The following is a 57671-nucleotide window of genomic DNA, read 5'->3' as shown; positions in this document are numbered from 1 at the left end:
TGGGTAGGTAGCCAGTTGCAATAACAAGCATTCTTGCAAATTACGAGAAGCGACACCGAGAGGGTCAAATTGTTGTACGCGTTTTAATACCGCTTCAACTTCATCTAGCTCAAGTTCATCATCATCAAAACTCTCTAGAATATCTTCTGCAGAGCAGGATAAATATCCTTTTTCATCAACAGCATCAATGATAGCTGTTGCAATGGCAAGATCAGTTTCACTAAATGGGGTTAGCTGAACTTGCCACATTAGGTAGTCTTGTAACGATTCCGTGGTTTCCCCTTGATAGGCAGGAATATCATCGTCAAGTGCAATGCCCGTACTGCCTGTTCCTGCGCTATAAACATCATCCCAAGTCGTATCGACGGGGAGTTCTTCTGGCATTTCATTGGTATCGATAACATCGGCGGTGTCAAAGCTTTCAATATCATCAATATTGTCAGAGGCATCGTCTGTTGAAGATTCTGTCGCAGCTTTATCATCGTTTGTCGAAAGATCTTCATTTTCTTCCAGCTCTAGCAATGGATTTCCATCTAGGGCTTCTTGAATTTCCTGTTGGAGATCCAAAGTAGATAACTGCAGCAGGCGAATAGCTTGCTGTAGCTGCGGCGTCATGGCCAGTTGTTGGCCTAGCTTAAGCTGGAGCGAAGTTTTCATTAACGTAGATATACCTTGTCGTTATTATTTTTATGCTGTGGCTTTTTCTTCAATAGCAGACCTATGTAATGTGTTATAAGCGGAATTGGTCACCTAAGTACACGCGCTTAACATGCTCATCGTTGAGAACATGCTCAGGTGTACCGTTAGCGATTAACTGTCCTTGACTTACGATATACGCATGCTCACAGACATCAAGTGTTTCCCTTACATTATGGTCTGTTATTAAGACGCCAAGCCCACGATCACGTAAATGTTCAATGATCTTTTTGATGTCGATCACAGAGATGGGGTCAACACCAGCAAATGGCTCATCAAGTAAAATAAATTTAGGGTTTGCGGCTAATGCTCGTGCAATTTCAACACGGCGTCGCTCACCACCTGATAATGATTGGCCAAGACTGTTACGGATATGCTGGATGTTAAACTCATCCAATAAATCTTCTGCTTTGTCTTGGCGCTCTTCTTTCGTTAATTCTTTGCGCGTCTGGAGTACCGCCATCAAGTTATCATAAACGCTTAAGCGGCGGAAAATCGATGCTTCTTGAGGTAAATAACCGATACCCATACGTGAACGGTTATGCATGGGCTGTAGGCTGATATCGTCACCATCAATGGTGATCACACCTTCATCTCGTGCAACTAAACCTACAATCATATAAAACGATGTCGTTTTACCTGCCCCGTTAGGTCCTAATAGACCGACGATTTTTCCAGATTCAACCTCAAGGCTAACATCAGAAACAACTTTACGTCCGTTATAGCTTTTTGCGAGGTGTTCTGCTTTTAGAATAGCCATAGATACTGTTTATTTCTTGTTATTGTTCAATTGATTTGGTTGGATGACGGTAGTTACGCGCTCTTTGTCGCCACTTTTTGCAACCAAACGTTGTTCATCGATCTTATAAGTGATGACATTACCTTTGATTTCACTGCCATCTTGTATTAAGACCGCGTGATCCGTCATTTTCAAAAATTCTGTTTTTGTGTCATAGCGCATTTTTAATGCTTCGCCATCAATAGGCTTACCATCATCCATAATTTGATGGAAGGTGGCAGGGTTACCATAAGCAACAATAGTTTGCTCTTTGGCGTTGCTATTTGGGCGTGTTACAACAACTTTATCAGCATGAATATCAATTGTGCCCTGACGTAATCTTACATTGCCAGTAAAGGTTGCAATGTTATTTTTTACATCAAGTTCTTGGCTATTCGAGCTGATATTAATCGGTTGTTTAGTATCACTTTTTAATGCCCAAGACGATGTGCTAACACACAATAAGCATAGTAGAGCACTAGTTTTCAGTCGGTTCATATCTACTTTTCACATTTTTTAAGAGTTTAGCGACTTTACGTTTCATATTACCCGTCATACCTTCACCTTGGTTTTGGAAGGCGGGGCCTATAATCATGACATGGTCTTGAGTATTAAAATCTTGAGTTTCAATATTCAATTGCAAGTTATCTGTTTTGATCACTTGGATATCTGAATCGGGTAATAAGTTAAACATACGAACATTGCCATGAAGATTCAGTACCTTATTTTTATCTAAGATAGCGGTATTGGAGCTGATCCGCCATTCTGCATTCTTACCTTCCTTAAATACCCACAATACAGGTTTTACAAAATCGGTCTCACCACTTTTTTCAAAGTATTCAAGATGATCTGAATCGATTTGATAACTACGAATACCTGTGGGGTCAAAGGTTGTATTACTGATATCGTTACCAATGAACATTGGCTTTTCATCATCAGGTTTTACTTGATGATCTTGTTGCCACTGTTGTTCAAGTTGGTTGTAGCCTAACCATGCACAAAATATTACCAGAAGTACATAGAGTAGCCTTTTTAAAGTCATAGACTTAAGCCTTTATCATGTTTCATTGTTCTAATTCGTTACGCGTTATACTGAGTATGCTACTACATCACGCCTGCTTTTAATAAATCATGCATGTTTAATGCACCAACCAGTTGAGCGTTTTCAGTCACAAGCAACCCATTGATTTTACGATCTTCCATTATTTTTAACCCTTCAGCTGCGAGCAGTTGAGGAGAAATGGTTTGCGGGTTACAAGACATCACATCACCGATACTCGTATTGTGGATATCAATATGGTTATCGAGTAAACGGCGTAAATCACCATCGGTAAATATCCCGCTAAGTTGTTGCTTATTATTAACGATAGCCGTCATGCCTAAGCCTTTTTTTGAGATTTCTAGCAAGGCATCTTTAATGCTGGCTGTTTCTTCAATAATAGGCAGCATTTTACCGGTATGCATGACATCCGCGATACGCATTAATAATTTTCGTCCAAGTGCTCCTCCTGGATGAGACAAAGCAAAATCATCTGCCGTAAATCCACGTGCTTCCATAACTGAAATTGCTAATGCATCACCCATCACAAGTGTTGCTGTCGTACTTGAGGTTGGTGCTAGATTTAATGGGCAAGCTTCTTTATCTACAGTGATCTGTAAGTTGATAACGGCCATTTTTGCCATACTGGACGTTGGCTTGCCTGTCATGCTGATCATGGGAATTCCCAATCGTTTAATAACAGGCAGTAACGCTAAAATTTCAGCTGCTTCGCCAGAGTTAGAAATTGCGATCACAACATCTTCTTGTTTGATCATGCCTAAATCACCATGGCTTGCTTCACCAGGATGTACGAAAAAGGCAGGTGTACCGGTACTCGCCAGTGTTGCTGCTAGTTTTCTACCAATATGACCCGATTTACCCATTCCCATCACAATGACTTTGCCTTGGCAATCGAGTACCAGCTGACAGGCTTTATTAAAGCTATCATTAATATATCGGCTGATGTTTTGTAATGCTTGAATTTCAATATCCAGCACTTTTTTGCCATGACTAGAAAAGTCAAAGGAGCGAGACATCTGATTATTCTCCATTATGCGGAAATATTTAAGAATAGGTAAGCTTGGTAAGCAATAAAGCACAGTACCAAAAGACCGCCTTCAACACGATTGATTCGACGACGTTTACCTAATGCCATTAATAATAACAATACAGACAGTCCGAGCATGACATAAAAATCACGCCCCATCGCAAGAGGACTTAATACTGATGGGTTTAGCAGCCCAGGTATACCCATTACTGCTAAAATATTAAAGACATTGGAGCCGATGATATTACCTACCGCCATATCATCTTCACCCTTGTAAATACTCGCGATAGAAGCGGCAAGCTCAGGCAAACTGGTACCAACAGCAATGATCGTTAAACCAATCACTAAGTCACTCATGCCGTAGTGTTTAGCAATAACTACGGCTGACTCTACTACCATATCAGATGAGTAAAGCAGTAAACCTAAACCAATAAAGACCCAGATAATAGCGGATGAGTTTTTAACGCCGGTTGGGATCTCAGCTTCTTGCTCTTCAGCAAGAGGATCGTTTTTGCTCGACTTGCTGATTTTTAACATCGCAAGTAAAAACAGGACAAAAAGCACGGCAAGAAAAGCGCCTTCCATTCGGCCTAAATAATTATCCCACAGTAAGAGGCCAGCAATAACGGTCACGCCTAACATTAGCGGTAATTCACGGCGAATAATGGTTGAACTGATTGATAGTGGCTTCAACATTGCCGTTATACCTAAAATCAGAGCAATATTGGCGATATTAGAGCCAAGCACATTACCTACTGCTGTATCGGTTTTACCTGCAAGTGCTGCGGTCGCTGAAACCATCATTTCGGGTGCCGAAGAGCCCATTGCCAGTATTGTCATACCGATAACAAGTGGCGCAACACCAAAATTTTTAGCCAGTGCTGCAGCGCCATATACTAATCGATCGGCACTCCATACTAATAACACTAACCCTACACAGAGCAATACAATGGCTTCGAGCATTCTAATCCCTTTTAAAAATGGCACGTTAAAAACGAGTACAGTAAATCTAGCGTTGAATCGCTTTTGATATTAGGCCGTAATTTTGACGGTTAGCAAAGCAAAAGGGAAGTATAACAAATGACTAATTCTCTCTATTGTGAACATTTATGAGGGAAAATAACAATCACGATGAATTTATCATGATGGATTGTAAAGCCTTGCTATTTTTAGGGATGATACAAGTATTTGAATAGCGTTCAATTGTTAAGTTAAAATAATACAAGAAAAGGTTAATAAGAATCGTTATCCAAGTAGTTGGCGTTTAAAATAACAGCAATACGCCTTAACACTGTAACAATAGATGAGATATGAACCGACTAACTTGAGTTGATGTTTTATTCTCCTTATTATCCTTAGCTATAATGGTTTTCACGCGATAAATATGATTTTTCCTGTGGCTAAGCCATAATGTATTGATTTTTAATAATAATTAGTGTTTTTCATGAGAAATTACCAGTAATTAGAGGCGAATACGAAGCAATGGCTAAAAGCGATATACTGATTTCGATTAAAAACCTAACATTTTCTCGTGGAGAACGATTCATTTTTGATGATATTTCCCTTGATGTGCCACGAGGAAAAGTAACCGCAATTATGGGACCTTCGGGCATAGGTAAAACAACATTACTCCGTTTAATTGGTGGTCAAATTGTGCCAGATAACGGCGAAGTATGGTTTGATGAGTGGAATATCCCAACCTTAAAACGCAGTGATTTATATCAAGCTCGTAAACGAATGAGTATGTTGTTTCAATCGGGCGCGCTTTTTACTGATATGAACGTTTTCGACAATATTGCATTTCCGTTGCGGGAACATACCGATTTACCTGACGATTTATTGCGTAGTTTAGTGTTACTGAAATTAGAAGCAGTAGGGTTACGTGGTGCGGCGCAATTGATGCCGAATGAGTTATCTGGCGGTATGGCACGTCGAGCGGCCTTAGCTCGTGCCATTGCTCTTGATCCTGAATTAATGATGTATGACGAACCTTTTGTCGGACAAGATCCCATTACGATGGGCGTGTTAGTTCAATTAATCAGTAGTCTCAATAAAGCATTAGGTATGACATCAGTCGTCGTTTCTCATGATGTACCCGAAGTGATGAGTATCGCTGATCATGTTTACTTACTATCAGGTGGTAAAATTATTGGCAGTGGTAGCCCTCAAGAATTACGAGAAAATCCAGATCCTCGCGTACGTCAGTTCTTAGACGGAGATGCTGATGGCCCCGTTCCTTTTAAGTTTCCAGCGCAGCCATTAGAGCAAGATTTATTTGGTTAAGCGTTATTCACGATGCGTGTCATGCGCATCTGTTATTCGATGGATTACGAGCAAAAAATGATTGTTGATGCGATAGCTGATTTAGGGCGAAGTGGTATTGAAAAATGCCAAACAATGGGCCGAGCAACGTTAATGTTGTTTGGCGCATTGGTGAGTAAGCCTCAGCCAAGAAAAATGTTTCCGTTATTAATAAAGCAACTGTATTCAGTTGGTGTTTTATCAATAGCGATTATTCTTGTTTCAGGTTTGTTTATCGGCATGGTGCTGAGTTTACAAGGTTACCTTGTACTGGCTGACTTTGGTGCCGAAACGAGCTTAGGACAAATGGTTGCATTGTCTTTACTACGCGAATTAGGTCCGGTAGTGACAGCACTGTTGTTTGCTGGGCGAGCAGGATCTGCACTTACCGCTGAAATAGGTTTAATGAAAGCCACTGAACAGCTTTCAAGTATGGAAATGATGGCGGTTGATCCGCTGCGTCGAGTGATTGCACCACGTTTTTGGGCTGGTGTTATCTCAATGCCATTATTAGCACTGATGTTTAGTGTTGTAGGTTTATGGGGGGCGCAAATTGTTGGCGTTGATTGGAAAGGGATTGATTACGGTAGTTTCTGGTCGGTCATGCAATCGTCAGTGAACTTTAGTTATGACATAGGGAACAGCATTATTAAGGCTGTTGCTTTTGCTATAACGGTAACCTGGATTGCGGTATTTAATGGTTATGATGCCGTTCCTACTTCTGAAGGGATCAGCCGAGCAACGACACGAACAGTGGTGAATTCATCACTGGCGGTATTGGGCTTAGATTTTATTTTGACTGCACTGATGTTTGGTAGCTAATTCGTAAAGAAACCAACATGGTCTTAGTGTGACAAAACAAATTAAATGGATAAAAGCATGCAACAAAATAAACGTTTAGAACTGTGGGTTGGCATTTTTATGTTAGCCGGAATTGCAGCATTATTAGTATTAGCTTTCAAAGTTGCTAACCTACAAAGCTTTGGTAGTAATGAAAGTTACACATTAAAAGCCCATTTCGATAATATCGGTGGTTTAAAAGTCCGCTCTCCCGTGAAGGTCGGTGGTGTAACCGTCGGTGAAGTGACAGCTATTAACCTTGATAAAGAAACCTATATTCCGATGGTTACGTTATCGATTAACAAAAAATTTGGTTATTTCCCTGAAACGAGCTCGGCTTCAATTTTAACATCTGGCCTTTTAGGTGAGCAGTATTTAGGTATTTCCCCTGGGTTCGTTGATGACGATGTCGAGATGCTACATAACGGCGATCTTATTGAAGACACGAAATCTGCGTTAGTATTAGAAGATATGATAGGCCAAGTGCTATATAGCATTGGCGGTGACAAAAAAGACTAGGAGCACCAATGAAATTTTTACGATGCCTAATGCTGGCTTTTCTTGCCCTACCGATGTTGGTGCAGGCTGCAACAATCGATCAGACCAATCCATACACGATGATGGATAAAGTTTCTGTTCAGTTATTTAAAACCTTAAAAGCAGAGCAGCCGAAGATCCAAGCCAATCCAGAAGAGTTACGTATTATTGTTAAAAAAGAGCTATTGCCTTATATCAATACACGTTATGCCGCTTATAAAGTGTTGGGTTCAAATTTAAAGAAAACTACCGCAGAGCAGCGTGATGCATTCACGGAAGCGTTCACTGAATATTTAGTGGCATCTTATGCTCAGGTGTTAACGCAGTATACTGATCAGAAAATTCAGATTGAGCCTGCCAAAGCGGTTCCCGCAGATCGTAGTATCGTGTCAGTACGCGTTGATATTGTCGATAATCAACGCCCACCTATTCGTCTTGATTTTAAGCTTCGTTTAAATAAAAAGACAAAAGAATGGCAAGGATTTGACATGGTTGCTGAAGGAGTCAGTATGATTTCGACTAAGCAAAGTGAGTGGAGTGGTGAGCTTCGCACGAAGGGAATCGATGCGGTAACGCAAAACCTACGCGATCTTGCTGCTAAGCCAATTCAGATCGAGAAAAAATGATCATGTCTGAGGATAGGATCAAATGGCAAGCTCTCGGTAATGACCAATATTGCTTGTCAGGTTGTTTAGAACGTGACACAGTGCCAGCTTTTTGGCGACGTAGAAACGAGTGGGTACCTGATTCAAACAAGGTCTTGCTCGATCTAGGTGGTTTGAGTCGAGTCGACTCAGCTGGCATGGTGATGTTATTGCATCTTCACCAGCAATTAAGCAGCGCAGGATGTGACTTCACCCTGCTTAATGTGCCCGAGCAGCTAAAAACATTGTTACGCTTGAGCCATGTTGAACCCATTTTAGCCGCTAGCATGCAGTGAGCTTTAGAGAGGATAGCTTGTGGAAATCTCCGAGATTAAACAAATTTTAGAAAACGCCTTAGATCTTGATGAAGTGATTGTTAAAGGTGAAGGTAGTCACTACGAAGTTATTGCAGTGAGTACGATTTTTGACGGCATGAGCCGAGTGAAAAAACAACAAACTATTTATGGTCCGTTAATGGATCGAATTGCAGCAAACGACATTCACGCATTAAGTATCAAAACGTATACACCTGAAGAATGGATGCGTGATAAAAAGCTAATGTCGTTATAACGAGGTAAACGATGCAGAAGTTTCGTATTCAGGGCGGTGGTCCACTAAGCGGTGAAGTGTCAATTTCTGGCGCTAAGAATGCAGCATTGCCGATTTTATTCGCCGCTTTGCTTGCTGAAGAGCCTGTAGAAATTGCAAATGTTCCAAAATTACGTGATATCGATACGACAATGGAACTACTTTCTCGTTTAGGCGTAAAAGTATCACGTAATGGCTCAGTTCATATCGATGCAAGTGATGTGAATGAGTTTTGTGCTCCTTACGATTTAGTGAAAACGATGCGTGCTTCTATCTGGGCACTTGGCCCATTGGTTGCTCGTTTTGGTCAAGGTCAGGTTTCACTACCTGGCGGTTGTGCGATAGGCGCGCGCCCTGTTGATCTTCATATTGTAGGTTTAGAGCAATTAGGCGCAACAATCACGCTTGATGAAGGCTACGTGAAAGCGAGTGTTGATGGTCGCCTGAAGGGCGCACATATCGTGATGGATAAAGTCAGTGTTGGTGCAACAGTAACGATTATGTCAGCAGCAACATTAGCTGAAGGCACAACGGTTATTGAAAATGCAGCACGTGAGCCTGAAATTGAAGATACAGCTGCATTTTTAAATGCACTTGGCGCAAAAATTTCAGGTGCAGGTACTGCAACCATTACCATTGAAGGCGTTGAGCGTCTTGGTGGTGGTTACCACGAAGTGGTTGCTGACCGTATTGAAACGGGAACTTTCCTTGTTGCTGCTGCTGTTTCTGGTGGCAAGATTATGTGTCGTAATACCAAGCCTGAATTAATGGAAGCGGTATTAGCAAAGCTTGAAGAAGCAGGCGCTTTGGTTGAAACGGGTGAAGACTGGATCAGCCTTGACATGACAGGACGTGAGCTTAAAGCGGTCAATATCCGTACCGCGCCACATCCAGGTTTCCCAACAGACATGCAAGCGCAATTCTCACTACTGAACCTCATTGCCAAAGGCACAGGTATTATTACTGAAACGATTTTTGAAAACCGTTTCATGCATATTCCTGAGTTAATTCGTATGGGTGCTCATGCTGAGATTGAAGGTAACACTGTTATTTGTGGTGATACTGCAGGCTTAAGCGGTGCTCAAGTGATGGCAACAGATTTACGTGCATCAGCAAGCCTTGTGATTGCAGGTAGCATTGCGAAAGGTGAGACGATTGTTGATCGTATTTACCATATCGACCGTGGTTACGAGTTTATCGAGCAGAAGTTTAGCGCATTAGGTATGAACATCGAACGTATCTAAGATGTCTTATTTTTAAATAAGAAATGTCTAAACAAAAAAACGCCTCACATGTGAGGCGTTTTTTTATATTTGTTATGTGTAATTATCGCATCGGTTTATTCTCAGAGGCCGGGCGATTAGCCACCGTTACTGGAATGATCATGGGTTTACCATCACGTAGAATTTTTACATTCACATGCGTACCTGGGCGGATATCAGTAACAATATCTCTAACGCTTTGTACATTCGTGACTTGTTTACCTGCAATCTCGACCACGATATCATTTTTTTGAAAGCCAGCTTTTGACGCCGGGCCGTTAGGATCCATACCTTCTACGATAATGCCATTTACCTGATTGGCATCATACAGTCTTGCCATAACAGGGTTAATCTCACGCCCTTGAATACCAATCCAACCACGGATAACACGCCCATCAGCGATCAGCTTATTCATAATTTTGATGGTTAGTTGGTAAGGGATAGCAAATGAAATACCGTAGGTTTCAATATTCGTTGCTTGTTGGAAAGAAGCGGTATTAATACCAACGAGCTCTCCACGGGTATTGACTAATGCCCCACCTGAGTTACCACGGTTAATCGCGGCATCTGTTTGGAGAAAATCTTGTGGGCCATAAAAGCTCATGCCTGAACGCCCTGTTGCTGAAATAATACCAAAGGTTGTTGTTTGACCTAGATTATAGGGATTACCTATGGCAAGAACGACATCACCGACTGTCGCTTTGTAGTCTGGATTAACTGGGATCACGGGTAAATTATCAGCATTAATTTTCAAAACCGCGAGATCGGTTAATTGATCTAAGCCAATCAGTTGTGCGTTTAATATACGGCCATCTTGCAGTGCGACAATGACTTGATCCGCATTGGCGACAACGTGATAGTTCGTCACGATATAGCCTTTATCACTCATGATCACCCCCGATCCTAATCCTTGGGTGATTAACTCTGGCTCTGGTCGTGATTCATTATTTTCATAGCGACGGTTATAAATATTCACCACCGCAGGCGAAGCGCGTTTAACGGCGTAGTTAAATGATAAAGGGGCGGGCGCATCGTCTAATTGGGGTAAAGACACCGGTGATGATGGGCGCAAACTTGGTACAGCAACAAGTACAACACATGCTGTGATAAGGCCGAGCAAAATAGAACGACCAAGAAAAGCCAACATCAAGAGTCCTTAAAGTAATAAAGAGAGTGAGTGGCAAGAAGAATACCATTCATACTTAGAGAGACCAATAATAAAGTCAGAGCGCTGTTTCACCCTGACTTTATTTGAAGGTTAATGATAAACGTATTATTACCTAATGATCAGGTACAGGACGTTGTTTCCACGCTTGACCTCCATCGCAAGCACATCAGGTTTTGCTTCAAGTGCTTTACGAAGTTCACCGAGGTTATTTATCTTATTACGGTTAAGGCCAATAATAATGTCACCTTTTTTTAGCCCATAACGTGCAGCGATAGATCGCTCATCAAGCTTTGATACCTTAACCCCTTTGACTTTATCGCCAGCAACCGTATTGGTAAATTCAGCACCGGCTAGGCTAGGGTGGAGATTATCAGCCTTCACTTTGTTTTCACTCGCCGCTTTTAAGGTCACATTAACGGTTTGCTTTTTACCGTCGCGAATAATACCCAAAGTGAGTGCCTTGCCTGCGCCCATTGTCGCTATTTTCGCTCGTAACTCACTAAAGGTACGGATTGGGTTGCCGTTCACTTCGGTAATGATATCCCCCGCTTTCAGCCCTGCTTTTTCAGCAGAAGAGTCGGGCATGACTTGGTTAACAAATGCACCGTGGTTCGTTGAATACCCGAAGGTTTTAGCAAGCTCTGCGGTTAATTCTCCACCTTGAATCCCCAAAATCCCGCGTTTTACTTGACCAAATTCTAAGAGTTGATCAGTTAAGCTTTTCACCATATTGGAGGGAATAGCAAAGCCAATACCGACATTACCACCGTTAGGGCCTAAAATTGCGGTGTTAATACCAATTAACTCACCATTGAGATTAACTAATGCACCGCCTGAGTTACCACTGTTGATAGCAGCATCGGTTTGAATAAAGTTTTCAAAGTTTTCGACATTTAAGCCACTACGACCCAGTGCCGAGACAATTCCTGATGTTACCGTTTGACCTAAACCAAATGGGTTACCAATTGCGATAGCAAAATCACCGACACGTAACTTATCGGAGTTCGCCAGTTTTACTTCCGTTAAGTTTTCAGGTTTGTCTATCTGTAGTAATGCAATATCGGACATGCCATCACTACCAATAAGTTTGGCATCGATTTCGCGTCCATCAGAAAGTTGGACACTGATTTCATCTGCGCCATCAATAACATGATGGTTAGTGACGATATAGCCTTTCTTTGCATCAACAATAACCCCAGAGCCTAAACCTCTAAATGGACGCTCTTGGACTTGCTCTGAAGGAAAGTCTGGACCAAAAAAATAACGGAAAGATTCAGGTAAACGCTGCTTAGAAACATGCTTACCTTCAACAGCAATACTCACAACCGCGGGGGTGACTTGCTCCAACATTGGTGCAAGGCTTGGTATAGGTTGGTTATTAACAGAGGTGGGTAATGCTGCAGTTGCAGTTGCAGTTGCAGTTACTGGGGTAAGAGCAGAACTGATACCTAATGCTAACGCAGTAAGAACAAGAAAAGGCTTTTTAATCATTATTGAGCTCCAGTTTACAAGTAAAATTAAGACCTATAAAAAGAAGTCAAAGTTCACTTTCACTCACTCTTATTACGAATAAACAACAAGTGAAAGTGAATAAATGTGACAGTTAACTCGCTTTTGGCTCGGCATGTAGTTGAGCTTTTTCTTCTTCTGTTACTGCGGTGTTTTCACCGTTAAATAATCCCGTCGCGCCATTGGCATAATCGCGCGGTGCTTGCTCAACACTCTCATCTTCTTTTGGCCCGTCTTTCACCGTTTCTAAACTCGTGATGCGTTTTGCAAAAGGATTATCTTGTGCTGGAAGGTTTGGCATTAACTCGGTAGAAGTCTTCGCCATATGCTCATAAAGTTTGCTGTAATCTTTAGCAACATTGTCGAGTAAATCAGCACTGCGAGCAAAATGATCAACGAGTTCTTGGCGGAACTGTTCGAGCTCGTACTTTGACTTATCAAGCTCTTTTTTGAGTGTTTTTTGCTGTTTTACACTTTTGTTTGTTAGACGAACGGCAAGAGCACCAACTAAGATCCCTGCTAAAAATATAATAATGGCCCAAGTCATGGTCATGAATAAACTCCTTGTGACTTATACGAATATTCGTGTATCAATGTTTATCAACGATGGCTGTCACGTTACTATACCGTGAGGTTAAGCGACATGATACTCAATAAATATGATGTAAGAGTCATGAAGTGGCTCTGCCTCTCATAATTAGAGATAACTCACGGATGTAACAGGTAAGGTTAGAATGACGCCACTAGAAAAATATCAACAAGATTTACAGAAAACGGATTTTTTTGCAGATCCAGCACAAGCCAATGCCGTTTCCCATCTTGATAATTTATATCATCGTATAATAGCGCCTAAACCTGAGCCTAAACTGTCTTTCATCCAACGTTATTTTAAATCTAATTCAACTCAAGCAGATATTGTGCCAGTGAAAGGATTATATTTTTGGGGCGGGGTAGGACGAGGGAAAACTTATCTTGTTGATACTTTTTATGACTGTTTACCATTGGAACGTAAAACGCGGATGCACTTTCATCGCTTTATGCATCGCGTGCATCAAGAATTAAAAACATTAGATGGTGTTGAAAATCCACTGGAACACGTTGCTGATAAATTTAAACAAGAAACAGATATTATTTGTTTTGATGAGTTTTTTGTTTCTGATATTACCGATGCAATGATTTTAGGTACCTTGCTTGAAGCGTTATTTAAGCGAGGAATTAGTTTAGTCGCAACATCGAATATTCCACCATCAGAGTTATATCGAAATGGTTTGCAACGTGCGAGATTTTTACCAGCTATCGCATTGATAGAACAGCATTGTGAGATAGTGAATGTTGATGCTGGGATTGATTATCGCTTGCGAACGTTAGAACAAGCTGAGATTTATCATTACCCATTAGATGAATGTGCAACAGAGAATTTAAAACGTTATTTCGAACAGTTAACCTCAGAGCCTCGTAATCAGCAAACAATGATCACAATTAATGCGCGGCAATTGATGGTACAGCGAGAGGCGGATGGTGTCGTGCAGTTCAGTTTTAATCAATTATGCCAAACGTCACGTAGTCAAAATGATTACATGGAAATAGCACAAATCTATCATACGGTTATTTTATCGGAAGTACCGCAAATTACAGAGCAGGAAGACGATGCTGCACGGCGCTTTATTGCCATGGTTGATGAGTTTTATGAGCGTAATGTCACTTTGATTATTTCTGCGGCAGTACCTCTTGAGCAACTTTATCAACAAGGACGATTAACCTTTGAATTTAAGCGATGTTGTTCACGTTTAATCGAAATGCAAAGCCATGAATACTTAGCAAAGCCGCATCTAGCATAGAAATCGCGTTGTTAACGGTTATCGTATTTAACGATAATCAGGATTTATCGACTGCTTTTGCCTTAAATTGTCGTTAATAAGAAAAAAAGACATTTTTTTTAGGAAAAGAGGTGATTTTTTCCTCACCCTTCCCTATAATCTTGCGACCCACCGTACCTGTGAAGGCGAAAGCCTGGAGTGCCAACCACTCGAAGGGGTGATGACTGGGCTCTTATACAGAGGGACCATCATTTGATGGTTCTAGTAAGTGAAACTATTTAAATTATTGGGTATTAATTAGCATGAAAACTTTCGTTGCTAAACCAGAAACTGTAAAACGTGACTGGTATGTTGTTGACGCTGAAGGTAAAACTCTAGGTCGTCTTGCAACTGAAATCGCTTCTCGTCTACGTGGTAAGCACAAGCCGGAGTACACTCCACACGTTGACACTGGTGACTACATTGTAGTTATCAATGCTGAGAAAGTAGCAGTAACTGGTAACAAGCGTACAGATAAAATGTACCACCACCACACTGGCTACATCGGCGGCCTTAAGTCAATCAGCTTTGATAAGCTAATCGACAAGAAACCAGAAATGGTTATTGAAACTGCTGTTAAAGGCATGCTTCCTAAAGGTCCTCTAGGCCGTGCTATGTACCGTAAGCTAAAAGTTTACGCAGGTACTGAGCACAACCATGCTGCACAACAGCCTAAAGTACTAGACATCTAATTGGGAATTATGACAATGGCAGAGAATCAATACTACGGCACTGGTCGCCGTAAAAGCTCAGCAGCTCGCGTTTTCATCAAACCGGGTACTGGCAACATCGTTATCAACAAGCGTAGCATCGAAGAGTACTTCGGTCGCCCAACAGCGCGTATGGTTGTTCGTCAACCTCTAGAGCTTGTTGAAATGACAGAGAACCTAGACCTATACATCACTGTTAAAGGTGGTGGTATCACTGGTCAATCTGGTGCAATCCGTCACGGTATCACTCGCGCTCTTATGGAGTACGATGAAACTCTACGTCCTGCTCTACGTGCAGCTGGCTACGTTACTCGCGACGCTCGTTGCGTTGAGCGTAAGAAAGTTGGTCTACGTAAAGCACGTCGTCGTCCACAGTTCTCTAAGCGTTAATTTTCGCTTCCAGATTTTATCTGGTTACTGTGTACAGAAAGCTCAACCCTCGGGTTGGGCTTTTTTTTATTTATTAATAGCTAAACAATCAGCTTCCTGCCTTATTTTCTCCATTTTTACCGCTCTCAACACGGCCAAAAATTAAGTTTAAGTAACGATGTTATCGTTGGAAGGTAAAAGAACGCTTTGCTCAGATTTAGTGCAAAAGAGTCGCTTTAACTTGTCAAAATATCGTCTGTTACATATCCTTTTTATGTTGGAAACAGTTTGAATGTGTAATTTTACTGTTACCTTTTCGTTGGAAGTTAGCCGTGGCTCCAAGGACGCATAAGGACATAATAATCCAAGGCGGGAGTAAGGGAGAATATTGGATGAGCAATGTGCCAGTAAGCAAAGGACGACGTCGCTTTCTGACCGTAACAACCTCGGTTGTTGGTGGGTTAGGAGCTGCAGCTGTTGCCGTTCCTTTTATCAAATCATGGAATCCGAGTGCGAAAGCAAAAGCCGCCGGTGCTCCTGTCGAAGTTGATATCAGTAAGTTAGAAGATGGACAAATGGTTCGCGTTGAATGGCGAGGAAAACCTGTGTGGGTTGTTCGTCGCAGCAAGGCTGTTTTACAAGAGTTAAGTACCCATGATGGCGAATTGCGGGATCCTTCATCAGAAGAACCTCAGCAGCCATCTTATGCACAAAATGAATTCCGTTCAGTGAAGCCTGAAATCTTTTTAGCCTTGGGTATTTGTACTCATCTTGGCTGTTCTCCAACTTATTTACCCGATAGCTTTAATGAACAAGTAAGTGGTATATCGTCAGGGTTCTTCTGTCCATGCCACGGCTCTACCTTTGATATGGCCGGTCGTGTGTTTGCAGGCGTGCCTGCACCATTGAATCTGGTGATACCTCCATATCAATTCTTAGATGACAACACGATTATTGTTGGTGTTGATGGGGAGGCCGTATAATGAATGCGCTACTAGGCTGGATTGAAAAACGTTTGCCCGTCACGAATGCTTATAGAAAGCATTTATCTGAATATCCGATGCCGAAAAATTTCAACTTTTGGTACATCTTTGGTTCTCTTGCCATGTTGGTGCTTGTTAATCAGATCGTAACAGGGATCTGGTTAACCATGAACTATGTACCATCAGGTGAAGGGGCATTTGCTTCCATTGAATATATTATGCGAGATGTAGAGTATGGTTGGCTGCTACGTTATATGCACTCGACAGGTGCTTCCGCGTTTTTTGTCGTGATTTATCTGCATATGTTCCGCGGCTTGATCTACGGATCTTACCAAAAGCCTCGTGAGCTACTGTGGTTATTCGGTATGTTGATTTTTCTCATTCTTATGGCTGAAGCGTTCATGGGATATTTGTTGCCATGGGGACAAATGTCATTCTGGGGCGCACAGGTCATTATTTCGCTATTTGGTGCAATACCTGTAATCGGTGACGATCTAACTCTTTGGATCCGAGGGGATTATGTTGTCTCAGGGGCAACGCTAAACCGTTTCTTTGCATTACATGTTATTGCGCTGCCAATCGTATTGTTGTTGCTCATTGTGTTACACGTATTAGCACTTCATGAAGTGGGTTCAAATAACCCTGATGGTATTGAGACAAAACTGCCGAAGGGCTCTAAAGGTGAAGGGTATAAAACACAATTTCGTTTTCATGAATACTACAGCAACAAGTATGACATCATTGATTCAATCCCATTTCATCCTTATGGAACAGTTAAAGATCTGATTGGTGTTGCTGTTTTCGCCTTTTTCTTTAGCTATGTGATCTTTTTTAACCCAGAAATGGGAGGGTACTTCCTTGAGCCGCCAAACTTTGAAGCTGCAAATCCACTAAAAACACCTGAACACATTGCGCCAGTTTGGTATTTCACGCCGTTCTATGCGATTTTGCGTGCGGTACCCGATAAGTTATTAGGTGTGGCGGCAATGGGAGCATCGATTGTCTTTTTATTCCTGTTACCGTGGTTCGATCGCTGTAAAGTTCGCTCTTTCCGTTATCGTAGCAAAGTGCACTTTATCAATATTTGTCAGTTCACAGTTAGCTTTATTGCACTAGGTGTTTTAGGTACGTTACCTGCAACTCCTACTTATACATTGCTTGCACAGATCTTTAGCTTTGCTTACTTTATGTTCTTCATTTTATTGTTCTTTTACAGTAAAAATGAGGCAACGAAACCGCTGCCAGAGAGGGTGACATTCAAATGAGAAAATTGATTGTAACGCTGCTGGCAATGCTTCCTACTTTTGCTTTTGCGGCAGGTAGCAATGTACCTTTAGATGCGGCGAATAATGACTTAACAGACAAAGCATCACTTCAACGTGGCGCAAAGACATTTATGAATTATTGTTCTGGATGTCATTCAACCCAATACCAACGCTACGAGCGAGTGGCAGAAGATCTTGGTATTCCACCAACGTTAATGAAAGAGAATTTGATTTTTGATCAAAATGCTAAAATTGGTGATTTGATGACAAATGCGATTTCAACAGAGTATGCGGCAGCCTCATTTGGCGCCCCTGCTCCTGACTTAACTTTGGTTGCGCGTGTTCGAGGTACTGATTGGATCTATACTTACTTACGATCCTTCTATGCCGATCCTAGTCGTCCATTTGGTGTTAATAATTTAGTGTTCCCAAGTGTCGGTATGCCGCATGCTCTCGAAGAGTTACAAGGTGCACCACATAAAGCATTTGAGACCAAAATGATTGACGGTGAGAAAGTTCAAGAGTTTATCGGGATCGAATCTGATGGTACTGGAGAGCTGAGCGCTGAAGAATATGACGATATGGTGCGTGATTTAGTTAACTTCCTTGATTACTCTGCTGAGCCAATGAAGCTGGAACGACAGCAAATGGGCTTGTGGGTGATGGGCTTTATTGCGGTATTCTTTGTTTTAACTGTATTGTTGAAGAAAGAATATTGGCGTGATGTCCACTGATAAGGTAATCTAGTGGGTTAAGAATCTCGCAATGGGGGCTTAAGCCTCCATTGCTTTTTGTGTATTAAATATACTGGAGGGGTTGATGGCTGTTGCTGCCAATAAACGCTCTGTGATGACTCTGTATTCTGATGCTTCAGACATCTACAGCCATCAGGTGCGTATCGTACTAGCCGAGAAAGGTGTTAGTGTTGAAATCGAGCTGGTTGATCCATTGAATCTACCTGAAGATCTGTTAGAGCTGAATCCATACCAGTCAGTTCCTACATTGGTTGATCGTGAATTAGCACTATACCAAGCGAACATCATTATGGAGTACTTGGATGAGCGTTTTCCTCACCCACCTCTAATGCCGGTTTACCCTGTTGCTCGTGGTAACAGCCGTCTAATGATGTACCGTGTTGAGCGTAACTGGTACTCACTTGCAGAGAAGATTAATACTGGCACTGCCGATGAAGCTGACAAAGCACGTAAGCAATTACGTGAAGAGTTACTTGCATTAGCACCAGTATTTGCAGAATTCCCATTCTTCATGAGTGATGAGTTCAGCTTGGTTGACTGTTACCTTGCTCCACTACTATGGCGTCTACCTGAAATGGGTATTGAACTAAGTGGTGCTGGCGCAAAAGAAGTGAAAACTTACATGACACGTGTATTTGAACGTGACTCTTTCCTAGCTTCATTGACTGAAGCTGAACGTGAAATGCGTTTAGCTGGCCAGTAATATGGATATGGAAAAAATGACACCGCGTCGTCCTTATTTGTTGCGGGCATTTTATGATTGGTTAGTGGACAACGATCTCACACCACACTTGGTTGTTGATGCAACATTACCAGGTGTACAAGTACCAATGGAGTTCGTTAGTGATGGTCAAATCATCCTAAACGTTGCTCCTCGTGCTGTGGGGAATTTAGAACTGGGTAATGAAGCGGTTAGCTTTAATGCGCGTTTTAGTGGTCGTCCACATTCTGTTATTGTACCTATGTACGCTGTGCTTGCTGTTTATGCGCGTGAAAACGGAGCAGGAACAATGTTTGAGCCAGAGCCTAGCTATGAATCAGATATGCCAGTCTTTGATGATGTTGATGATATCGAAGATATGATTGATGAAGCATCAGAGCCTAGCTCTCCATTTGCCGTGGTTAGTGAAACTGAAACTGCCGGTGATGATCCTGACGATGAGCCGCCACGTCCTCGCGGTCGTCCAAGCTTACGTGTTGTGAAATAGATAGTTTCTCTTTAATAAAAAAACGCAGCCAATAGGCTGCGTTTTTTTATATCGATAAAGGGGGACTAGCGATTTTGACTCGGTTCGAATAATGTCACAACTTTTTTAACGCCATTGATATTCCGTGCAATATTGATCGCAATTTCTTTTTGGCGTGGCGTCACATAGCCTAAAAGGTAGACTCGCCCCCCTTCGCTGATCACTTGGATCACCGCTCCTGTTAACTGCTTGCTCGCGATGAGTTGAGATTTTACCTTGGTGGTTAGCCAGGCATCATAACTAATGTCACTTATGCTAAGTAAAGGTCTCACTTCAAGTTGGTTATACAGATCTTTAACATTAGCAATATGCTTAACTTGCTGAGCAAATTGTGCTTTTGCAGCGGCAGAAGTGGCTTGACCAATCAGTAGTACTTTACCGTTAAGCGAGATACTGTTGGCACTGATTGAGCGGGTAAATTGGCGGCTATTTGCCAGACCCGAAATATCCATTTCTACTTTTTGATCTTGCCAATGTTGTTCTATATCTCGTGGATCTTGCGTGGAAAAACTCGAACATCCTTGTAATACAATGCTAAAAATTAGCAATAGGCGGCATACCCAGTTCATTGATTATCCTTCGTGGTGCGGGAAGAGTACTTGGTCAATAAGATCGCACAAGCAATGTACTGTTAGTAAGTGGACTTCTTGAATACGTGCGGTACGTTGAGATGGGATACGAATTTCAACATCTTGTATACCAAGTAACCCTGCCATTTCGCCGCCATCTTTACCTGTTAAGGCGATGATAGTCATATCACGTGTAAGTGCAGCTTCCATTGCTTTGATAATGTTCTTGCTATTACCGCTGGTTGATAATACAAACAGAATATCACCGGCTTGACCGAGTGCGCGCACTTGTTTTGAAAACACTTCGTCGTGGTGATAATCATTAGCAATTGCTGTCAAAATTGTTGTGTCAGCCGTTAATGCTAAAGCGGGAAGGCTTGGGCGCTCAGTTTCAAAACGATTAATAAGACATGAAGCAAAGTGTTGTGAATTAGCTGCTGAGCCACCATTACCGCAACATAAAATCTTATTGCCGTTTAATAGGCTCTGAACCATGACTTGGGCAGCTTTTGAGATGGAATCGGGAAGTGCTTCTGCTGCTGCAATTTGAGTTTGAATACTTTCGGTAAAACTTTCGCGAATGCTATCTAGCATGATTAACCTTCAACTAAGATGTTGGTATGCCACTCAATATGGTGTTCTTGACCTTCAATTGTCACGACATCAAACCGACATTCGGTTTGATCGATTGAAAAGCCATTTTTCTGTAACCAAAAAAGGGCGGTGCGTTTTATTTTTTGTTGTTTATGCCAATTCACCGCTTCTGAAGCCGAACCGAAATGGCGATGTGTCCGGTATTTTACTTCAATAAAGACAAAACATTTACCTTGTCGCATGATTAAATCAATTTCACCACCGCGACAGCTAAAATTTCGTTCGATAAGCTTAAGACGGTGGCGAGACAGAAACTGTTCCGCCATCCGTTCATAAGTTTGACCTTGTTGTCGTTTATTCAGGTTGAATACCGTCTGCAGTGAATTTACCCCAGTCAATGTGACGATGGATCACACATTGGCTATCGGAACTTAATTTGCCTGTAACACCTTGTGTTGTGTAATCACTCATCGCACGTAATTGTGGTAATTCGTTACTTAAAAGGTAAGCATCCATACCAAAAGCATGAAGGCGAACACTGGTATTACCTTCATTTGGCCACAATTGGTTGAAACGCTCCATATAACTTGCCGGTGGATTGATTAGAAGTGGAATATCACCGATTTCTACGCCTTGTATTTCTGGAGAGTATCCTTTGCGATCTGGATTACTTCGAGAGCTAACATAAATTTGTGGTGGGTTACCACTTGGTGGTAATGATGCTTCAATAAATGGCTTTATAGTCATCAATTCATTTTTGCTAGCAACGATATATATCGCATCTGTCTTACTACCTGGTGCACGCCCAAATACCTGACGGATTTGCTGTGGTATCTCATCGCTTGCACCAAATGTAGCCACTTGTGCTGGTTGACTATTTAAGCTTGTCCACTCTTGATTAAAAGCAGAACTTACTCGCTGACCATAACTGTTTGATGGTACAAGTACGACAGGATCACGATGACCTTCATTGAAAATATGCTCTGCAGCTTGCTCGGCACTTTGCTCTGGCGAAAGAGCAAAATAACACGCGTTAGGGTGGTTGCTGGTAATTTCAGGTGGCATATTTAACGCCAACGTATTGATATGAGTGGTGTTATCTTGTTGAAACTCTGAAATCTTATTCTTACGCAGTGGACCGACAACAAATTGAGTGCCATTTTGCTGTAATTTTGCCACGATAGAAGCCATTGGTTCTGCTTCTGTATCATAGATATTAAGATTGGTATCAGCGCTTCTGTTAGCATCATCCATCATTGCATCTATAAAGCCATCACGTACATTTTTACCTTGTGCGGCAAAGCGACCAGATAATGGTAAAAGCAAAGCGACACGATCTAGCTTAATGGCTTTAAGGTTCATTACCGCTTCAAGTTCTTTGGGTAAGTATTGATTAGCTGGATGGTACGGATGTTGGCTTAACCATTGCTCAACTGCGCTTTTTAATTTGCCTGGTTGACGGCTAGCGCTATTTTTTAACATGGCAAGCTCAACCCAACCTTTTAATACGCCTTCATCACTACCAATTTTGGCGTTACTCAGCTGTGCGTTGGAGTAGTCAGATAAATCATTCCACAGGTTATTCCAGTTGGCTGCTTTTTGATCCCGATTTAAGTAAAAATCAAGTTTACTGCGTTCACGCGCGGCTTGAAATTTATGGTTAAGTTGATCTAATAATTCAGCACGGAAAGTGTAATAACGTTGATACTGACTTTTCGTTAACTGCCAAGACGGTTGGAAATTTAGACTATTAAGTGCTTCTTGATATTGCCCTTGATGATAGCGGATCGCTGCACGAGCAAGTTGCCATTCAGCAATTTGCAAAGGGCTCATAGATTGTTGTGATAGTTTGGTAACTTGTTGGTCAGCTTGCTGCCATTTACCTTCTTCTATCATTGCTTTAAGGGCTAATATTTCCCAGTTAATACGCTCTGCACCCTTACTGGCTTGAGCTTTACTGAGGTAGGCGGCTGAGCTTTGAGCGGCTGCCGCAGTGATATCCGTTAATGGAGCCTGCTGATTGTACAGGTTTGGCGTGCTACAGCCTGCTAAAATAACAGCAAGGGCTACAGGCGCCATTAGTCGTGATACACTTTTACGCTTATGGGTAAAATTGGGCATTGAATTCATTCAACTGTGACAAATTACTCTTGATATTAATTGCAGATGAGATCTAAGACAAATGAGTGAAACCAATTCAAGCATGGTTGATGTTGCTACGTTATACATCGTACCTACACCCATCGGTAATTTGGCTGATATAACACAACGAGCATTAGACGTGTTAGCAAATGTAGATTTGATTGCTGCTGAAGATACTCGCCATACATCACGCTTGTTATCCCATTTCTCTATCTCAACCCGCACCTTTGCGCTTCATGATCATAACGAGCAGCAAAAAGCTGACTTCTTGATTGAAAAGCTTCAGTCAGGTACCAGTATTGCGTTGGTATCAGATGCTGGTACGCCGCTGATCAGTGATCCAGGGTATCATCTTGTTAATCGCTGTCGTCAAGCGGGGGTAAAAGTTGTGCCATTACCAGGCCCATGTGCAGTGATCACTGCCTTGAGTGGTGCAGGCTTACCGTCTGACCGATTTAGCTTTGAGGGCTTTTTGCCACCCAAAAGTAAAGGTCGCCGTGACTGTTTTCAAGCGTTAGCAAACGATGAGCGTACGTTAATTTTTTACGAATCGCCACATCGTATTAATGATTCCCTGAGTGATATGTTAGCCGTGCTTGGTGCTGAACGCCAAGTAGTATTAGCGCGTGAGTTAACAAAAACTTATGAAACAATCCATGGTGCGCCATTAGGAGAGTTAATTGAGTGGCTTGCTGAAGACAGTAATCGTGTTCGTGGTGAGATGGTGGTTTTAGTCGCCGGTCATCGCGCGCAAAAAGAAGAACTATCAGCAGAATCATTACGTACACTGGGCTTGTTAGTCAAAGAATTACCATTGAAAAAAGCGGCTGCACTAACAGCGGAAATTCACGGTGCGAAAAAGAATGCGCTGTATAAGTGGGGGTTAGAAAACCTAGGCTAAAAATAAAATTAACGGCTGCTAATTTTTTGTGGGCTGTATGACTAGATTTGGTGGGAATTAGCTTTTTTTGCTGTTTTTTTAGTCAGGCTGTAATTTTGTTTCGTTTTTCGCTAGCAACTGTGATCGTTGTCTTATACAATCCGTGCCGGAGTTGGTCAGGTAATCGCTGCTTCATTGATGTCCTTTGGGAGACTGATGAAGGGGAGGAAAGTCCGGGCTCCACAGGGCAGGGTGCCAGATAACGTCTGGGGGGCGCAAGCCCACGACAAGTGCAGCAGAGAGCAAACCGCCGATGGCCTATTGCTTGCAATAGTGCACAGGTAAGGGTGAAAGGGTGCGGTAAGAGCGCACCGCGCAGCTAGTAATAGTTTGTGGCAGGGTAAACTCCACCCGGAGCAAGACCAAATAGGTCCCTAATGGCGCGGCCCGCGTTGGGGACGGGTAGGTTGCTTGAGTCTGTGAGCGATTGCAGACCTAGACGAATGATTGCCGCCGCGCAAGCGGAACAAAACCCGGCTTATCGACCGACTCCCTACATTTAGAGAAGGTGGTGTTTGGATAACAAACACCACCTTTTTTTCGTCTTATTCCCGCATAAACATAACTTTCGCTTGATGACTACAGAGTATGTTAGAACTCTGTTTGAATTACTGTCAGACGCTTGACATCGTTTTTGTCTCATACGTACACTTTATGGTGGGAATTTGTGGGGAAAAGTGGTGCAGTCGCATTCTCTTTGTTTTTAATTCTGCTAAAAGTCGGTTACTACGGCTGATTTTTAGTATCATTGAATGGGCATGTGAATGTTAAGAGGCGCAACGGTTATATCGCTCGATAACAAAGGACGCATTGCGATTCCTAAGCGTTATCGTGCTGAGGTAACAAATCATTGTGACGGCTTATTCGTATGCACTATTGATCACCAGTTTTCTTGCTTGTTGCTCTATCCCATGAATGAATGGGTACACATTGAAGCGAAGTTAGCGACATTATCAAGCCTTCATCCTGCGGAGCGTCGAATTTAACGTTTGTTACTCGGCCACGCTAGTGAATGTGATATGGATGGGCAGGGACGAATTCTACTTCCTGCTACCTTACGACAATACGCGCACTTACAAGATAAGATCATGCTTGTAGGCCAATTCAATAAATTTGAAATTTGGTCTGAATCTTTGTGGCAACAGCAAATTGAACACGATATCAACCTTCAGGCTGAGGATGCGATAGCACAGTCATCGCGCCTTAGTGAGCTTTCACTTTAGCTGAACTTATATTTATGTCTGAACAATTTGAGCACGTTTCCGTTTTACTGAATGAATCTGTAGACGGATTAGCAATTAAACCCGACGGTATTTATATCGATGGTACCTTTGGCCGTGGGGGACACAGTCGCCTTATTCTTTCTCATTTAGGTGAGAATGGTCGTCTATACAGCATTGACCGAGATCCTCAAGCGATTGCTGAAGCTCAGAAGATTGATGATCCTCGCTTCGAAATTATCCATGGCCCATTCTCTGGCATGGAAAAATACATGGAAGAGCGTGATTTAATTGGTCGTGTTGATGGTGTGTTACTGGATTTAGGTGTGTCATCACCGCAATTAGATGATGCAGAGCGCGGCTTTAGCTTTATGCGAGATGGCCCGCTTGATATGCGTATGGATCCGACATCGGGTCAGTCAGCTGCTGAATGGTTGGCTGAAGCGGAAGCGGATGATATTGCATGGGTACTAAAAGAGTTTGGTGAAGAGCGTTTTGCCAAGCGTATTGCTCGCGGTATTGTTGAGCACCGTGAAAACCCAGAAAAAGAGCCACTAACACGTACCCGTGAATTAGCGAGCTTAATTGCGGCGGTATCGCCGTTTAAAGATAAGCACAAACACCCAGCAACACGTAGTTTTCAAGCGATTCGTATTTACATTAACAGTGAGTTAGATGAAATTGAAACAGCGCTAAACGGTGCGGTGAATATTTTAGCTCCTGAAGGTCGTTTATCAGTGATCAGTTTCCACTCATTGGAAGATCGTATGGTAAAACGCTTTATTCGTAAACAGAGCAAAGGACCTGAAGTTCCAGCAGGTTTACCGCTTACTGAAGAACAAATTAAAGCTTTAGGTAGCGCTGCACTTAAAACGGTAGGCAAAGCCATCAAACCTTCTCAAGATGAATTAGGGTATAACACACGAGCGCGTAGCTCTGTACTAAGGTTGGCTGAGCGTCTATGAAGCAACCTACAGAATCATCATTGAATCTGGCTCGCCTGATTGGACGTGATCTCGTCACTGTCGGGCTTGTTCCTCTCATTCTTTCTTTTATTATTCTCGCATCAGCATTGTCAGTGGTGTACATCACCCATGACACACGCCAGCAAATTGTGAAACAAGAACAATTGTTAACTGAACGTGAAGGATATGATGTGGAATGGCGAAATCAGATCCTCGAAGAAAATTCGCTTGCAGAGCACAGTCGTATTGAACGATTAGCTGAGACTGAACTCAAAATGCAACGACCATCCGCTGATAGTGAAATTGTTATCCAATAAACATGAAATTATTCAATCGTTCGACGTCGAAAAATAGCGTAACCAAGAAAGCGAAACCATTTATTAAATGGCGCTTTACTGTTGTTTGTATTTTTATCCTGTTAGGATTTTTCGGCTTAATTGCTCGTGCCGCTTATATTCAGGTACTGGAACCGGGTCGCCTTATTCAAGAAGGTGATGCGCGTTCTTTACGTACTAAGTTGATGCCTTCTGCGCGCGGTATTATCTCTGATCGTAACGGTGAACAGCTGGCTGTTAGTGTGCCTGTTCAAGCTGTATTCGCAAACCCTGCAGAAATATTTAAGCATGGTGGCTTAAGTGATGTAGAGCGATGGCATGCATTAGCTGATGTACTGGATCTCGATCGCACTTGGCTATTACATGAATTAGAAACAAAGAAAAATCGCCGCTTTATTTATCTTGCTCGTCAAGTTAGTCCTGCGATGGCAAATTACGTCCATAAATTAAAACTTCCCGGTATTGGCTTAAAAGATGAATCTCGTCGTTTTTACCCTTCAGGTGAAGTTAGTGCACACTTATTAGGCTTTACCGGTATTGATGGCCATGGTCTTGATGGTGTCGAGAAAACCTACGATGGTTGGTTAACGGGTGAGCCGGGTCGACGTACCGTACGTAAAGACCGTTACGGCCGCGTGGTTGAAAATATATCTCAACAAAAGCGTCAACCGGGTAAGCCATTACAGCTCAGTATTGATCAGAGAATTCAGGCTGTCGCGTATCGAGCGGCAAAAGAAGGCGTGATGGATATTCCTGCAACGTCAGTTAGCATCGCTATATCTGATGTGCGTACGGGGGAAATTTTGGCGATGGTTAATGCGCCGTCGTTTAACCCAAATAATCGCAATGATCGTCAACCCTATAAGATGCGTAACCGCGTCATTACCGATACTTTTGAACCGGGCTCTACGGTTAAGCCATTTGTCGTGTATACCGCGATGAAACACGGTATTGCGAATGAACATACCTTAATTGCGATCCCTCAAAGTAAGCATTTCCGCGTTGGTAGTAAGGTTATAACCGATGTTTCACGTGTTGAACCGTTAGCGACGGTACAGCGCATTCTACAAAAATCGAGTAACATCGGGGTGACCAAGTTGTCACTCGCAATGCCTGTTGACTACATCCTTGATACGTATCGTAAAGTCGGTTTTGATGAGCCATCTGGTATTAACTTGATTGGTGAAACAACAGGCCACTTCCCTAACCGTTACCGTTGGTCTGATATTGAACGTGCGACGTTAGCGTACGGTTATGGTTTATCGTTAACACCGATTCAGTTGCTGCATGCTTACACAACGTTGGGTGCGTATGGCATTAAGCGACCACTATCAATACTAAAGACTGAAAGAGTCGTACCGGGTGAGCAAGTGCTCGATCCAGCGATTGTTAAAAAAGTCTTGTTAATGATTGAGTCAGTCACCGATAAAAAAGGTGGTGGCGGTGGTTGGCGTGCAGCTGTTCCTGGTTACCGTGTTGGTGTGAAGACGGGTACCGCGAAAAAAGCGATTGCTGGTGGTTATGGTGATGATTATTTCTCCTATACTGTCGGTGTTGCACCGATCAGTAAACCACGTTTAGCGATCGTCGTTATGGTTAATGAGCCGAAAGGTAAAGTTTTCTATGGCGGTGCTGTTGCTGCGCCAATTCTATCTAAAGTATTAGGCAGCGCTTTACAGATTTTAAATGTGCCGCCAGATGCTGATACGTTACATAAAGTTGATCTGGATAAGGGAGTCTAAATAATGGCATCGTCGAAGAGTGTGATGAAATTAGGGGCGCTGTTATCACCATGGCTTGCAATTGATAAGTTGCCTCTTGAACTTACAGAAAGCCAGATTGACGCGATAACATTAGACAGTAGAGAAGTCACCGCAGGAAGTTTATTTACAGCGGTGAATGGACATACTGTTGACGGTCGTCGATTTATTGATACGGCGATAAAGGCGGGTGCAAGCGCGATTATTGCAGAGGCTGATGGGATCGCTAATGAAGGCGATATAGCGCTTAAAGATGGCGTGTATATTGTTTACCTTCAGGATCTTAATCATAAGCTTTCCGCAATTGCTGGACGTTTCTTTGATCATCCCGATCAAAAGCTGGCACTGTATGCCGTCACGGGAACAAATGGTAAAACCACCATCAGTCAATTATTAGCCCAATGGGCGAACCTTGTTGGCTACAAAGCGGGTGTGATGGGGACGACCGGAAATGGTTTGTTGGTTGATTTAAAACCTGCTGCTAATACCACAGGTAGCGCGATTGAAATTCAACAAACCTTAGCTCAACTGGTAGAGCAAGGGGCCGACTTTGCTGCGATGGAGGTTTCATCGCATGGATTGGTTCAAGGTCGTATCCGTGATCTTCATTTCAAAGCGAGCATCTTTACCAATTTAAGTCGTGATCACTTAGATTATCATGGCAACATGCAAAATTATGCTGACGCTAAAAAGTCATTGTTCACTGAACACCAAAGTGGCATTGCGATCATCAATGCAGATGATGCTGTCGGGGCGTCATGGCTTAAAGATATACCGAATGCTGTGGCGGTAGCGATTGATCCACAAGCGGTTGTCAACCATGCAGGGCTAAAGCTGTGGGCAACAGGAGTGCAGTTCAGTACCCAAGGTGTGACCATTGAGTTTGACTCGAGTTGGGGACAAGGTAAGTTTACTGCGCCTTTGGTTGGTTCATTTAATGCCACCAACTTGTTGTTAGCATTAGCCACATTACTCGCGACAAACCATTCAATGGCGGATTTACTTGAAAAAGCCCCCCAATTACAAGCAGTAATTGGACGCATGGAAGTTTTTCAAGACACTGACAAAGCTATGATGGTGGTCGATTATGCTCATACGCCGGATGCGTTAGAGAAAGCATTGCAAGCACTACGTGTGCATTGTGACGGTAAGTTATGGTGTATTTTTGGTTGTGGTGGTGATCGTGATAGCGGTAAACGCCCTATGATGGCTGAAGTTGCCGAGCGCCTTGCAGATCAAATTATTCTGACTGACGATAATCCTCGCAGTGAAGATCCTAAAGATATTGTTGACGATATGCTTGCTGGTCTTATTTCTCCAGAATCCGCGACTATTATTCATGATCGTGAAACGGCTTGTCGTCATGCACTTACTCACGCTTCTTGCCAAGATATTATCTTAGTGGCAGGTAAAGGGCATGAGGATTATCAAATTCTCGCTGATCGCACTATTCATTATTCTGACCGCGAAACGGTAGCTGCATTATTAAAGGAGTTGGCATGATTGACGTTCAACTAAGTCAGCTTGCATCGGCATTAAATGCCGAGTTAATTGGCGCTGATGTTGCAATTGCTGCAGTATCGACAGATACACGTAATATCCCATCAGAAACGTTATTTATCGCGTTAAAAGGTGAGCGTTTTGATGCTCATGATTTTTGTCAAACAGCGAAGGATAATGGTGCAAAAGCGCTGTTGGTAAGTAAACCCTTACCGGTTGAATTACCACAGTTAGTGGTTAGTGATACACGCATTGCTTTAGGAATGATGGGTGCATGGCTTAAAGCACAAATGACTGAAAAGTATAGCTTAAAGACATTAGCATTAACTGGAAGTTGCGGTAAAACAACGGTAAAAGAAATGTCTGCTGCGATTTTGGCTAATAAAGGTCAAGTCTTAGCAACCGCTGGTAATTTTAATAATGACATTGGTGCGCCACTGACGTTATTGCGTTTAACGCCTGAATATCAATATGCAGTTATTGAGCTTGGTGCTAATCATCAAAATGAAATCTCGTATACCACAAATTTAGTTAAGCCTAATGTAGCGTTGATTAATAATATTGCAGCTGCGCATTTAGAAGGCTTCGGCTCGTTACAAGGTGTAGCAAAAGCCAAAGGTGAAATCTTCGAAGGGTTGGTAGAAAACGGTACTGCGATTATTAATCTCGAATCGAATGATTTAGCGTTATGGCAGCCACTATTAGCAGATCATCAAGTATTAACATTCTCGACAGACTCGCATCAAGCGGATTATTTTGCCGAGAAGATAAAGATTACCACTCAAGGGTTAGCCTGTTTTACAATGTGCACCCCAATCGGCAAGATCGAGATTAATTTAGCACTTGCGGGTATGCATAATGTGTCAAATGCATTAGCTGCTGCGGCGTTAACCGTCTCCTTAGGGGCGACATTAGCTGATGTTAAAGCTGGGCTAGAAACCATGGCGAATGTAAAAGGTCGTCTTGATATTACAGAGCCTCATGCAGGGTTACGTCTGATTGATGATACCTATAACGCCAGTGTTGCTGCGGTAAAAGCTGCGATTGATGTGTTAGCAAGCTTTGAAGGTAAGCGCTACTTCATTTTTGGCGATATGGCTGAACTGGGTGAAGAAAGTGATAATCTACACCGAGAAGTGGGCGAATATGCTCTAGAAAAACAGCTTGATTGTGTGATGACGTTTGGTCACTCAAGCGCTGTGGTTAGTGAGCTCAATCAAGGACAACACTTCAGTGATAAAGATTCGCTAATCATGTCACTGAAACAACAATTACAACAATATTCTCGTCAACCTGATATTGAGACTGTCACTGTGCTAGTAAAAGGTGCAAGAAGTTCAAAGATGGAAGACGTAATTGCAGCCTTGCAGGAAGATAAATAATGATTTACTGGTTAGCTGAACAATTTCAGTCAACACTCCCTTTTTTCCGATTGTTCGAATACCTAACATTCCGAGCGATCATGAGTATTCTAACAGCGTTGCTGTTTTCGTTATGGATGGGGCCTCGGATGATTGCCCGTTTGCAAATGTTGCAAATTGGTCAAGTCGTACGTAATGAAGGTCCTGAATCACACTTTAGCAAGCGTGGTACTCCAACGATGGGCGGTATCATGATCCTAGCAGCAATAACGTTTACTGTATTGCTTTGGTGTGACTTAACTAACCCTTATGTCTGGGCTGTATTGGTTGTCATGTTGGGTTATGGTGCAGTCGGTTTTGTTGATGATTACCGTAAAGTTGTTCGTAAAAACACGGACGGTTTGATTGCGCGCTGGAAGTACTTCTGGCAATCAGCGATTGCACTTGTTGTCGCATTTGCACTATATGCATACGGTAAAGACACGGCTGCGACTCAGCTTGTGGTGCCTTTCTTTAAAGATGTTATGCCACAACTAGGTTTGTTCTACATCGTTATGACTTACTTTGTGATTGTCGGTACCAGTAACGCCGTTAACTTAACTGATGGTCTTGACGGCTTGGCGATCATGCCGACCGTCATGGTATCGGCAGGCCTTGCTTTTATTGCATGGGCTACAGGTAACTTTAACTACGCCGAATACCTTCATATTCCGTACATCAAAGATGCTGGCGAGCTAGTGATTGTATGTACTGCTATCGTTGGTGCCGGTCTTGGTTTCTTATGGTTTAACACCTACCCAGCACAAGTCTTTATGGGCGATGTGGGCTCATTAGCATTAGGTGGCGCACTGGGTACGATTGCTGTGCTTGTTCGCCAAGAGCTACTACTTGTGATCATGGGTGGTGTGTTTGTAATGGAAACCGTATCGGTAATTCTACAAGTAGGATCATACAAACTACGTGGCCAACGTATCTTCCGTATGGCGCCTATCCATCACCATTACGAGTTAAAAGGCTGGCCAGAGCCACGTGTTATTGTGCGCTTTTGGATTATTACACTGATGTTGGTATTGATTGCGTTAGCAACGCTTAAGGTTCGTTAAAAATGAAAGGCTTGGCTGGTGTGAATACGATCGTTGTTATCGGTCTAGGTATGACAGGGTTATCTGTTGTCAATCATTTAATGCGTCTACCACAGTCACTGACCATTAAAGTCATTGATACTCGTGACAATCCGCCCGGCCAAGATCAATTGCCAGATTCTGTTGAGCTATGTAGCGGTCAATGGAATAGTGAATGGTTATTGTCTGCGGATTTGATCGTTACAAGCCCTGGTATTGCACTAGCAACGCCAGAGCTTGTCGTTGCAGCAGAAGCGGGTGTTGAAATTGTTGGTGACATTGAGCTGTTTGCGCGTGAAGTTGATAAACCTGTTGTGGCAATTACTGGCTCAAATGGTAAGAGTACCGTAACGAGCTTAGTCGGTGAAATGGCGAAAGAAGCCGGTATTGATGTCGGTGTTGGCGGTAATATTGGCTTTGCAGCCCTTGATATGCTGGCGCAACAACATGCACTTTATGTATTAGAGCTTTCGAGCTTCCAGTTAGAAACGACGACTTCTCTTGAGTTAACAGCCGCTGTTTACTTAAATCTTTCAGAAGATCACATGGATCGCTACCCTGGCGGTTTAGCACAATATAGCCAAGCAAAGATGCGTATTTTTGATCACGCAAAGCTGGCTGTTTTCAATCGTGATGATTTAGCAACCAAACCGACTCAATTTAGTGGTGCAATGACAAGCTTTGGTTTTGATGATCAAGATTATGGCATTGTCTTAGTGAATGGCAAAGAGTGGCTAGCGGTGAACGGTGAAGCTGTAATGGCTGTGGCTGATATTGCTTTAGTTGGCCGCCACAATGTTGCCAACTGTTTAGCAGCACTTGCACTTGCTGATGCAGCAGGGATCCCGCGTGATGCAGCATGTCGTGCAATGCAACGTTATACCGGCCTTGCGCATCGTTGCCAACTTGCGGTTAATCGTCATGGTGTTCGATGGGTTAATGATTCAAAAGCCACGAACCTTGCAAGCACGTTAGCTGCGCTGAATGGTTTGCAACTTGAGGGCAAATTGCATCTATTGATGGGCGGCGATAGTAAAGGAGCCGAGTTCAGTGAACTAAAACCGGTTTTAGCTGACTTAAACGTACAGTTGTATAGCTTTGGTCGTGATCGACACTTATTTAACGATGTTGTTGATAACGTCATCAGTGTTGAAACCATGAGTGAAGCTATGGTCTGTATTAGCCGCACCGTTCAATCTGGAGATATGGTTTTATTATCGCCTGCTTGTGCTAGTTGGGATCAATTTGCCAACTTCATGGCACGTGGTGATGCTTTTGTTGAACAAGCGATTCAGTTACAAGATTCGGTTTCAGGAAATATTTGATGTTAAAAATGATCCGTAATGGATTTGCCGCTGTGGGGGGCTGGTTTATTAAGCCTAGTAAGCCCTGTTTGTATGACCGCCAATTGGTTTGGATCGCTATTGCATTGATGATCACAGGCCTGGTGATGGTGACATCGGCTTCTATTCCTGTTGCGACACGCCTTACAGGTATTCCATTTTATTTTGCCTATCGTCATGCGTTTTTTCTTTGTGGTGCAATTTTTATTGCTGCCATTGTATTGCAAATACCATTAGCTAAATGGAAGCAATATAGTTTCCCTATGTTGTTGGTATCCATAATTTTACTCGCCGTTGTGTTAATCATTGGTCGTTCAGTTAATGGTGCTGCACGTTGGATCCCATTAGGCATATTTAACCTTCAGCCTGCCGAGGTTGCCAAGCTCTCTTTATTCATATTTCTTGCCGGTTACCTCGTCAGACAATATAACCAAGTGCGCGGTAGCTTCATTGGCTTCTTAAAACCGCTTGCCGTCTTGGGGATTCTTTGTGTGCTATTGCTGATGCAGCCCGATTTAGGTTCATCGGTAGTAATGTTCGTTACCACTATCGGTATGCTATTTATCGCTGGTGCAAAACTTTGGCAATTTTTGATGATGCTAGGTACCGCTCTTGTGGGTATTGCCTTTCTGATCGTTTTAGAACCCTATCGTATGCGCCGCGTAACGTCATTTCTTAACCCATGGCAAGATCCTTACGGTAGTGGTTATCAGCTCACTCAGTCATTAATGGCATTTGGTCGTGGTGAATGGTTTGGACAAGGCTTAGGTAATTCAATTCAAAAGTTGGCTTATCTTCCTGAAGCGCACACAGACTTTGTATTTGCGGTATTAGCTGAAGAGTTAGGCTTAGCTGGCGTTATTGTTGTACTGTGTTTACTGTTTGCGCTGGTTTACAAGGCCTTAATGATTGGTCGTAAATGTCTTGAAAGTGGTTTGCTGTTTGGTGGATTTCTGGCATTTGGCTTTGGCTTTTGGTTTGCATTCCAAACCCTTGTTAACGTTGGTGCTGCTGCAGGTATTGTTCCAACTAAAGGTCTAACGCTACCACTTATCAGTTACGGTGGTTCCAGTTTATTTATTATGGCAGCTGCGGTTGCCATTCTGATTCGTATTGATTTTGAGCAGCGCGTCGCGGAGAAATTTGAGTCAGCAGAGCCGGCTGAAATTGATGATGAAGCGCTTGATAATATGGACGGAGCGGTGCAGCAAGTTGCTATCGATCCTGAGGCTTTACTTAGTGAGCCTACTCAATTAAATAATGATAAAAAAGACGCTCATGGCAAAGAATAAACGTTTATTAGTAATGGCGGGTGGTACTGGCGGTCATGTTTTTCCTGGTCTTGCTGTTGCACAAAAATTGCAACAACAGGGGTGGGAGATCCGCTGGTTAGGTACCGCAGATCGTATGGAAGCCGATTTAGTGCCTAAGCATGGCATTGAAATCGATTTCATCAAAGTGAAAGGGTTACGTGGTCAAGGTGTACTGCGTTTACTGACTGCACCATTTAAGATTGTGGGGGCTATTTTACAAGCCCGTAAATATATTAAAGCATGGCAGCCTGATGTTGTACTTGGCATGGGAGGTTATGTTAGCGGTCCTGGCGGTGTTGCGGCTTGGTTATCAGGTGTTCCTGTTGTATTGCATGAGCAAAATGCCGTAGCAGGTTTAACGAATCAGTGGCTGTCAAAAATTGCCGCTAAAGTACTACAAGCCTTTCCTGGCGCATTTCCAAATAAAGACGTTGTGGGCAATCCTGTTCGCCATGATGTGACAGTTCTACCAGCTCCTGCAGAACGATTTTCAGAGCGTACAGGGCCGATTCGTATTTTGGTGATGGGCGGCAGTCAGGGTGCACGTATTTTGAACCAAACCATGCCTGAAGTGGCAAAGGTGTTAGGCGATAGCGTTACCATTTGGCACCAAGCAGGTAAAGGTAGCCAGCAATCAACAGAACAAGCTTATAACGAACAAACCACCACACCTCACAAAGTTACTGAGTTTATTGATGATGTTGCTGCCGCTTATAGTTGGGCTGATTTAGTGGTTTGTCGCTCTGGGGCGCTAACAGTTTCTGAATTGTCTGCTGCCGGTGTTGGTGCCATCTTTATTCCATTTATGCACAAAGATCGTCAACAAGCACTCAATGCCGATCATTTGGTGCAATGTGGCGCTGCAAAAATGATTGAGCAAATGGATTTGACGGCGTCAAGTTTAGCGAATGAAATTCAACAATTAGATCGTCATACGCTTGAAACAATGGCGTGTGCTGCACGAGAAGCTGCTATTATCGATGCCGATGAACGAGTAGCTAACGTGATTAAATCACTAGTAAAAAATTAATACGGGAACAAAGTGATGAATAAACTGGATAACCAGCAATTAGCAAAAATTCGTACAATGGTGCCAGAGATGCGCCGTGTTGAGCGAATTCACTTTGTTGGCATTGGTGGTGCAGGTATGAGCGGTATTGCTGAAGTACTTGTAAACGAAGGCTACCGTATTAGTGGTTCTGACATTGCGCCGAATGCTGTAACAAACCGTTTGACAGCGAAAGGTGCAGAGATCTTTTTTGGTCATTCAGCTGAAAATATTCAAGGTGCTAGCGTTGTTGTTGCTTCTACGGCAATTAGCAAAGAAAACCCTGAGCTGATGGCGGCGACTGAATTGCGAATTCCTGTTGTACGCCGTGCTGAAATGTTAGCAGAACTAATGCGCTATCGTCATGGTATCGCTATTGCTGGTACGCACGGTAAGACAACAACGACAGCATTAACGACACAGATTTATTCTGAAGCTGGCTTAGATCCAACGTTTGTTAATGGTGGCTTAGTAAAAAGTGCAGGTACTAATGCACGTTTAGGTTGCAGTCGTTATTTAATCGCAGAAGCAGATGAAAGTGATGCCTCTTTCTTGCATCTTCAACCTATGGTGTGTGTGGTCACTAACATTGAAGCTGATCATATGGATACTTATGGCGGCGATTTTGAAGTATTAAAGCAAACCTTCATTGATTTCCTACATAACCTACCATTTTACGGGTTGGCGGTAATGTGTATTGATGATCCTGTGGTACGTGAATTACTGCCGCGTGTGGGTCGTCCAATGCTAACTTATGGTTTTGCAGAAGACGCAGGTGTTCGCATTACAAATTATACGCAAACAGGACAGCAAGGTCATTTCACTGTATTACGCAAAGATAAACCAGCGCTTAATATCACCCTGAATATGCCCGGTAAGCATAATGCTTTAAATGCAACGGCAGCGATTGCTGTTGCTACAGAAGAAGGCGTTGATGATGATGCTATCATGCGCGCGTTAATTGAGTTTGAGGGGACGGGTCGACGTTTTGATCATTTAGGGGAGTTTGAAACGGGCAATGGTAACGTAATGCTGGTGGATGATTATGGTCATCACCCAAGCGAAGTGGATGTAACGATTCAAGCTGCACGTGCTGGGTGGGCGGATAAACGCTTAGTGATGATTTTCCAGCCTCACCGTTATAGTCGAACTCGTGATCTCTATGATGATTTTGCAAACGTCCTCGATCAAGTGGATGTATTAGTGATGCTTGATGTTTATTCTGCTGGTGAAGCACCTATTGCTGGAGCTGATGGTCGAGCGTTATGTCGTACTATTCGCTCTCGTGGCAAAATTGATCCTATTTTCGTACCTGAAGCCGAAGAGTTGCCAGCCATTCTTGCAAATATTATTCAAAATGATGATTTAGTTTTGACACAAGGTGCAGGTGATGTCGGCAAAATAGCGCGTCAGCTAGCAGAAATGAAGTTGAATATCGAGACGATGAAAAAAGACGTATAAATTAGTATATGGCAACATGTATACGTCGAAAATGATAATAGCTGGCTATAGATTGTGTAGACAATAGCCAGTTATTTTGTTTTTTTCGATATTTTGGTAGATATATACAAAATTATTCTCAGGTTGTGTACATAAAACGCCTCATGAGTGTTGGAGTGGGTCGAGTTGCTCGGTATAATCGTTTAACTTTGCTTATAACATCTGAGATAGCTGTCAGCTAATTTATACCTATATGGTAAGGTGAAGCTGAATGAGTAAAGCGAAGAGTAAACAATGACTGAAGAAGTCGTAGACCAAGAGTATATACACCCATCGCCAAAAAAGTGGTCGCGCTGGGGTGGATTGGCGTTTTTCCTCTTTGTCATTGGTTTTACGGTTTGGTTATTCAGTGCAACAAAAAGCTGGATGACAGATACTAACCGACTGCCCTTGTCACAATTAGTGATTCAAGGACAATTGCATTATCTAACCAAAGACAATGTACGCCAGACGATATTAACAATTGATCATCTTGGTACTTTCATGACCCAAGATGTTAATACTATTCAGGCTCATGTAGAGGCACTGCCGTGGGTTGCTCATGCTGCAGTACGAAAACAATGGCCTGATACGATCAAAGTTTTCATTGTAGAAAACCAACCAGTAGCGCAATGGGATCATAAATATTTGGTTAATAAAGAGGGCCAAGTATTTAAAGCGCCTGCTGAGCAAGTTGCAGATTTAAACCTTACTAACCTCTCTGGCCCTGAGGCTAGCAGTGAAGAAGTATTAGCTGCATTGCGAGAAATGCGTCCCTTACTGAAGAACGCTGGCTTAAGTATCGCGTCGTTATCATTAAATGAACGTCGAGCTTGGCGAATCTTATTAGCCAATGGCATTACGCTTGACTTGGGCCGAGAGGCTCGAATGGAGCGTCTTAAGCGTTTTATCGAAATTTATCCAGAATTAGTAAAACTGAATAAACCGATAAAATATGTGGATTTGCGTTATGATACTGGCGCAGCTGTGGGTTGGAAAACAATACCGGAACATGATGCTCATGTATCGGATACCAAATAAGAGCGTGTGTTAATGACTAAGGCTGCAGATCAAAAACTTATCGTTGGTCTTGATATCGGCACATCCGAAGTTACGGCTTTGGTTGGGGAAGTGCTGCCCGATAACACGGTGAATGTTATCGGAATGGGAAGCAGTCCGTCACGCGGAATGGACAAAGGCGGGGTCAATGACCTTGAATCTGTTGTTAAATCAGTACAACGAGCCGTTGATAAAGCTGAATTAATGGCTGAATGCCAAATCAGTTCCGTGTACTTGTCGTTATCAGGTAAACATATTAGTTGCCAAACAGAAAAAGGCATGGTGCCAATTTCTGAAAAAGAAGTGACACAAGACGACGTCGATAATGTTATTCATACGGCGAAGTCAGTAAAATTAAGCGATGAACAACGAACTTTACATGTAATTCCTCAGGAGTTTGCTATTGATTATCAAGAGGGGATTAAAAACCCTGTTGGTTTATCAGGAGTTCGTATGGAAGCCAGTGTTCATTTGATCACGTGTCACAATGACATGGCGAAAAACATCGTTAAAGCAGTAGAGCGTTGTGACTTGAAAGTTGATCATCTGATTTTTTCAGGATTAGCATCAAGCTATGCTGTACTGACACCGGATGAGCGAGAGCTCGGCGTATGTGTTGTCGATATCGGCGGCGGTACGATGGATCTTGCTATTTGGTCTGGTGGTGCATTACGACATGCGGCAGTAATTCCGTATGCGGGTAATGTAGTAACCAGTGATATTGCTTATGCATTTGGTACACCGCCGGGTGACGCTGAAGATATTAAAGTGAAATACGGCTGTGCGCTGAGTGAATTGGTGAGTAAAGATGCTAAGGTTGATGTCCCAAGTGTTGGAGGTCGACCATCTCGTAGCTTACAAAGCCAAACACTAGCAGAAGTGATAGAGCCTCGTTACAGCGAATTGCTGGGGCTGGTTAATCAAAAGCTGTTAACAGTACAAGAACAGTTGCGTGAAGCGGGTGTTAAACACCACTTAGCTGCGGGCATCGTCCTAACCGGGGGCGCTGCACAAATGGAAGGTTTGACAGAATGTGCAGAACGGGTGTTCCGTCACCAAGTGCGTATTGGCCAACCTTTAGAGTTAAGTGGTTTAACTGACTATGTTCAGGCCCCAACTTATGCAACTGCAGTAGGCTTACTGCATTACGGAAAGGACAGTCAATCATTTGATGAAAATGAATTAGAACCGAAACGTTCAGTTACTGGTTTATTTTCACGAATTAGTGGTTGGTTAAAAAAAGAATTTTAAACCTGATGCGAACAGGATAACGGAGAGAACACATGTTTGAACCGATGATGGAAATGTCTGATGAAGCGGTAATTAAGGTCATTGGCGTTGGCGGCGGCGGCGGTAATGCTGTCGATCACATGGTACGTGAATCTATCGAAGGCGTGCAGTTCATTAGTGTTAACACTGATGCACAAGCACTACGTAAAACAAGCGTAAGTACAGTTATTCAAATCGGTGGTGATATCACTAAAGGTTTGGGTGCGGGTGCTAACCCACAAGTAGGTCGTGATTCTGCACTAGAAGACCGTGAAGCAATCAAAAAAGAGCTAGAAGGCTCTGATATGATCTTCATTGCTGCTGGTATGGGTGGTGGTACTGGTACAGGTGCTGCTCCAATCATTGCTGAAGTGGCAAAAGAGCTAGGTATTCTTACTGTTGCGGTGGTGACTAAACCATTTAGCTTCGAAGGTAAGAAGCGTATGGCTTTTGCTGAGCAAGGTATCGATGAGCTTTCTAAGCATGTTGATTCATTGATTACGATTCCAAACGAAAAGCTACTAAAAGTACTTGGTCGTGGAATCACATTGCTTGACGCTTTTGCTAAAGCAAACGACGTTCTTAAGAACGCTGTTCAAGGTATTGCTGAGCTAATCACACGCCCTGGTATGATCAACGTCGACTTTGCTGACGTACGTACAGTAATGTCTGAAATGGGTCATGCGATGATGGGTAGCGGTGTTGCTTCTGGCGACGACCGTGCTGAAGAAGCGGCTGAAATGGCAATTTCTAGTCCACTACTTGAAGATATCGATCTAGCGGGTGCACGTGGTGTCCTTGTTAACATCACTGCCGGTATGGACATGCGTCTAGACGAATTCGAAACTGTGGGTAACACAGTGAAAGCATTCGCTTCTGATAACGCAACTGTTGTTATCGGTACATCTTTAGACCCAGATATGACTGATGAACTGCGTGTAACAGTTGTTGCTACAGGTATTGGTAAAGAAGTGAAAGCGGATATTACGCTAGTGACTTCATCTAAGCCTGTTCAAGCGACAGTAGCACAAGAAAAAACAGTTGTTGCTGAAGAAAAAACAGTAACTAATAATGATGGTCAAGCGACGGCAGCTAAGCCACAAGCTGATCATGATTACTTAGATATTCCTGCATTTTTGCGTAAACAAGCTGACTAATATCTATAGTTAATAGGTGATGCTGATTGAGTATATAAAAACTCAATGAGACTAAATATATCGGTATTGAAATATTTGGTTTTATCGCAACATAATCAGTAACTTATTAGTGCCTTTAACGATTGGTTTAAAGGCACTCACTTAGCCTATGTCAAATTATTTTGGATATTTAGTAGCTTATGGTATTATTTATGCCCATTTCGCGTAATTGTGCCTGATAATGGGTGTTATTTAGCCTTGTTGCTTGTGACAAAAGTTTGTTTAACAGTTGAGATATGAGCAGATGATCAGACAACGTACACTTAAAAGCATTGTGCAAACGACTGGTGTGGGTCTCCACTCTGGACGTAAAGTGACGCTTATTCTGCGTCCTGCAGCCGCTAATACAGGCGTGATTTATCGTCGTACAGATTTAAATCCTCCTGTGGATTTTCCTGCAAATGCAGATTCTGTGCGTGATACCATGTTATGTACAGCTCTTGTAAATGAAGAGGGCGTGCGTATTTCAACGGTTGAGCACTTGAATGCAGCACTAGCAGGTATGGGTATCGATAACGTGATTATCGAAGTTAACGCACCTGAAATTCCTATTATGGATGGTAGCGCGAGCCCATTTATCTACCTGCTTCAATCTGCAGGCATTGAAACGTTGAATGCGCCTAAGCGTTTTTTACGTATCAAAAAACCTGTTCGCATTGAAGATGGCGACAAATGGGCGGAGCTCGTTCCTTATAACGGTTTCCGTCTGGATTTTGCTATCGAGTTTAACCACCCTGCGATTGAATCAGATCAGCAGCGTCTAGTGTTAGATTTTTCAAGTAAGTCTTTTGTTAAAAATATCAGTCGCGCTCGAACCTTTGGTTTCATGCGTGATATCGAATACTTACAATCACAAAACTTATGTTTAGGTGGTAGTTTCGATAACGCTATTGTACTGGATGATTATCGTATTCTTAATGATGATGGTTTGCGTTTTGACAATGAGTTAGTGACTCATAAAGTATTGGATGCCATTGGTGATCTCTACATGTGTGGTCATAACATTATTGGTGAAATGCGTGCTTATAAATCAGGACATGCATTAAACAACCAGTTATTACGTGCAGTACTTGCTGATCAAGAAGCCTATGAATGGTCCACTTTTGAAGATGAGCAGCAGGTACCGGTTACTTTTGCTCAACCAGGAATGGTTCTTGCTTAATACCAAATGCGAAAAGAATTAAAAAACGCCGAGCAGTTGCTCGGCGTTTTTGTATCTGGTTTTATTTACACTAACGTTTTTGTTTTTGTGCTAATAAAGCAAGGCGTTCTAAGCGTTTTTTTACTTTTTCTGGCGCGGTTGCGGCCGTTGCTAAGAGGTGCTGAGCAGCAACTTCTGTGATGGGCTTTTGTATAATATCGGGTATTTTTTCTTGTTGCTGCTTCTGTACTGCAGCAAGAGAAGGGTTCACTTTTATTTCAATATCTTGCAACTTAGGCAATAGCGTTTCTCGTAACTTCATCATCAAAGTGTGGCGTTCGTAATTAAGACGCATCGACCAAGCTGCAGATTCGGTTTCTACAATTAAAATACCTTGACGATAATTACTCACACGGCAATGTTCAGCACAATTGATATGCTGCTTTACCGCGGTATTTAACTGGCTTAATGCGATAGCTCGTTGTTGAATATTATTAAGCCCAGTTTGCTCTAAAAGATCCCCGGTAGTTTGGGGACGGTGATCTCTCATCGTCTGTGATCCTAAGTAATGATGTTGCTCAAAGTTGAAAAATTGCGGATATGATCCTAATTTTGCGAATATAAAAAGTGTTAAGCCTGCTTTTCTCATAGGCGATGACACTAATATGACTTATTATATCACTCATATAGGTTAATATATCTTGAAAGATGTACCTGCAAATGTTGTTACTGCCAGCGTTGTATTTAAGCGTTAAATTGCCATCTCGTTTTATTTGGTGATGGTTATTGATGAAGCCCCCCTTGAAAAGTGGTTTTCATGACGCAATATTAGTATGACACAGTTTCAGGATTATCCTCTTAGTCACCATTGTGGCGATTCTAGTGGGACAGGGATTGCTTACGGTCCCCCAGAGAATGAAACCAGATTAAGCGATTCAGCAATAGATACGCTGATATAACAAAGAGAAAACGGCATCGCCATGTTATCAAAACTACTGACTAAAGTTATCGGTAGCCGTAACGACCGCACTCTGCGTCGTATGCGCAAAATTGTTGATCAAATCAATAAGCTAGAGCCTCAATTTGAAAGCCTACAAGATCATGAGCTGAAAGCAAAAACAGCTGAATTTCGTGAGCGTTTAGAGCAAGGTGAAACGCTAGATCAACTACTACCAGAAGCCTTCGCGACCGTTCGTGAAGCATCCAAGCGTATTTACGGTATGCGCCACTTCGATGTCCAGCTGCTTGGCGGTATGGTATTGAATGATTGTAAAATTGCAGAAATGCGTACCGGTGAAGGTAAAACTCTGACAGCAACTCTTCCTTCATACTTAAATGCTTTAACAGGTAAAGGCGTTCATATCGTAACCGTGAACGATTACCTAGCAGCACGTGATGCCGAAACTAACCGTGAGTTATTTGAATTCCTCGGCATGACTGTAGGTGTAAATGTTCCTAATATGTCACCACCGGCAAAAAAAGAAGCGTATGCCGCAGATGTCCTTTATGGAACAAATAACGAATTTGGCTTTGACTACTTGCGCGATAATATGGCATTCCGTCCAGAAGATCGTGTTCAACGCGAACGTTTCTTCGCAGTAGTCGATGAAGTTGACTCCATCTTAATCGATGAAGCACGTACTCCGCTTATCATTTCAGGTCCTGCTGAAGACAGCTCTGAAATGTACATTAAGATCAATGAATTAATTCCTTTACTAGTTCGTCAAGATAAAGAAGATAGTGAGGAGTACCGTGGTGAAGGTCACTACACAGTCGATGAAAAATCGAAGCAAGCTTATTTAACTGAAAATGGTCAGGAGTTTGTTGAAGAGCTATTGATTAAAAATGGCTTAATGGCAGAGCACGATACCTTGTACTCTCCAGCAAACATTAGCTTGTTGCACCACGTAAATGCGGGTTTACGTGCACACGTACTCTTTGAAAAAGACGTTGATTACATCGTTCAAGATGACGAAGTGATCATCGTTGATGAACACACTGGTCGTACCATGCCGGGTCGTCGCTGGTCAGAAGGTCTTCACCAAGCCGTTGAAGCGAAAGAAGGCGTGAAGATCCAAAACGAGAACCAAACGTTAGCATCGATTACTTTCCAGAACTACTTCCGTTTATACGATAAGCTTTCTGGTATGACAGGTACGGCTGATACTGAAGCGTTTGAATTCCAGTCTATCTACGGTCTAGATACGGTTGTACTTCCTACTAACCGTCCAATGGCGCGTATCGATAACGGTGACTTGGTTTACATGACAGAAACTGAAAAGTTTGCTGCAATTAGCCAAGATATCAAAGAGCGTGTACAAAACGGTCAGCCTTGTTTGGTGGGTACAGTATCGATTGAAAAATCAGAGTTACTGTCTAATGCGCTTAAGAAAGAAGGCATTAAACATAACGTACTAAACGCAAAATTCCACGAAAAAGAAGCGGATATTATCGCAGAAGCGGGTGCGCCGGGTGCGGTAACTATTGCAACTAACATGGCCGGTCGTGGTACCGATATCATGCTGGGTGGTTCGTGGAAGACTGATGTTGAAAAACTCGATAATCCAACTGATGATCAAATCGCGAAGATCAAAACCAAATGGCAAGAAAAACATGATGCAGTCTTAGCGTCAGGTGGCTTGCACATCATTGGTACTGAGCGTCACGAATCTCGTCGTATCGATAACCAGCTACGTGGTCGTGCGGGTCGTCAGGGGGATGCAGGTTCTTCTCGTTTCTACTTATCTATGGAAGATGGCTTAATGCGTATCTTCGCTTCAGATCGTGTTTCAGGCATGATGAAGAAGTTAGGTATGGAGCAAGGCGAAGCGATTGAGCACCCTTGGGTATCAAAGGCTATCGAGAACGCGCAACGTAAAGTTGAAGGTCGTAACTTTGATATTCGTAAGCAGTTACTTGAATTTGATGATGTTGCTAACGATCAGCGTAAAGTGGTTTACGAATTACGTGATGAATTAATGCATGCTGAAGATATCAGCGAAATGATTGAGCACAACCGTGAAGACGTGCTAAATGCATTAATGGATAGCTATATTCCACCACAATCGCTTGAAGAAATGTGGGATATCAAAGGGCTAGAAACTCGCCTGAAAGATGATTACGATCTTGAGTTACCAATTCAACACTGGCTTGATACCGAAGATAAACTTTACGAAGAAGCACTTCGTGAGCGCATTGTGGAAAAAGCGCTTGAAGTTTACCGTGAGAAAGAATCAGTTGTTGGTGCTGAAGTGCTACGTAACTTCGAGAAAACAGTGATGTTACAGAACCTTGATACGCTATGGAAAGAACACTTAGCGGCAATGGATCACTTGCGTCAAGGTATTCACTTACGTGGTTATGCACAGAAGAACCCTAAGCAGGAATACAAGCGTGAATCGTTTGAACTGTTTGAAGAAATGCTAGATAACTTGAAGAGTGATGTTGTTTCTATCTTAAGTAAGGTACGTGTACAGCAGCAGGAAGAAGTTGATCGCATGGAAGAAGAGCGTCGTCAAATGGCAGAAATGCTAGCACGTCGTCAACAGTTCCAGCATCAAAGTGCAGAAAGCCAAATCACTGATGAGTCATCAGAAGAGCCTGAAGCTCAACAAGGTACTTACGAGCGTGAAGAGCGTAAAGTAGGTCGTAATGAGCCTTGTCCTTGTGGTTCTGGTAAGAAGTACAAGCAATGTCACGGTAAGATCAATTAAGATTGTTCTTATTGTAGATACTAAAAAAGTCGCTCTAGGGCGACTTTTTTATTGGCTGAAAATCAAGGCTAATGATGTAGATTCTAGTGGATCTTCAGCTAATTTATTAAGCGAAAGACTGCTGTATTTTATCGAGTACAGCTTGATTAGCATCAGGGAAAGGGTAATCAGCAAGTGCATTGATAGCGACCCACTCCCCCGGTTGACCTTCTTTACCAAAGGCTTCGCCATCAAATTGATGGATCAGAAAGAAATCAAACTTTAATGATTTATCTGAATAATCATGAGCAAGGCTAATAAAAGGTTCAACGTCAGTGGCATGAATACCGACTTCTTCTTGCAGTTCACGGATAACCGCTTGCTTTGCTGTTTCACCTGTTTCTACTTTTCCGCCAGCAAACTCCCATAAGCCACCTTGATGCGCTTTATCGGCACGGCGGGTAATGAAAATATGCTTTTTCTCTGTATCTAAAATAATGCCTGCCGCAATCCAAACTTGCTTTTTATCCATACTGTTAGTAACCCATATCGTCAGACCAGCCATCTGAATCTGATAGATCAGGTGCGCCTGGAATAGATTTTTCTTCTTCCGCCCATTCGCCAAGATCGATCAATTGACAGCGTTTGCAGCAAAAAGGACGAAATGGACTCTGCTCACCCCAAACCACTTCAGTTTTACAGGTAGGACACTTTACGACAGTAATATTGGTATTGGTTGTTGATTGAGACACAAAAACCTCAGCAAATGGCTAATTTAAATTCAATATCGCTTGCGACAGGATCTCCTTCCACAAAGGGAGAGAAACGAATAGCAAAGCGAGTACGATGTCCCGATATCATAGGATAAACGCCATCTTTAGCGCAAATTTCTAGCCGTAATAAACAGGCATCTTCAGCGTCATACTGGAAGAAGCCATTACGGGCATGATTGGTTTTATATTGTGCGCTTTCTCGGGTTAACTTCAACCAGAGATTGAGTGCTTCATTAAGTTCTGAAAGCTCATGTAACCAGCTTTTCATTGCCTGTTGTTTGTGTTCATCGCTAAGGTGCAGCCAGTGATGTAATGACGGCAGATCAAAACAACAACTACCACCTGGAATCGAGAAACGTTGTTTTATACTGGAAAGAAAACGATCTTCTCGTAGATTCTGTCCTAGGCGAGGAGATGAAATTAACGCTTTATGGGCTTGCTCCATCGAATCGATCATTTGTTGCAGCGCATACTCGTCAACACCATCAATGTTTAACCAATTCATCAGTTGCTGACGTTGTTTCTCTATATCTTTGGCAAGATCGGTTTTAACTTGTACTTGGTCTAAGATCTCAAGCAAATCAAAAAGGGCATGGAAGAAGATTTTATATTGCCAAGGATCATTTTGGTTGCTGCTGTGATGCATTTGTTGCAAGAGATAATCAAGGCGTAAATAAATACGGACTTTTTCTGTCAAAGGGTGTTCATAGCGCGTCATTTGCGTAGCTTGCATAAAGGGAATACCAAACAGGAGCCAAGATCGTAATAAGAATTATCATAGTTAAGACGTCATTTTACTACAGCTCATGATCCATTTTGAGATATTGCCTGTGAAGTTGCGCGATTTGTAATGTTAATGCTGGACTATCACCAAAATTAGTAATGACATCATCTGCGGCATCTAACCGTTGTTGGCGAGTTGCTTGGCTCGCTAAGATATTTTTGATTTGCTCAATCGAGACATTATCACGTTGTTGCGTTCGTTCGATTTGGGTTTGCTCATCGACATCAACAACCAATAAACGATTGGTGAGGGTTTGTAGGTTATTCTCAACCATTAATGGCACAACTAACAAACAATAGGGTGACTTGCTTAGATTAATATCATGCAGCATCTTTTCACGGATCAATGGGTGAAGTAGCTCATTTAACCATTGCTTTAATTCAGGCTGACTAAAAATAGCCTCACGCAGTTTTGCCCGATTTAACGTACCATCTTCAAGTAAAATATCAGCACCAAGTTTTTCGATAATAGTGTTCAAACCGACGGTATTCGGCTCGACGACTTCACGTGCAACAATATCTGCATCAATAATATCAATGCCGTAGTTATCAGCAAATAAGTTAGCAACCGTGGTTTTACCGCTACCAATTCCGCCTGTTAGGCCAATGACAATACTCATTATCTACATTCCTAAGTACGAAGTAACATACCAATTCACAATAGGCTCGCCCCATAACAATGCAATCCAACCCGCAACCGCAAGGTAAGGGCCGAATGAAAACGGGGTTTGATTATCCGCATCTTGCATTTTGAGTAACACAATACCGCACAGCGCGCCGACTAAAGATGAGAGTAACACTACAAACGGTAGTAACTGCCAGCCAAGCCATGCACCTAATGCGGCGAGTAATTTAAAGTCACCATAGCCCATGCCATCTTTTTTAGTCAGTAACTTAAAGACCCAGAATACGCTCCACAGCGATAAGTAACCTGCCATTGCACCAATCACCGAATCGGTCAGAGATACAGGGCTAATACCCATTACAGAGAGTAAAATACCCGCCCACATTAGCGGTAAGGTAATTTGATCGGGCAATAGCATTTTATCGATATCGATAAAGGTAAGCGCAATTAACGCGAAGGTGAAAAAGATCACCGCGATTGCCCACCATGTTGGTGGCAACATCAGTGATACGGTTAAGCTCAATGCTGCGGTCAGTAATTCAATTGCAGGATAGCGTTTACTAATAGGCGCTTTGCATTGTTTGCATTTTCCGCCTAGAGCAAGCCAACTGATCACTGGAATATTTTCCAGTGCGCTAATAGCGTGATTGCAGTGAGGGCAGCGAGAACGTGGCACACTTAAATTAAAGACCGAATCGTCTGGCTTGTTATCTATTTCGGGAAAACATTCTTGGCACTCTTTACGCCATTGACGCTCCATCATGATCGGCAAGCGGTAAATCACCACATTTAAAAAACTGCCGACTAACAGACCAAAAATAACGGCAAAAAGGGGATATAACCAAGGGTAATAGGAAAGTACTGCCATGTGAGGATCTCTTAAAAATTAGGCGGTTATTGTAAGGCAAACGGCTAGGTGTTCCTAGCCGATGATTATGGGAAGTGAATAATGCGATTAACTTGCAGATGGCTGCTAAAAATAGTCTTAACCGATAACACTCATCATTGTGAAGATTGGCATATACATAGCAACCAGTAAGCCACCAATTAAGCCACCCAAAATAATAATAATGAAAGGCTCTAAAATTTGTCCGAGGTTATCAACGGTATTATCAACATCGGCTTCATAGATTTGCGCCATTTTATTCAGCATGTCATCGAGTGAACCTGATTCTTCACCTATCATCACCATTTGCAGCATGAGTTCAGGAAAGACCCCTGATTGACGTAGAGCTAAATACAGTGGCATACCGCCAGCGGTACTTTCGTACACTTCTTCAATGGCCTTTTCAATATATAAGTTACCACAGGTTCTGCCTGCTGATTGAATACCCGATAGTAGTGGAATACCCGCCATAAAAGTAGTAGCTAAGGTGCGGGCAAAACGGGCAATAGTCGCTTTTAATAATACATCGCCAAAGATCGGCAGTTTTAAAGCAAATTTATTGGCTTTATAGCGAAAGTCATCAGATTTTTTATAAAAATAACGATATAGGAATACCGCAGTCCCAACACCAGCCCCAAGATAGACGCCATAAGCGATGAGAAAATCTGAAGCATGAACAACTATCTGGGTAAATAGCGGCAATTCAGCACCAAAGCTAGAAAAAATCTGGGCAAACTGCGGAATAACAAATACCAACATTAATACAGTAACAAGAACAGCTGTTAATGTGACCATGGCAGGATAAATCATCGCCTTGATAACTTTCTTACGCATCGCTTCATTTTTTTCACGATAAACAGCAATGCGCGCAAAGACTTGTCCTAGGTGACCGGTTTGTTCACCAGTTGCCACCAAATCACAGAAGAATTTATCAAATAGAGGCGAGCTTGATCGCATCGCACTAGAAAGCGAAGCACCAGATTCGACTTGGGTAGTAATTTGGAGCAAGGTAGCTCGCATTTCGGCTTTGTTATAACTGCTTGCCATTAGTTGTAGAGCTTGCACTACAGGCACGCCAGATTCGATCATGGTGGCAAGTTGACGAGTTACCGCAGTGACATCTTCCCCTTTCATTTGATCGCGCATTTTGGTCAAAAAAGAGGGTGAGGTTTTCTTTATTTTTTTGACGACAATTTTTTGTTCAACCAGTTGGTGACGCACTTCTTGTTCTTGAAAGCCTAAAGTGGTGCCAGAGACTTTACGTCCTGCTTGGTTGGTTCCCCGCCAGTTGTAATAACGAATTTTAGTGGCTGCTGTACTCATAAGCGAAATTCTCTATCAAACAATTAATACAAAGTTGGGGGAGGTTATAACTGTAATACCCGCTGTAATTCGGCAAGGCTGGTAATGCCGTCAGTTAGCTTTTCAATGCCGGATTCTTTAAGTCGTTTCATCCCTTGTTGGGCGGCAATATCTTCTAATTGCAGTGCAGTGGCATTGGTCATTAAGGCTTCGGCAATTTCGCGGCTAAATACCATAACTTCGTAAATACCAACGCGGCCTGCGTAGCCTTTATTGCAATCATCGCACCCTGCGTTATTAGCTTTATACACACTGGAATTTTGCGGCAGGTTTAATCGCTGACAGGTAATTGGATCAAGCGGATGTGGCTGTTTACAGCTTTTACATAAGCGACGGGCAAGGCGCTGGGCGATGATTAAGCTCAGTGATGAAGCGAGGTTAAAATCTTCCACTCCCATATTGGTTAAACGGGTAATGGTTTCAGCGGCAGAGTTGGTATGTAGCGTAGATAATACCAAGTGCCCGGTCTGGGCGGCTTTTACTGCAATGGAGGCGGTTTCTAAATCACGAATTTCCCCTACCATTACAATGTCGGGATCTTGACGCAAAAATGAACGCAGGGCATCGGCAAAACTTAAACCGACTTGTTGATTAATTTGTACCTGGTTAATACCGGGTAAGTTAATTTCTACTGGATCTTCGGCAGTCGAAATATTGCGCTCTTCGGTATTTAAAATATTGAGCCCAGTATATAGCGAGACGGTTTTACCGCTGCCGGTAGGGCCGGTGATTAATATCATTCCTTGCGGGCGTTCAAGGGCGGTTAAATAATCGGATTTTTGTTTATCGTTATAACCTAAAATATCGATATTAAGATTCGCTGCGGAACTATCTAATATCCGTAGTACGACTTTTTCACCCCATAGCGTCGGTAGGGTCGAAACACGTAAATCAATGGCTAAGTTATCAGAGAGCTTTAGTTTTATTCGTCCATCTTGTGGCTGGCGGCGCTCGGCAATGTTGAGTTTCGACATCACCTTTAAACGGGTCGATAAACGTCGCGATAAACTGGCTGGGGGAGTTAAGTGCTGATGCAAAATACCATCACAGCGAAAGCGAATCCGGTAGTTATGTTCATAAGGTTCAAAATGAATATCAGAGGCTTTACGGCGTACTGCATCTAATAGCACTTGGTTGATATAACGGGTAACAGGGGCGCTGTCTTGGCTTAAATCGGTAGCATCATCGAGTTCAGCATCGCTGATATCAACCAGTTCACCTAAATCAGCATCACTGACTTGTTTGCTATGGTTGGTTTCACCAATATCGCTGCCGTAAACACGGCGAATGGCAGATTCTAACTGTTTGTTTTCTAAAACTAGAAAATCAACGGTTTTTCCGACTGCAAAACGAAATTCGTCTTGCGCATCCACATTAGTTGGATCGCTGATACCTAAAAATAGGCTATTAGCATCTTGGGTTAATGGTAGGGCTCGGTGGCGTAGGACTAATTCACGTTGGTAAACGCTTTGACAGCAACCATCATAGTCATAATGGTGAACATCGACTTTTTGTAGGCCAAATAAATTAGCGAGATTATCGGCTAAATCGATATCGCTTAATATACCTAAACGGGTTAAGGCGGTCGGGACGTTAATCCCTTCCGCCGTCACAAACTCGACCACTTGTTGTTCTTGCTCTGGGCTAATTAAATTAGCTTGAGCTAAGATGGATGCGAGATTGGTTTGCATTTATAAAGAAGCATCTGTCGTACAAGATTTTGGTAATATTTGGGTTGCAGTCGGTGTCGCTTTACATACCCACGTTCCGGCATTTCTTTCAAGTGCGATTTTTGCATTGTTAACGTCTGGGCTATTACCTGACGAATTAAAGGTTAATAGTATTTTGGAACCAGTAAAGCTAATTGAACCATTATTAGGATTAATAGCACCAAGATCTGCTGGAGTTTCGCCTGAAGTTGTACCGTCAGGGAATGTACCTTCTGAAACTACGTATGCTTCTACATTTGTTTTTAAAGAAGATATGGTTGCAAGCCCTGCTCCTAATTCGGATTTAGCTACATAATCTTGATATTTTGGAATAGCAATTGCGGCTAGCACACCGATAACCGCCACCACGATCATCAATTCAATAAGTGTAAAACCCTGTTGTTTTTTCATTTCTCTGTCCTTAAGTAACAAAATAATAAATGCGTTAACTTCATAAATTCGCGAATGGAATTATGTTCAGAATAGAGGCTTTATTGTTAGAGTGAATAACGAAAAAGGGATAGCTCGGCACGGGTGGTAAAAATAAATTGTGTGTTACAGAAGTTGCAAAGCTCAAAGCGAGTAACCGCTCGTAATTAGATTTGATTTTTATAAAATTCAGTAAGATGTGAAGTAGAAAGAGAAAAATTAGTGGTTATTTTTCTCTTTCTTTATAAATTAAGGTACCAGTTCAATATTTGTGTCACAAAAAATTGATAGTGAATAGGTGTTATTTAAAGCGCATCGATAAGTCCATCGCTTTAACGTGCTTAGTCAGTGCACCTACCGAAATATAATCCACGCCAGTTTCAGCACATTCGCGGATATTGCTAAGGGTAATATCCCCTGAGTTTTCTAATGCCACACGTCCAGCGTTAAACGCGACGGCTTCACGCATCATGGTTAAGGTAAAGTTATCCAGCATCACAATATCAGCGCCGGCTTCAATGGCTTGTTTTAGCTCTGCAAGACTTTCGGTTTCCACTTCGACAGGTTTATTGGGGTTAAGCTGTTTCGCTGTAGTGATGGCTTGCTCAATACCACCACAAGCAATGATGTGGTTCTCTTTTATAAGGTAAGCATCAAACACGCCAATACGGTGGTTAAAGCCACCGCCACAAGTCACGGCATATTTTAATGCGCTACGCAGACAAGGAACAGTTTTACGGGTATCGAGTAGGCGAGTGTTGGTGCCTTCTAACTGTTTGACATATTCAGCGGTTAATGTCGCGCAACCGGATAGGGTTTGGATAAAGTTCATCGCGTTACGCTCGCCGGTAAGCAGCGCTCGTGACGGGCCTGATAGGGTACACAAGGTTTGATTAGGCTCAACCACATCACCATCTTCTACGTGCCAATCAATGGTGACTTCGCCACCGAGTTGCTTAAATACTTCATCAGCCCACATTTTTCCGCAAAATACGCCATGTTCGCGAGTAATAATAGTGGCAACGCCTTGGCTATCGGCAGGAATTAGATTGGCTGTAATATCGAGATTGGCATTAATCTCACCACCTAAATCTTCGCGAAGTGTATCGGCAACAGTACGGCTGATCTCGATTGGGAGAAGTTGTTTAAGGTAAGCGAGGCGGGCACTGCTATCGTGTTTGTGTTCCATATCTGTCTTCTTGTATCCATTGCGCGTTTAGCAGCAAAAGTGCTGCGAATGATGGCGCAAATCATACCGTGAGAAAGCAGTAGGATAAAGTGAATACGGGTTAATCGAATGTTAATCACCAAATATTTGGTTGTTTCTATCTATTACTGCGATAGGCAAAAGCGATGAGAGGAAATTGGCTTTTCAATATAAGCTAATGATACTTTACCTGCTAATTTGGTTTTAGTAACACGTAAATAGAAGATGGATTATGACGTTATTGATTAACGATGATAATTGGTTACAGACAGCAAGGCGTGTGCCATCCCCTTTTTGTGATAATAGACCTCATGACGAGATGTCATTGCTGGTGGTACATAATATAAGCTTACCACCGGGTAAATTTGGTGGTCCTTATATTGAGCAGCTGTTTACTGGGCAATTAAACCCTGCAGATGATCCGTATTTTGAAATTATTCATCAGTTTCGTGTTTCTGCTCACTGTTTGATACGCCGAGATGGTGAAATAGTGCAGTTTGTGCCTTTTAATCAGCGTGCTTGGCATGCGGGGGTATCAAAGTTTGACGATCGGGATAAGTGTAATGACTTTTCAATTGGCATCGAATTAGAAGGCACAGATCACCTGCCGTATACTTCTGAACAATATCAAATGCTGACAAAATTGACTCAATCTTTGATGAGCCGTTATCCCGCTATCACCCGAGAGCGTGTAACAGGGCATGAATTTATTGCCCCTGGACGAAAAACAGATCCTGGTTTATCGTTTGATTGGCGACGGTTTAAAAAACAGCTTTAAAAGGGCAGTTATTAGACTAAAGTTTTATTTACGAATGGAAATTGGTCAAATTGGTCTGACCAATTTTCATAATCACTCTGCTTTTTATTCCTTCCTATCACCTTTTTCGTTGCTTGGCTGTTTCTAGCTCTGAATATGTAATGTTTTATTAATAAGTCAAAAGTTTAATTTTTTGTTAAAACCAACTTCGTTCTATGATTTCAATCAAGTTGTGTGTGGACATCTTTATTTATTTCTGTAAACTTTCACTCGGTAAAACAATTGGTAATACCAATTATCCGATGATTCGGTCTTTATGAAACGGGATTAATATAAGAAGCGTCGATAAAAATGACTTATAAACGCATTAAACAACCAAAGCTTTCTGATGCTATTGAGCAGGAATTGGAGCGCTTGATTTTAGAGGGAATTTTGTCCCCAGGTCAGCAATTACCTCCAGAGCGAGAGTTGGCAAAACAATTCGATGTTTCTCGTCCTTCCGTTCGTGAGGCGATCCAACGTTTAGAAGCAAAGCATTTGCTTACTCGTCGCCAAGGCGGCGGAACATTCGTAAAAGAAAAGTTATGGCAAAGTTTTTCTGAACCCTTATTGGATCTATTAGCGACTCATCCGGAAACACAATTAGATTTATTGGAAGCTCGCCATGCACTAGAAGGCTTAGCCTCTTATTTTGCGGCATTGCGCGGTAACGAAGAAGATTTTGTTCGCATTCGCGATTGTCATCAGCGTATTCAAGACGCGCAGCAACAAGGGGATTTACCCTTAGAAGCTAGCGCGGTGATGCAATATCTTATTGCGGTAACAGAATCGGCTCACAATGTGGTGTTACTGCATATTATTCGTAGTTTAGCGCCGCTACTTGAGCAAAACGTATTACAAAATTTCGAACTCCTAAACCGCCGACCTGAGGTGGTGGAGAAAGTAAGAAAGCACCGAGCTAATATTGTGCAGGCGATTGTTTCTGGTGAGCCTGAAAAGGCCCGTGAAGCATCGCACGCACATTTGGCTTACATCGAGGAAACCTTGTTGGATTTATCGCGTGAAGATAGCAGGCGTGAACGCTCTCTTCGTCGGATTCAACAGCGCAAGGACGGGTTAGAGTCTTAACTTCATACCTAAAAACGAAGTTAGACCTAGTCGCGACATTGTTAGTAGATTATCAACGAAAGGATAGATCGCATGTCTGAAGTCATGAAAAGTGACGTGGATGTACTGGAAACTCAAGATTGGTTAGAAGCACTTGAATCAGTAGTCCGTGAAGAAGGTGTAGAACGCGCACAGTTCTTACTTGAGCAAGTATTAGAAAAAGCTCGTTTAGATGGTGTAGATATGCCGACTGGCGTAAACACAAACTACATCAACACAATTCCAGCAGCACAAGAACCCGCGTATCCAGGTGATGTAACATTAGAGCGTCGTATCCGTTCTATCATCCGTTGGAACGCAATCATGATCGTTCTACGTGCATCTAAGAAAGATTTAGACTTAGGCGGCCACATGGCTTCTTACCAGTCTGCTTCTGCTTTTTACGAAGTATGTTTCAACCACTTCTTCCGTGCGCCTAACGATGTTGATGGCGGTGATTTGGTTTACTACCAAGGTCACATTTCTCCAGGAATTTACTCTCGTGCGTTTGTTGAAGGTCGTCTAACTGAAGAGCAGCTAGATAACTTCCGTCAAGAAGTTGATGGTAAAGGTATTCCTTCATACCCACACCCTAAACTAATGCCTGAATTCTGGCAGTTCCCAACGGTTTCTATGGGTCTAGGTCCAATTTCTGCGATCTACCAAGCGCGTTTCCTTAAGTACCTAGAAGGTCGTGGCCTTAAAGATACTTCAGCTCAGCGCGTATACGCGTTCTTGGGCGATGGTGAGATGGATGAGCCAGAATCACGTGGTGCTATTTCTTTCGCTGCGCGTGAGAAACTAGACAACCTATGTTTCCTAATCAACTGTAACCTACAGCGTCTAGACGGCCCAGTAATGGGTAACGGTAAGATCATTCAAGAGCTTGAAGGTCTATTTAAAGGTGCTGGTTGGAACGTTGTTAAAGTTATCTGGGGCAACAACTGGGATGCACTATTAGCGAAAGATACGTCTGGTAAGCTACTACAGCTTATGAACGAAACTATCGATGGTGATTACCAAACATTCAAATCTAAAGATGGCGCTTATGTACGTGAGCACTTCTTTGGTAAGTACCCTGAAACAGCGGCACTTGTTTCTGACATGACTGATGAGCAAATCTTCGAATTGAAGCGTGGTGGTCACGATTCTTCGAAACTATTTGCTGCATTTAACAATGCAAAAGAAACAAGCGGTAAGCCAACGGTGATCCTAGCTAAGACTGTTAAAGGTTACGGTATGGGTGAAGCGGCTGAAGGTAAGAACATCGCTCACGGTGTTAAGAAGATGGACATGACTCACGTTCAATACTTACGTGATCGTCTAGGTCTACAAGATCTTATCTCTGAAGAAGATCTTAAGGCTCTGCCTTACCTAAAACTGGAAGAAGGCTCTGCTGAGTACAACTACTTACACGCTCGTCGTGATGCGCTACACGGTTACACACCTAAGCGTAGCCCTAAGTTTACTCAAGAATTTAAAGTGCCTGAGCTTGATGCATTTGCGCCATTACTAAGTGAGCAGAAGCGTGAAATTTCAACCACTATGGCTTATGTTCGTGCGCTAAATATTCTTCTTAAAGATAAAGCGATCGGTAAGAACATCGTGCCAATTATCTGTGATGAAGCGCGTACGTTCGGTATGGAAGGTCTGTTCCGTCAGGTTGGTATCTACAACCCAGATGGCCAAACTTACACACCAGAAGATAAAGGCATCGTTTCTTTCTACAAAGAAGCGACATCTGGTCAGGTACTTCAAGAAGGTATCAACGAACTAGGTTCAATGGCATCTTGGGTTGCTGCTGCAACATCTTACAGCACCAACGATCTTCCAATGATCCCATTCTACATCTACTACTCAATGTTCGGTTTCCAACGTATTGGTGACATGGCATGGCTAGCAGGTGACCAACAAGCACGTGGCTTCCTACTAGGCGCTACTGCTGGTCGTACAACACTGAACGGTGAAGGTCTACAGCACGAAGATGGCCACAGTCATATTCTTGCAAATACAGTACCTAACTGTATCTCTTACGATCCAACGTTTGCTTACGAGCTAGCGGTTATCATGCAAGACGGTATTCGTCGCATGTACGGTGAAAATCAAGAGAACATTTACTACTACCTAACAGTAATGAACGAAAACTACGCAATGCCAGCAATGCCAGAAGGCGCTGAAGCAGGCATTCGTAAGGGTATTTACAAGCTTGAGTCTCACGCTGGTGATAAGTCTAAAGTTCAGTTAATGAGCTCTGGTACTATCATGAACGAAGTACGTAAAGCGGCACAGATCCTAAGTGAAGAGTACGGTGTAGCGTCTGATGTTTACTCTGTAACATCATTCAACGAACTA

57 protein-coding genes, 1 other RNA gene and 1 pseudogene (2 of these 59 running past the window's edge) are annotated in these 57671 nt (G+C 42.6%); 36 read left to right on the top strand and 23 right to left on the bottom strand.

The window, feature by feature from the left end:
* From C9J46_RS07110 to C9J46_RS07085, 6 genes are all read right to left on the bottom strand, one after another.
* Positions 1 to 657, bottom strand: partial view of an RNA polymerase factor sigma-54 gene (locus C9J46_RS07110; protein WP_107206530.1) — the beginning only. 813 nt of this gene lie to the left of the window's left edge; 657 of the gene's 1470 nt are visible here — the first part of the coding sequence; the start codon lies at positions 655 to 657; the stop codon falls past the left edge of the window.
* A 73-nt stretch (positions 658 to 730) separates the two neighbouring features.
* Positions 731 to 1456, bottom strand: a complete 726-nt coding sequence (gene lptB, locus C9J46_RS07105) for an LPS export ABC transporter ATP-binding protein (protein ID WP_005371141.1) — start codon at positions 1454 to 1456, stop codon at positions 731 to 733.
* A gap of 9 nt (positions 1457 to 1465) precedes the next feature.
* A complete protein-coding gene (gene lptA, locus C9J46_RS07100) occupies positions 1466 to 1972 on the bottom strand; it encodes a lipopolysaccharide transport periplasmic protein LptA (protein WP_107206531.1) in 507 nt (168 codons plus the stop codon).
* Positions 1953 to 2516, bottom strand: coding sequence for an LPS export ABC transporter periplasmic protein LptC (gene lptC, locus C9J46_RS07095; RefSeq protein WP_107206532.1), 564 nt, complete (start codon positions 2514 to 2516; stop codon positions 1953 to 1955). Before lptC ends, lptA begins: the two co-directional genes overlap by 20 nt.
* A 62-nt stretch (positions 2517 to 2578) precedes the next feature.
* Complete coding sequence (locus C9J46_RS07090; protein ID WP_107206533.1) at positions 2579 to 3550, bottom strand: KpsF/GutQ family sugar-phosphate isomerase; 972 nt, start codon at positions 3548 to 3550, stop codon at positions 2579 to 2581.
* A gap of 14 nt (positions 3551 to 3564) precedes the next feature.
* Positions 3565 to 4524, bottom strand: a complete 960-nt coding sequence (locus C9J46_RS07085; RefSeq protein ID WP_107206534.1) for a calcium/sodium antiporter — start codon at positions 4522 to 4524, stop codon at positions 3565 to 3567.
* 519 nt (positions 4525 to 5043) lie between these two features.
* Here C9J46_RS07085 and mlaF point away from each other — a divergent pair.
* The 7 genes from mlaF to murA are packed head-to-tail and all read left to right on the top strand — an operon-like array spanning position 5044 to position 9715.
* On the top strand, positions 5044 to 5844 hold the full coding sequence (gene mlaF / locus C9J46_RS07080; RefSeq protein WP_107206535.1) for a phospholipid ABC transporter ATP-binding protein MlaF: 801 nt from the start codon (positions 5044 to 5046) through the stop codon (positions 5842 to 5844).
* 57 nt (positions 5845 to 5901) lie between these two features.
* Positions 5902 to 6684, top strand: a complete 783-nt coding sequence (gene mlaE / locus C9J46_RS07075; RefSeq protein WP_107206646.1) for a lipid asymmetry maintenance ABC transporter permease subunit MlaE — start codon at positions 5902 to 5904, stop codon at positions 6682 to 6684.
* A 57-nt stretch (positions 6685 to 6741) separates the two neighbouring features.
* Entirely contained in the window at positions 6742 to 7221 is a 480-nt protein-coding gene (gene mlaD, locus C9J46_RS07070; protein WP_005371156.1) for an outer membrane lipid asymmetry maintenance protein MlaD, read from the top strand.
* Positions 7222 to 7229: 8 nt separating this feature from the next.
* Positions 7230 to 7865 carry a phospholipid-binding protein MlaC gene (mlaC, locus tag C9J46_RS07065; RefSeq protein WP_107206536.1) on the top strand — a complete coding sequence of 212 codons (636 nt, stop codon included), beginning with the start codon at positions 7230 to 7232 and terminating at the stop codon, positions 7863 to 7865.
* Positions 7862 to 8179, top strand: coding sequence for a lipid asymmetry maintenance protein MlaB (locus C9J46_RS07060; protein WP_199187038.1), 318 nt, complete (start codon positions 7862 to 7864; stop codon positions 8177 to 8179). Before mlaC ends, C9J46_RS07060 begins: the two co-directional genes overlap by 4 nt.
* 19 nt (positions 8180 to 8198) lie before the next feature.
* Positions 8199 to 8453, top strand: a complete 255-nt coding sequence (gene ibaG, locus C9J46_RS07055; protein ID WP_005371165.1) for a BolA family iron metabolism protein IbaG — start codon at positions 8199 to 8201, stop codon at positions 8451 to 8453.
* An 11-nt stretch (positions 8454 to 8464) separates the two neighbouring features.
* Positions 8465 to 9715, top strand: coding sequence for a UDP-N-acetylglucosamine 1-carboxyvinyltransferase (gene murA, locus C9J46_RS07050; RefSeq protein WP_105061019.1), 1251 nt, complete (start codon positions 8465 to 8467; stop codon positions 9713 to 9715).
* An 82-nt stretch (positions 9716 to 9797) separates the two neighbouring features.
* On the opposite strand, the gene degS is transcribed toward murA, so the two are convergent.
* From degS to zapG, 3 genes are all read right to left on the bottom strand, one after another.
* Entirely contained in the window at positions 9798 to 10880 is a 1083-nt protein-coding gene (gene degS, locus C9J46_RS07045; RefSeq protein ID WP_107206537.1) for an outer membrane-stress sensor serine endopeptidase DegS, read from the bottom strand.
* A 129-nt stretch (positions 10881 to 11009) separates the two neighbouring features.
* Positions 11010 to 12392 carry a Do family serine endopeptidase gene (locus C9J46_RS07040; RefSeq protein ID WP_107290698.1) on the bottom strand — a complete coding sequence of 461 codons (1383 nt, stop codon included), beginning with the start codon at positions 12390 to 12392 and terminating at the stop codon, positions 11010 to 11012.
* A gap of 112 nt (positions 12393 to 12504) precedes the next feature.
* Positions 12505 to 12963, bottom strand: a complete 459-nt coding sequence (zapG, locus tag C9J46_RS07035; protein ID WP_107206539.1) for a Z-ring associated protein ZapG — start codon at positions 12961 to 12963, stop codon at positions 12505 to 12507.
* Between the two features lie 181 nt (positions 12964 to 13144).
* On the opposite strand from zapG, the gene zapE reads away from it, so the two are divergent.
* From zapE to sspB, 8 genes are all read left to right on the top strand, one after another.
* On the top strand, positions 13145 to 14248 hold the full coding sequence (gene zapE, locus C9J46_RS07030; RefSeq protein ID WP_107246318.1) for a cell division protein ZapE: 1104 nt from the start codon (positions 13145 to 13147) through the stop codon (positions 14246 to 14248).
* A 281-nt stretch (positions 14249 to 14529) separates the two neighbouring features.
* A complete protein-coding gene (rplM, locus tag C9J46_RS07025; RefSeq protein WP_005371187.1) occupies positions 14530 to 14958 on the top strand; it encodes a 50S ribosomal protein L13 in 429 nt (142 codons plus the stop codon).
* 15 nt (positions 14959 to 14973) lie between these two features.
* On the top strand, positions 14974 to 15366 hold the full coding sequence (gene rpsI, locus C9J46_RS07020; protein WP_005371189.1) for a 30S ribosomal protein S9: 393 nt from the start codon (positions 14974 to 14976) through the stop codon (positions 15364 to 15366).
* Between the two features lie 371 nt (positions 15367 to 15737).
* Positions 15738 to 16328: a ubiquinol-cytochrome c reductase iron-sulfur subunit gene (gene petA, locus C9J46_RS07015; RefSeq protein ID WP_107206541.1), complete on the top strand. Its 591-nt coding sequence runs from the start codon at positions 15738 to 15740 to the stop codon at positions 16326 to 16328.
* A complete protein-coding gene (locus C9J46_RS07010) occupies positions 16328 to 17593 on the top strand; it encodes a cytochrome bc complex cytochrome b subunit (protein WP_105061013.1) in 1266 nt (421 codons plus the stop codon). Before petA ends, C9J46_RS07010 begins: the two co-directional genes overlap by 1 nt.
* Complete coding sequence (locus C9J46_RS07005) at positions 17590 to 18327, top strand: cytochrome c1 (RefSeq protein ID WP_107206542.1); 738 nt, start codon at positions 17590 to 17592, stop codon at positions 18325 to 18327. The genes C9J46_RS07010 and C9J46_RS07005 overlap by 4 nt, the downstream gene beginning before the upstream one ends.
* Positions 18328 to 18412: 85 nt before the next feature.
* On the top strand, positions 18413 to 19051 hold the full coding sequence (gene sspA, locus C9J46_RS07000; RefSeq protein WP_005371197.1) for a stringent starvation protein SspA: 639 nt from the start codon (positions 18413 to 18415) through the stop codon (positions 19049 to 19051).
* A 1-nt stretch (position 19052) separates the two neighbouring features.
* The gene (sspB, locus tag C9J46_RS06995; RefSeq protein WP_107206543.1) at positions 19053 to 19556 is read left to right on the top strand and encodes a ClpXP protease specificity-enhancing factor; all 504 of its coding nucleotides are present in this window, start codon (positions 19053 to 19055) and stop codon (positions 19554 to 19556) included.
* A 65-nt stretch (positions 19557 to 19621) separates the two neighbouring features.
* On the opposite strand, the gene C9J46_RS06990 is transcribed toward sspB, so the two are convergent.
* From C9J46_RS06990 to C9J46_RS06975, 4 genes are read right to left on the bottom strand one after another with little or no spacing between them, the layout of a single operon-like run.
* Entirely contained in the window at positions 19622 to 20164 is a 543-nt protein-coding gene (locus tag C9J46_RS06990) for a BON domain-containing protein (RefSeq protein ID WP_107290697.1), read from the bottom strand.
* Positions 20165 to 20167: 3 nt separating this feature from the next.
* The gene (diaA, locus tag C9J46_RS06985) at positions 20168 to 20758 is read right to left on the bottom strand and encodes a DnaA initiator-associating protein DiaA (protein WP_105061009.1); all 591 of its coding nucleotides are present in this window, start codon (positions 20756 to 20758) and stop codon (positions 20168 to 20170) included.
* 2 nt (positions 20759 to 20760) lie between these two features.
* Positions 20761 to 21120 (bottom strand): YraN family protein, encoded by a 360-nt coding sequence (locus tag C9J46_RS06980; protein WP_039872778.1) that lies wholly within the window; start codon positions 21118 to 21120, stop codon positions 20761 to 20763.
* Positions 21113 to 22837, bottom strand: a complete 1725-nt coding sequence (locus tag C9J46_RS06975) for a penicillin-binding protein activator (RefSeq protein WP_233217711.1) — start codon at positions 22835 to 22837, stop codon at positions 21113 to 21115. The genes C9J46_RS06980 and C9J46_RS06975 overlap by 8 nt, the downstream gene beginning before the upstream one ends.
* Positions 22838 to 22940: 103 nt before the next feature.
* Between C9J46_RS06975 and rsmI the strand changes: the two genes are divergently transcribed.
* The 17 genes and pseudogenes from rsmI (at position 22941) to lpxC (ending at position 41971) form a co-directional block, all read left to right on the top strand.
* The gene (rsmI, locus tag C9J46_RS06970) at positions 22941 to 23801 is read left to right on the top strand and encodes a 16S rRNA (cytidine(1402)-2'-O)-methyltransferase (RefSeq protein ID WP_005371210.1); all 861 of its coding nucleotides are present in this window, start codon (positions 22941 to 22943) and stop codon (positions 23799 to 23801) included.
* A gap of 147 nt (positions 23802 to 23948) precedes the next feature.
* An RNA gene (gene rnpB / locus C9J46_RS06965) (RNase P RNA component class A) lies at positions 23949 to 24337 on the top strand.
* A gap of 267 nt (positions 24338 to 24604) precedes the next feature.
* Positions 24605 to 25063 (top strand): annotated as a pseudogene (mraZ, locus tag C9J46_RS21925) (division/cell wall cluster transcriptional repressor MraZ).
* A gap of 14 nt (positions 25064 to 25077) precedes the next feature.
* On the top strand, positions 25078 to 26025 hold the full coding sequence (gene rsmH, locus C9J46_RS06955) for a 16S rRNA (cytosine(1402)-N(4))-methyltransferase RsmH (RefSeq protein ID WP_045083943.1): 948 nt from the start codon (positions 25078 to 25080) through the stop codon (positions 26023 to 26025).
* Positions 26022 to 26342, top strand: a complete 321-nt coding sequence (gene ftsL, locus C9J46_RS06950) for a cell division protein FtsL (protein WP_045083944.1) — start codon at positions 26022 to 26024, stop codon at positions 26340 to 26342. Before rsmH ends, ftsL begins: the two co-directional genes overlap by 4 nt.
* Positions 26343 to 26344: 2 nt before the next feature.
* The gene (locus tag C9J46_RS06945; protein ID WP_107206547.1) at positions 26345 to 28102 is read left to right on the top strand and encodes a penicillin-binding transpeptidase domain-containing protein; all 1758 of its coding nucleotides are present in this window, start codon (positions 26345 to 26347) and stop codon (positions 28100 to 28102) included.
* A gap of 3 nt (positions 28103 to 28105) precedes the next feature.
* Positions 28106 to 29623, top strand: a complete 1518-nt coding sequence (gene murE, locus C9J46_RS06940; protein ID WP_107290695.1) for a UDP-N-acetylmuramoyl-L-alanyl-D-glutamate--2,6-diaminopimelate ligase — start codon at positions 28106 to 28108, stop codon at positions 29621 to 29623.
* On the top strand, positions 29620 to 31002 hold the full coding sequence (murF, locus tag C9J46_RS06935) for a UDP-N-acetylmuramoyl-tripeptide--D-alanyl-D-alanine ligase (RefSeq protein WP_107290694.1): 1383 nt from the start codon (positions 29620 to 29622) through the stop codon (positions 31000 to 31002). Before murE ends, murF begins: the two co-directional genes overlap by 4 nt.
* A complete protein-coding gene (gene mraY, locus C9J46_RS06930; RefSeq protein WP_107206550.1) occupies positions 31002 to 32084 on the top strand; it encodes a phospho-N-acetylmuramoyl-pentapeptide-transferase in 1083 nt (360 codons plus the stop codon). The genes murF and mraY overlap by 1 nt, the downstream gene beginning before the upstream one ends.
* A 2-nt stretch (positions 32085 to 32086) precedes the next feature.
* Entirely contained in the window at positions 32087 to 33427 is a 1341-nt protein-coding gene (gene murD, locus C9J46_RS06925) for a UDP-N-acetylmuramoyl-L-alanine--D-glutamate ligase (RefSeq protein WP_107290693.1), read from the top strand.
* Positions 33427 to 34737: a cell division protein FtsW gene (gene ftsW / locus C9J46_RS06920; protein ID WP_107206552.1), complete on the top strand. Its 1311-nt coding sequence runs from the start codon at positions 33427 to 33429 to the stop codon at positions 34735 to 34737. Before murD ends, ftsW begins: the two co-directional genes overlap by 1 nt.
* Positions 34724 to 35788, top strand: coding sequence for an undecaprenyldiphospho-muramoylpentapeptide beta-N-acetylglucosaminyltransferase (gene murG / locus C9J46_RS06915; protein ID WP_107206553.1), 1065 nt, complete (start codon positions 34724 to 34726; stop codon positions 35786 to 35788). The genes ftsW and murG overlap by 14 nt, the downstream gene beginning before the upstream one ends.
* Positions 35789 to 35803: 15 nt before the next feature.
* Positions 35804 to 37267, top strand: a complete 1464-nt coding sequence (gene murC / locus C9J46_RS06910; RefSeq protein ID WP_107246330.1) for a UDP-N-acetylmuramate--L-alanine ligase — start codon at positions 35804 to 35806, stop codon at positions 37265 to 37267.
* Between the two features lie 273 nt (positions 37268 to 37540).
* Complete coding sequence (locus C9J46_RS06905; RefSeq protein ID WP_107206555.1) at positions 37541 to 38326, top strand: cell division protein FtsQ/DivIB; 786 nt, start codon at positions 37541 to 37543, stop codon at positions 38324 to 38326.
* Positions 38327 to 38338: 12 nt separating this feature from the next.
* Complete coding sequence (gene ftsA, locus C9J46_RS06900) at positions 38339 to 39595, top strand: cell division protein FtsA (protein WP_005371239.1); 1257 nt, start codon at positions 38339 to 38341, stop codon at positions 39593 to 39595.
* A 32-nt stretch (positions 39596 to 39627) separates the two neighbouring features.
* Positions 39628 to 40770, top strand: a complete 1143-nt coding sequence (gene ftsZ, locus C9J46_RS06895) for a cell division protein FtsZ (protein WP_005371240.1) — start codon at positions 39628 to 39630, stop codon at positions 40768 to 40770.
* A 283-nt stretch (positions 40771 to 41053) separates the two neighbouring features.
* Positions 41054 to 41971: a UDP-3-O-acyl-N-acetylglucosamine deacetylase gene (lpxC, locus tag C9J46_RS06890; protein WP_005371241.1), complete on the top strand. Its 918-nt coding sequence runs from the start codon at positions 41054 to 41056 to the stop codon at positions 41969 to 41971.
* A 70-nt stretch (positions 41972 to 42041) separates the two neighbouring features.
* Here the strand turns inward: lpxC and C9J46_RS06885 are convergent, their stop codons facing one another.
* Complete coding sequence (locus C9J46_RS06885) at positions 42042 to 42500, bottom strand: DUF721 domain-containing protein (protein ID WP_199188055.1); 459 nt, start codon at positions 42498 to 42500, stop codon at positions 42042 to 42044.
* 430 nt (positions 42501 to 42930) lie between these two features.
* Here C9J46_RS06885 and secA point away from each other — a divergent pair, with 430 nt between their 5' ends.
* Entirely contained in the window at positions 42931 to 45663 is a 2733-nt protein-coding gene (secA, locus tag C9J46_RS06880; RefSeq protein WP_107206557.1) for a preprotein translocase subunit SecA, read from the top strand.
* A gap of 106 nt (positions 45664 to 45769) precedes the next feature.
* Here the strand turns inward: secA and mutT are convergent, their stop codons facing one another.
* The 9 genes from mutT to nadC form a co-directional block, all read right to left on the bottom strand.
* Complete coding sequence (gene mutT / locus C9J46_RS06875) at positions 45770 to 46174, bottom strand: 8-oxo-dGTP diphosphatase MutT (RefSeq protein WP_107246333.1); 405 nt, start codon at positions 46172 to 46174, stop codon at positions 45770 to 45772.
* Positions 46175 to 46178: 4 nt separating this feature from the next.
* Positions 46179 to 46394: a DNA gyrase inhibitor YacG gene (gene yacG / locus C9J46_RS06870; protein WP_107206559.1), complete on the bottom strand. Its 216-nt coding sequence runs from the start codon at positions 46392 to 46394 to the stop codon at positions 46179 to 46181.
* A 7-nt stretch (positions 46395 to 46401) separates the two neighbouring features.
* On the bottom strand, positions 46402 to 47148 hold the full coding sequence (zapD, locus tag C9J46_RS06865; RefSeq protein ID WP_370444982.1) for a cell division protein ZapD: 747 nt from the start codon (positions 47146 to 47148) through the stop codon (positions 46402 to 46404).
* 64 nt (positions 47149 to 47212) lie between these two features.
* Positions 47213 to 47818, bottom strand: coding sequence for a dephospho-CoA kinase (gene coaE / locus C9J46_RS06860; RefSeq protein ID WP_107290692.1), 606 nt, complete (start codon positions 47816 to 47818; stop codon positions 47213 to 47215).
* 3 nt (positions 47819 to 47821) lie between these two features.
* Positions 47822 to 48691 (bottom strand): A24 family peptidase, encoded by an 870-nt coding sequence (locus C9J46_RS06855; protein ID WP_107290691.1) that lies wholly within the window; start codon positions 48689 to 48691, stop codon positions 47822 to 47824.
* A 117-nt stretch (positions 48692 to 48808) separates the two neighbouring features.
* Positions 48809 to 50032 carry a type II secretion system F family protein gene (locus C9J46_RS06850; protein WP_107290690.1) on the bottom strand — a complete coding sequence of 408 codons (1224 nt, stop codon included), beginning with the start codon at positions 50030 to 50032 and terminating at the stop codon, positions 48809 to 48811.
* A gap of 44 nt (positions 50033 to 50076) precedes the next feature.
* On the bottom strand, positions 50077 to 51762 hold the full coding sequence (gene pilB / locus C9J46_RS06845) for a type IV-A pilus assembly ATPase PilB (RefSeq protein WP_107290689.1): 1686 nt from the start codon (positions 51760 to 51762) through the stop codon (positions 50077 to 50079).
* Complete coding sequence (locus C9J46_RS06840; RefSeq protein ID WP_107290688.1) at positions 51763 to 52191, bottom strand: pilin; 429 nt, start codon at positions 52189 to 52191, stop codon at positions 51763 to 51765.
* Between the two features lie 319 nt (positions 52192 to 52510).
* The gene (nadC, locus tag C9J46_RS06835) at positions 52511 to 53398 is read right to left on the bottom strand and encodes a carboxylating nicotinate-nucleotide diphosphorylase (protein ID WP_107290687.1); all 888 of its coding nucleotides are present in this window, start codon (positions 53396 to 53398) and stop codon (positions 52511 to 52513) included.
* A gap of 250 nt (positions 53399 to 53648) precedes the next feature.
* Between nadC and ampD the strand changes: the two genes are divergently transcribed.
* From ampD to aceE, 3 genes are all read left to right on the top strand, one after another.
* Positions 53649 to 54194 carry a 1,6-anhydro-N-acetylmuramyl-L-alanine amidase AmpD gene (gene ampD, locus C9J46_RS06830; protein WP_107287279.1) on the top strand — a complete coding sequence of 182 codons (546 nt, stop codon included), beginning with the start codon at positions 53649 to 53651 and terminating at the stop codon, positions 54192 to 54194.
* A 330-nt stretch (positions 54195 to 54524) separates the two neighbouring features.
* Positions 54525 to 55301 carry a pyruvate dehydrogenase complex transcriptional repressor PdhR gene (gene pdhR, locus C9J46_RS06825; RefSeq protein WP_107246344.1) on the top strand — a complete coding sequence of 259 codons (777 nt, stop codon included), beginning with the start codon at positions 54525 to 54527 and terminating at the stop codon, positions 55299 to 55301.
* Positions 55302 to 55373: 72 nt separating this feature from the next.
* Positions 55374 to 57671 carry the 5' portion of a pyruvate dehydrogenase (acetyl-transferring), homodimeric type gene (aceE, locus tag C9J46_RS06820; protein ID WP_107290686.1) on the top strand. The gene runs 369 nt beyond the window's last position, so the window shows 2298 of its 2667 coding nt (coding positions 1-2298); its start codon is at positions 55374 to 55376; its stop codon lies off the right edge, out of view.

This window comes from Photobacterium sp. GB-36 (assembly GCF_003026135.1).
GTDB lineage: Bacteria > Pseudomonadota > Gammaproteobacteria > Enterobacterales > Vibrionaceae > Photobacterium.
The sequence above is the reverse complement of the archived record's forward strand: the minus strand, read 5'-3'. Positions and strand labels throughout refer to the sequence as shown.

Coding starts and splice junctions, on each gene's coding strand:
- mlaC (WP_107206536.1), top strand. CDS start 7,230: ATGAAATTTTTACGATGCCTAATGCTGGCTTTTCTTGCCCTACCGATG.
- rplM (WP_005371187.1), top strand. CDS start 14,530: ATGAAAACTTTCGTTGCTAAACCAGAAACTGTAAAACGTGACTGGTAT.
- pdhR (WP_107246344.1), top strand. CDS start 54,525: ATGACTTATAAACGCATTAAACAACCAAAGCTTTCTGATGCTATTGAG.
- C9J46_RS06885 (WP_199188055.1), bottom strand. CDS start 42,500: ATGAGAGATCACCGTCCCCAAACTACCGGGGATCTTTTAGAGCAAACT.
- rsmI (WP_005371210.1), top strand. CDS start 22,941: ATGAGTGAAACCAATTCAAGCATGGTTGATGTTGCTACGTTATACATC.
- zapD (WP_370444982.1), bottom strand. CDS start 47,148: ATGCAAGCTACGCAAATGACGCGCTATGAACACCCTTTGACAGAAAAA.
- coaE (WP_107290692.1), bottom strand. CDS start 47,818: ATGAGTATTGTCATTGGCCTAACAGGCGGAATTGGTAGCGGTAAAACC.
- nadC (WP_107290687.1), bottom strand. CDS start 53,398: ATGGAACACAAACACGATAGCAGTGCCCGCCTCGCTTACCTTAAACAA.
- C9J46_RS06905 (WP_107206555.1), top strand. CDS start 37,541: ATGACTGAAGAAGTCGTAGACCAAGAGTATATACACCCATCGCCAAAA.
- petA (WP_107206541.1), top strand. CDS start 15,738: ATGAGCAATGTGCCAGTAAGCAAAGGACGACGTCGCTTTCTGACCGTA.
- C9J46_RS06850 (WP_107290690.1), bottom strand. CDS start 50,032: ATGAGTACAGCAGCCACTAAAATTCGTTATTACAACTGGCGGGGAACC.
- C9J46_RS06975 (WP_233217711.1), bottom strand. CDS start 22,837: ATGGCGCCTGTAGCCCTTGCTGTTATTTTAGCAGGCTGTAGCACGCCA.
- murD (WP_107290693.1), top strand. CDS start 32,087: ATGAAAGGCTTGGCTGGTGTGAATACGATCGTTGTTATCGGTCTAGGT.
- sspB (WP_107206543.1), top strand. CDS start 19,053: ATGGATATGGAAAAAATGACACCGCGTCGTCCTTATTTGTTGCGGGCA.
- lptA (WP_107206531.1), bottom strand. CDS start 1,972: ATGAACCGACTGAAAACTAGTGCTCTACTATGCTTATTGTGTGTTAGC.
- ampD (WP_107287279.1), top strand. CDS start 53,649: ATGACGTTATTGATTAACGATGATAATTGGTTACAGACAGCAAGGCGT.
- murF (WP_107290694.1), top strand. CDS start 29,620: ATGATTGACGTTCAACTAAGTCAGCTTGCATCGGCATTAAATGCCGAG.
- rpsI (WP_005371189.1), top strand. CDS start 14,974: ATGGCAGAGAATCAATACTACGGCACTGGTCGCCGTAAAAGCTCAGCA.
- ftsW (WP_107206552.1), top strand. CDS start 33,427: ATGTTAAAAATGATCCGTAATGGATTTGCCGCTGTGGGGGGCTGGTTT.
- C9J46_RS07085 (WP_107206534.1), bottom strand. CDS start 4,524: ATGCTCGAAGCCATTGTATTGCTCTGTGTAGGGTTAGTGTTATTAGTA.
- mlaE (WP_107206646.1), top strand. CDS start 5,902: ATGATTGTTGATGCGATAGCTGATTTAGGGCGAAGTGGTATTGAAAAA.
- mlaD (WP_005371156.1), top strand. CDS start 6,742: ATGCAACAAAATAAACGTTTAGAACTGTGGGTTGGCATTTTTATGTTA.
- ftsZ (WP_005371240.1), top strand. CDS start 39,628: ATGTTTGAACCGATGATGGAAATGTCTGATGAAGCGGTAATTAAGGTC.
- rsmH (WP_045083943.1), top strand. CDS start 25,078: ATGTCTGAACAATTTGAGCACGTTTCCGTTTTACTGAATGAATCTGTA.
- murC (WP_107246330.1), top strand. CDS start 35,804: ATGAATAAACTGGATAACCAGCAATTAGCAAAAATTCGTACAATGGTG.
- C9J46_RS07005 (WP_107206542.1), top strand. CDS start 17,590: ATGAGAAAATTGATTGTAACGCTGCTGGCAATGCTTCCTACTTTTGCT.
- C9J46_RS06945 (WP_107206547.1), top strand. CDS start 26,345: ATGAAATTATTCAATCGTTCGACGTCGAAAAATAGCGTAACCAAGAAA.
- lpxC (WP_005371241.1), top strand. CDS start 41,054: ATGATCAGACAACGTACACTTAAAAGCATTGTGCAAACGACTGGTGTG.
- C9J46_RS07040 (WP_107290698.1), bottom strand. CDS start 12,392: ATGATTAAAAAGCCTTTTCTTGTTCTTACTGCGTTAGCATTAGGTATC.
- sspA (WP_005371197.1), top strand. CDS start 18,413: ATGGCTGTTGCTGCCAATAAACGCTCTGTGATGACTCTGTATTCTGAT.
- diaA (WP_105061009.1), bottom strand. CDS start 20,758: ATGCTAGATAGCATTCGCGAAAGTTTTACCGAAAGTATTCAAACTCAA.
- zapE (WP_107246318.1), top strand. CDS start 13,145: ATGACGCCACTAGAAAAATATCAACAAGATTTACAGAAAACGGATTTT.
- C9J46_RS06990 (WP_107290697.1), bottom strand. CDS start 20,164: ATGAACTGGGTATGCCGCCTATTGCTAATTTTTAGCATTGTATTACAA.
- pilB (WP_107290689.1), bottom strand. CDS start 51,762: ATGCAAACCAATCTCGCATCCATCTTAGCTCAAGCTAATTTAATTAGC.
- lptC (WP_107206532.1), bottom strand. CDS start 2,516: ATGACTTTAAAAAGGCTACTCTATGTACTTCTGGTAATATTTTGTGCA.
- ftsA (WP_005371239.1), top strand. CDS start 38,339: ATGACTAAGGCTGCAGATCAAAAACTTATCGTTGGTCTTGATATCGGC.
- C9J46_RS07060 (WP_199187038.1), top strand. CDS start 7,862: ATGATCATGTCTGAGGATAGGATCAAATGGCAAGCTCTCGGTAATGAC.
- C9J46_RS06840 (WP_107290688.1), bottom strand. CDS start 52,191: ATGAAAAAACAACAGGGTTTTACACTTATTGAATTGATGATCGTGGTG.
- C9J46_RS07010 (WP_105061013.1), top strand. CDS start 16,328: ATGAATGCGCTACTAGGCTGGATTGAAAAACGTTTGCCCGTCACGAAT.
- murG (WP_107206553.1), top strand. CDS start 34,724: ATGGCAAAGAATAAACGTTTATTAGTAATGGCGGGTGGTACTGGCGGT.
- lptB (WP_005371141.1), bottom strand. CDS start 1,456: ATGGCTATTCTAAAAGCAGAACACCTCGCAAAAAGCTATAACGGACGT.
- secA (WP_107206557.1), top strand. CDS start 42,931: ATGTTATCAAAACTACTGACTAAAGTTATCGGTAGCCGTAACGACCGC.
- C9J46_RS06855 (WP_107290691.1), bottom strand. CDS start 48,691: ATGGCAGTACTTTCCTATTACCCTTGGTTATATCCCCTTTTTGCCGTT.
- degS (WP_107206537.1), bottom strand. CDS start 10,880: ATGTTGGCTTTTCTTGGTCGTTCTATTTTGCTCGGCCTTATCACAGCA.
- mutT (WP_107246333.1), bottom strand. CDS start 46,174: ATGGATAAAAAGCAAGTTTGGATTGCGGCAGGCATTATTTTAGATACA.
- mlaF (WP_107206535.1), top strand. CDS start 5,044: ATGGCTAAAAGCGATATACTGATTTCGATTAAAAACCTAACATTTTCT.
- zapG (WP_107206539.1), bottom strand. CDS start 12,963: ATGACCATGACTTGGGCCATTATTATATTTTTAGCAGGGATCTTAGTT.
- C9J46_RS07090 (WP_107206533.1), bottom strand. CDS start 3,550: ATGTCTCGCTCCTTTGACTTTTCTAGTCATGGCAAAAAAGTGCTGGAT.
- mraY (WP_107206550.1), top strand. CDS start 31,002: ATGATTTACTGGTTAGCTGAACAATTTCAGTCAACACTCCCTTTTTTC.
- murA (WP_105061019.1), top strand. CDS start 8,465: ATGCAGAAGTTTCGTATTCAGGGCGGTGGTCCACTAAGCGGTGAAGTG.
- murE (WP_107290695.1), top strand. CDS start 28,106: ATGGCATCGTCGAAGAGTGTGATGAAATTAGGGGCGCTGTTATCACCA.
- ftsL (WP_045083944.1), top strand. CDS start 26,022: ATGAAGCAACCTACAGAATCATCATTGAATCTGGCTCGCCTGATTGGA.